Genomic DNA, 55,490 nt, shown 5'->3' with positions numbered 1-55,490 from the left:
GCAAGGGGAGTTACGCATAGGTGTAGGCCCCTTCGCCGGCGCCGCCCTAGTCGCCCCGGTGCTGGCCATCTTGAGCCGTGCCCATCCAGGGGTGTATCTGGAGGTGATACTGGCGCCCTGGCAAGAGCTGCCGGCGCGCTTGCAACGTCGCGAAATCGATCTGATGGTGGTGGATTTGCACGAGATTGAAGACGATCCCAGCTATGTCGTGCAGCTCCTCGGTGAGCACCACACGTTGCCCGTGTGCCGCGCCGGTCATCCGCTGCTTGAGCAGGCCTCGCCCAGTACCGAGGCGCTGTTGCGCTACCCGCTGGCCGGGCCCAACCTGCCCGAGGCGATTCGCGAGGAACTGCTCAAGCGCCTGCCCAGTGCGTTGCAGAACACCTGGCGCGCGCAGTGGAAACTGGCGATCACCTGCGACAGCTCGGCCATGCTCAAGCAGCTGCTGTTGGGCTGTGAGGCGCTGGCGCTGTTGCCGTGGTTTATGGTGGAAGACGAACTGCAGCGCGGCGACTTGCAGGCATTGCCTAGCCTTGCCCCGGGGCTGAGCGGGCGCTTCGGCGTTGCTCGCCTGCACGGCCGGCGCTTATCGCTGGCGGCGCAGTGCTTTATCGAGGCACTGCTGGCGCATGACGTCGCCGTGCGCCAGCGCCAAGCCGCATGGCTGGCTCGCTAAGAGAAGGCGAACAGCAAGGGCGGCAGGTTGCTTCGGCGGCCTCTCCCGATGTTCAGGCGTCGGTTAGGGCACCGTCTCGCTCAGGCTCAACTGATTGCGCAGTGCCCGAGCGACCTCAATCTGCAGTTTGTAAGCGGGCGCTTCGATGGCGTCGTGGTCGCGGGTGTAGCGGCGGGTAAATTCGCGCACGCCCCATTGCTGGTATTGCTGCACATGCAGCAACTCATGGGCCCAGAGCGCGACATTTTGCTGCGCGTCCTCAGCGTTACGGAAAACGATGATGTCGATCAGCGTCACCGCCAGCACGTCGGGGTTTTGCAGCAAGGCATTGCCGGCGTTCAGCGCCTCGCCGCCACCGACCTTAAAGCGCGCCGAGTCGAGCACCGCTATATCGAAATAGGCCTCTAGCTGCGCGCGGATATGCAGAGGCACAGGCTCGGTGCCGTCGGCTGCCGCGCGCTCACGCGCTTGCTGCAAGCCTTGCTCAAGACCTGTAGCGGCTATCTGGGTGGCGTTTTCGTACAAGCCATCGATGTCGGCCTGGCTGAGCGGCGCACAGAAGCACACCACGGCACACACCTGCTGCTGCCCGCTGGGGCAGGCGAGAACCGAGGCGGTTAGGCCGATCCCGCCAACCAATAAGGCGACCCAGCGCAAAGGGTGACGCAAAAACACAGCAGGCAAGGACGTCTCCCTAGAGCAATAACGAGCGCGGCTGGATGGGGCAGTTCCGCGTTGGGTTTGGACAGTGGCCATTGCGCTTGGTTGCAGCGGCGCAGAGACCGCTCAGCGCAAGACGCATCTGCCTGATGCGTGCGGCTACACCCGCACCCAGCGTTGGCGGCTCCAGCCACTCAGCGCATCGACGCCGAACACCAGCAGCAACATCGCCAGGATGACCGTGCTGGCCTGTGCTTCCTGGAACAGGCTAAGGCTGACATAGAGCATCTGCCCCAAGCCGCCGGCCCCGACGAAGCCGAGCACGCTGGCCATGCGGATATTGTTTTCCCAGCGGTACAAGCAGTAAGCCAACAGCTGTGGCCACAGGTTGGGCAGGGTGCCGTAGCAGAACGCCGCGACCTGGCCGCCGCCTTGTAGGCGAATCGCTTCGGCCGGTGCGGTCGGGGTGTTTTCCAGGGCTTCGGCAAACAAGCGGCCAAGTACCCCGGCGGTGTGCAGAGCCAGGGCCAGGGTGCCGGCATTCGGGCCGAGGCCGGCGGCCAATACCATTAAGGCCGCCCAGACCAGCTCGGGAATTGCCCGCAGGGCGTTCAGCAGCAAGCGGGCCGCGCTCTGCAGCGGCCAGCCGAAACGTCCCGCTGCGGGTAACGCCAGGAGCACGCCAAACACCGCTGCCAGTAAGGTGCCGATGGCTGACATGGCCAAGGTTTCCAGCGCGCCATGGCCGATGGTTTGTAGGTGGTCCGTGCTCAGGTCGGGCGTCAGGAAACGCTGCACGTAGCCGGCCATCTGCGCCAGGTTGTCGCCACCGATCAGCGTGCCGAGGTCGATGCCCAGGTAGACGAACGAGGCGTACACCGCCACGCCGATGATCACTAATAACAGCAGGTTGATCAGCCGGTGCATGCCAACCTCCGGCGCAGTAAGCGGCTGAGTTGGTCGGCCAGCAGCACCAGCAACAGGAAGGTCAGCAGCATGCTGGCCACCTCGCCGCCAGCGAACATGCGCAGCGACAGGTCGATCTGCTGGCCAAGGCCGCCGGCGCCGACAAAGCCCATCACCACCGAGGCGCGGATCGCACATTCCCAGCGGTATACCGTGTAGGAGGTCAGTTCCGCCGCGGCATTCGGCAGGATGCCGTAGACGAACGCCGCCAGTCGGCCGCTGCCGGATTGCAGCAAGGCGTGCATGGGGCGTTGATCGACCGACTCGTAAATTTCCGCATAGACCTTGCCGAGCATGCCGCTGTAGGTGATGGCGATGGCCAGCACCCCGGCGGTGGGGCCGAGGCCGACGGCGCGCACGAACAATAGCGCCCAGACGATTTCCGGCACGCTACGCAGGAAGATCAGCAGCCCGCGTACCGGCCAGCGCAGTAGCTGCGCCAACGTTTTAGGCCGGCCGTCACGGGAGGCCGCCGACAGCGACAGCGCGCGACTGGCCAGCAGGCTAGCCGGAATCGCCAACAGCAGCGCCAGGGCCATGCCGGCGGTGGCGATGGCCAGCGTTTGCAAGGTGGCTTGCAGCAACAGGTCGAGAAACTCGGCGTCATGCGCCGGCGGCCAGAAGCCGGCGACGAAACGGCCCATCTCGCTTTGGCTGTCGGCGTGCAACAGCACACCGAGGTCCAGCTCGCTGAGCTGAATGCCGGGCCACAACAAGGCCAGCGCCAGCAGGCTGAGTAGCAGGCGAGGCAGGGCGGCCGGGTCGCGCTGAACGCGGTTTAGCATCGCGGAGTCTGCAGGCTTAGGCTGACGGCGGGGAGGGGCGGTGAGAGCAGCTGTTCGTTGGCATACAGCGCATCGAGCTGCGCCTGATCGACTTCGGCGGCCGGGCGGTCGAACAAAATCTGCCCGTCACGCAGGCCAATCACCCGCGGGAAGTGCGCCAGGGCCAGCTCCACCGCATGCAGGCTGGCGATCAGGGTGACGCCGCTGGCTTCGGAATGCCGACACAGCACGTTCAGCGTATGCGCGGCGAGCACCGGGTCCATCGCCGAGACCGGCTCATCGGCCAGCAGCAGCTCGGGTGCCTGGTACAGCGCGCGGGCAATGCCCACGCGCTGCAACTGACCACCGGAAAGCTGCTGGCATTGGGCGAATACCTTGTCGGCCAAATCCAGTTTGCCCAGCTCACGCTGTGCGCCAGGGATGTCCAGCGGGTACAGCAGGCTTAGCAGGCTCTTGGTCACACTCCACTGGCCGAGTTTGCCGGCCAGCACAGCAGTTACCACGCGCTGCCGCGCCGGCAGCGGCGGCGCTTGATGGACTAGGCCGATGCGCGCGCGCAGGCGCTGGCGTTGCCGGCCAGAGAGCTGCCAAGGCTGTTCGCCGAGCACGTGCAACTCGCCGCTGCTGGGTTGCAGGGCGGTGGCCAGCAGATTGAGCAGGCTCGACTTGCCGGCCCCGGAGGGGCCGATGATCGCCACGCGCTCGCCTTGGGCAATGTGCAGATCAAGATTGCCCAGGGCGTGAACGCCGTTACCGTGCTGCAGCGTCGCCTGAATCAGGCGTAGGCTCATTTCAGCAGATCGGCGGCGCGGGCGGCGTCCTCGATGCCTTGATAGTTCTCGGGCTTGGTTTCGATAAAGCGGCTGGCAGCCTGCAGGTCGAGAATCGCCTTGTGCGCCGGGTTAGCCGGGTCGAGGGCGAGGAACGCCGCTTTGATTTTCTCAACCAGCACCGGGTCGAGGCTGCCGCGCACGGTCCAGTTGTAGTCAAAGTAGCTTGGGGTGGTGGCGAAGACTTTGACCTTGCTGGTGTCGACCTTGCCGCTGGCGACCAGCTTGTCCCACACGCTGGCGTTGAGCACGCCGCCATCGACCTTGCCGGCCTGGACCCAGGCGGCGGTGGCGTCATGTGCGCCGGAGTAGCCAATGCGGCTGAAGTAGTCTTCCGGCTTGATGCCGTCCTGCAGCATGAAATAACGCGGCATCAGGCTGCCGGAGGTCGACGACACCGAACCAAAGGCAAAGGTCTTGCCCTTGAGGTCGGCCAAGGAATTGATGTTGGCGTCGGCGGTGATGAACTTGCTGGTGAACTGGGCATCCTGCTCGCGCTGCACCAGCGGAATGGCGTTACCGGTTTTTTGGCGGACCTGGACGAAGGTGAAGCCGCCGAGCCAGGCCATGTCGAGGCGATCAGTGGCCAGCGCTTCAACCACGGCCGGGTAATCGGCTACCGGGGTGAACTCGACGGGCATGCCCAACTGCTGTTCCAGATAGGCGCCCAGCGGTTTGAATTTGCGCAGCAGTTCGGTCGGCGCTTCATCCGGGATGGCGCTGACGCGCAGGGTTTCGGCGGCGTGGGTCAGGCTGGCGGACAGGCACAGGGCGGCGAGCGCCAAGGAGCGTTTAAGCATGAAGATTCTCCGGTTCAATAGCGGAAAAGGTTCTAAGTGTCAGCTCAGCGGATCGGCTGGCTGCGTGTCGTCAGTAATCGACGTGGCGCGATTATAGGGAGCGCTGCGCTAAAGACCAGCGTTGCCGGCAGACCGTTGGAAAACAAGCGGCGTTGGCAATCCTGCGTTTACAACGGCCTGTTAGAATCCGCGACCTGTTTTCTGATTTGCCGAGAGCCTGACCGATGAGCGAGCCGATCCGCCTGACCCAGTACAGCCATGGAGCCGGTTGTGGCTGCAAGATTTCCCCCAAGGTGCTGGACGTGATCCTCGCCGGTAGCGGTGCGCAGAACCTCGACCCGAAGCTGTGGGTCGGCAACGCGTCGCGTGACGATGCGGCGGTGTATGCCCTCGATGACGAGCGCGGGGTGGTTTCGACCACCGACTTCTTTATGCCGATTGTCGATGACCCCTATGACTTCGGCCGCATCGCCGCGACCAATGCGATCAGCGACATCTATGCCATGGGCGGCGACCCGCTAATGGCCATCGCCATCCTCGGCTGGCCGGTCAACCTGCTGCCGCCGGAAGTGGCCCGCGAAGTGATTCGCGGCGGCCGCGCGGTCTGTGATGAAGCCGGCATTGCACTGGCCGGTGGCCACTCCATCGACGCGCCCGAGCCGATCTTCGGCCTGGCGGTAACCGGCGTGGTGAACAAACGCCACATGAAGCGCAACGACACCGCCACGGTCGGTTGCCGGCTGTACCTGAGCAAGCCGCTGGGCATCGGCATCCTCACCACCGCCGAGAAGAAGTCCAAGCTGCGCGCCGAAGACGTCGGCCTGGCGCGTGACTGGATGTGCACCCTGAACAAGCCCGGCAGCCGTTTCGGCAAGCTCGCCGGGGTGACCGCGATGACCGATGTCACCGGTTTCGGCCTGCTCGGCCACCTGGTGGAAATGGCCGATGGTGCCGGCCTCACCGCGCAGCTCGACTACGCCGCCGTGCCGCGCCTGCCGGGCGTTGACTACTACCTGGGCGAAGGCTGCGTACCCGGCGGCACCCTGCGTAACTATGAGAGTTACGGCGAGAAGATTGCGCCGATCAGCGAGGCGCAGCGCAACCTGCTCTGTGACCCGCAGACCAGTGGCGGTCTGCTGGTGGCTGTCACCCCGGAGGGCGAAGCCGAGTTCCTCGCGGTGGCTGCCGAGCTGGGCCTGAACCTGGCGCCCATCGGTCGTTTGCTTGAGCGCCAGGCGCACGCGGTAGAGGTGCTCTGATGCGCGACAACAGCAGTGACTACCGTGACATCTTCCTCAATGACCGGCCGCTGATGGATGCTCGTGCGCCGGTGGAGTTCGCTAAGGGTGCCTTCCCCGGTGTGCTCAACCTGCCGCTGATGGACGACATCGAGCGACAAAAAGTCGGCACCTGCTACAAGCAAAAAGGTCAGGATGCGGCCATCGAGTTGGGCCATCAGCTGGTCAGTGGTGCGGTCAAGGATGAGCGCGTCGCGGCCTGGAGTGCCTTCGCCAAGGCTAATCCAGAGGGTTACCTGTACTGCTTCCGCGGTGGCCTGCGCTCGCAGATCACCCAGCAGTGGCTCAAGGACGCGGGTATCGAATATCCGCGGGTGATCGGCGGCTACAAGGCCATGCGCAGTTTCTTGCTGGAAACCACCCTGCAGGCGGTGGCCGAATGTAAGTTCGTCATCGTCGGCGGCATGACCGGCACCGGAAAAACCGAGGTGATCAGCGCGCTGGGCAACAGCCTAGACCTGGAAGGCCACGCCAACCATCGCGGCTCCAGCTTCGGCAAGCGTGCCACCGGCCAGCCGGGGCAAATCGACTTCGAGAACCGCCTGGCCATCGACATCCTCAAGCAGCGCGCCGCCGGCACCCAGCAGTTTGTGCTGGAGGACGAGAGCCGCCTGGTCGGCACCTGCTCGCTGCCGCTGGAGCTGTACCAAGGCATGCAGAATTATCCGCTGGTGTGGCTAGAAGACAGCTTCGCCGGCCGCGTCGAGCGCATTCTCGGTGATTATGTGACCGACCTGTGCGCCGAGTTCATCAGCGTGCATGGCGTTGCGGATGGCTTTCGCCTGTTCGCCGAGCGGCTGCTGCAAAGTCTGAGCAATATCCAGCGGCGTCTGGGCGGCGAGCGTTATCAGCGGCTGTTGGCGATCATGCAGGCGGCACTGGATGAGCAGCAGCGCAGCGGCAATGTTGACCTGCACCGTGGCTGGATCGAGGGGCTGTTGCGTGAGTATTACGACCCTATGTATGACTTCCAGCGCGAGAGTAAAAGTGCGCGGATTGAGTTTGCCGGCGAGCAAGCGGCGGTCATCGCCTACCTGAAAGCGCGCCAGGTTAACGGCTAAACCGAGGAAGGCCTGAGCCTAGGCGCGAGGCTCAGGTATTAAGCACGCTGACGTTAGCGGCTAACGTCAGCGCCGGCTGGCAGTGCAGCGCCGTTTAAAGCCATGGTTGCTGAGGCTTCGACTCAGCCTTGGTCTTTTTCAATAGCGCGCTGATAACTACTGATCTTTTCCAGGTTACGGATATAACGCTCGATGTGGGGGAATTGCTCTCCGCCTTTCAGGTTGTTCAGTGCGCCCTGTACGACGAAGCCCAACATAAAGTCCGCACCGGTCAGACGCTCTTCTACCAGGAAGTTCTTGCCCTCAAGGTGGCTGTTTATAAAGGCAAATACCTTGTTGAATTCAGCCTGTGCGTAGCCGTTCAGAAACTTCAGGTCGGTGCCTGACTGAGTCTCATATTGATTGAAGACCTTCAGCAAGAACGGCAGCATGGCGGAGCTTTCTGCGAAGTGAATCCACGTCAGGTAATCAATGTATGCAGCTGAACCCTCATCAGGTGCCAAGTGCGGTGCCAGGCGCTTAATCAGCACTTCCAGCATCGCCCCGGACTCGGCAATGACTTGCCCGTCTAGTTCAATCACCGGCGATTTGCCGAGCGGGTGAATGGCTTTCAGGGAGGCAGGGGCCAAGTGGGTTTTTGCATCGCGCGTGTATGTGATTAACTCATAGGGCTCACCGATTTCCTCCAGCAGCCAGAGGATGCGAATTGAGCGTGAAGCATTCAGGTGGTGAAGTTTGATCATCGGTATAGCTCCGTTGGGGCGCATCGGGCATCTGGCGCGCGGATGAGTATTGGGTAATTGGCGTGCTCTGGGCGCATGCTACTCGCACACTAGTCAACCGGTCTACTATCTGCGGGTGTGCTACGGAACCTAGCGTTTTATGCGGAAAAGTCTCTGCAAGTTGGCTGATGGCTTTGCGGCTTGGCCTGGGTGGCCGAGGTGGAGTGTTGCTATAGTAGGGTCTTGATATCAGCTGTAGACGACTGGTCTAATTTATTGGTAATCTGCCCCGATGAAGCAAAACTACGATGACACGCGCCAGCATTTACTCGATACCGGCCACCGCATGATGGTGGTGAAGGGCTTCACGGGTGTGGGCCTTAACGAGATTTTGCAGGCCGCCAGCGTGCCGAAAGGCTCGTTCTACCATTACTTCAAATCCAAAGAGCAGTACGGCCAGTCCTTGCTCGAGGATTACTTTCGCACTTATCTGGCGAACATGGACGAGCGCTTCGCCGTCACGGGCAACACGGCCCGCGAACGGCTGATGGGCTATTGGCAGAAGTGGCTGGACAGCTACTGCGAGCCCTGCGATGAGCAGAAGTGCCTGGTGGTGAAGTTAAGCGCTGAGGTGGCGGATCTCTCGGAGTCCATGCGCCTCACGCTGCGCGATGGCGCAGATCAAATCATTGTGCGGATCGCTGACTGCATTGAGCAGGGGCAGCAGGACGGTTCCCTGCCGCAGGGCGAGGCTTACCGCACGGCGACGGCCCTTTACCAGCTGTGGCTGGGGGCCAGCCTGCTGAGCAAGCTGCACCGCAATAGTCGGTCGCTGGAAAACGCCATGGCCACGACCCTGGCCATGCTGGCCGCTGACAACGCCTGATGGCGAGATTGCCCACCTGTAGGTGGGCATTTTTTACCGGTCTTGTAGCCGACTGGTCTAATTTATTTGCACCGAGACAACCTCTTCTTCAACACCCGCCAAGGAGTTTGCACATGCCCCAGTCAAAGCAAATCAATCGACGCGTTGTGCTGGCCTCGCGCCCGCACGGCGCACCGGTCGAGGCGAATTTCCGCATTGAGCAAAGCCCCATTCCTGAACCTGCCGAGGGGCAGGTGCTGCTGCGTACCGTCTACCTATCGCTCGACCCTTATATGCGCGGGCGGATGAGTGATGCACCGTCCTATGCCGCGCCGGTGGACGTCGGTGGGGTGATGGTGGGTGGCACCGTAGGCCGTGTGGTTGCCTCAAAAAATCCCGCCTACAAGGTCGGTGACTGGGTGCTGTCCTTTGCTGGCTGGCAGGACTATGCGCTGTCCGATGGCAGCGACCTGACCGCGCTGGGCGAGTCGCCGGCGCAGCCTTCTTATGCCTTGGGCATCTTTGGCATGCCGGGCTTCACCGCGTATATGGGCTTGCTCGATATTGGCCGGCCGCAGGCGGGTGAAACCCTGGTAGTAGCGGCTGCCACCGGGCCGGTCGGTGCGACTGTCGGGCAGATCGGCAAAATCAAAGGCTGCCATGTGGTCGGTGTCGCCGGCGGCGCGGAAAAATGCCGGCATGCGGTCGAGGTGCTGGGGTTTGATGCCTGCCTCGATCACCGTGCGCCAGACTTCGCCGAGCAACTGGCCAAGGCCTGCCCGGCGGGTATCGACATCTACTTCGAGAATGTCGGCGGCAAGGTCTTCGATGCGGTGCTGCCGCTGCTCAATACCAAGGCCCGAGTGCCGGTCTGCGGCATTATTGCGCACTACAACGATACCGCTTTACCCAGCGGGCCAGATCGGTTGCCGTCTTTGATGGGCAGCATTCTGCGCAAGCGTATCAATGTGCAGGGTTTCATTATTTTTGATGATTACGGCCACCGCTACGACGAGTTTTTTAATGATATGTCGAGCTGGTTTGCCCAGGGGCGGATCAAGTATCGCGAAGAATTGGTGAGTGGTCTGGAAGAGGCGCCTAAGGCCTTTATCGGCCTGCTCGAGGGTCGTAATTTTGGCAAGTTGGTGGTCCGCGTCGGTGAAGACTGATTGCCGCTTGTTGGAATAACACCGGTTATTGCTCTGCCAGCTCAAGCTCCTTGCTGGTAGGGCTTTTTTATTTAAAAAATCCAGGCCGCTAAGTTACAGGCAATGCCTGCAGGGGTTTTTATGCATGAACGCAGTAAGCGCTCGCATCAAATAAACGCCATGTTCTGGCGTGTAGTGGTGGGCTGCCTGGGGTTATACCCTACGCTCTTATTGGTGCTGAGTGTGTTGGCCCCGCTGACCCGTGACCTGAGTTTCCCGCTAATGGTATTGGTGGAAGTGCTGGTATTGGTGCCTGTCACCCAGCTTATTTCCTTCCCACTGGCCGGGTGGCTGGTTGCCCGTTTAAGGCGAATTGATTCGTGAGGGCATGACGCCGTTTTAGCCTGCCTCACGTACCGCACCCACATGATCAACGCGATAACCAAGGTTGTCGGCATCAACACTTTAAGCAGAGGAAATACTATGCAAACGTTAATCATCAATGGACAGTCGCAGCAGGTTGACGTTGCCCCCGATATGCCTCTGCTGTGGGTCTTGCGCGATGTGCTGGGCCTGACCGGAACCAAGTACGGCTGTGGCATTGCCCAGTGCGGGGTGTGCACCGTACACCTCGACGGTCAGCCGATCCGTTCGTGTGTGACCCCGGTTGCCGCAGTGGCGAGCCGCGCGATCACCACCATTGAAGCCATCGGTGAGACAGCCGTGGGCCAAGCCGTGCAGCAGGCCTGGCTGGCGCACGAGGTGGTGCAGTGCGGTTACTGCCAGTCAGGGCAGATCATGGCCGCCACGGCGCTGCTGCAGAGCCAGCCGAAGCCCGATGATCAGGCGATTGATGCCGCCATGGCGGGTAATCTGTGCCGCTGCGCCACCTACACCCGGATTCGCACGGCCATTCACAGTGTTGGCCAGGTTGAGGAGGCGTGAGATGAAAAAGCCTAACGAAACCAATGTTGATATGTCCCGTCGCCGCCTCTTGCAGGGCAGCGGTATCGCCCTCGGTGGCCTGGTGTTGAGTACCTGGCTGCCGCCGCTGGCGGCCAAGAGTGCCGCCGCCGATGCAGCTGCTGCCGGCCGCCTGGGCGACCGCTCCGCTGAGGGCTTCGGTGCCTTCGTGCGGGTGGGGCCCGATGGCGTGGTTACGGTGATCTCGCCGAAAATTGAAATGGGTCAAGGCGCGCAAACCGGTATTGCCATGATGGTCGCCGAGGAGCTGGAAGTGCCCCTGGATCAGGTGGTGATCCAGGAAGCGCCACCGAACTCGGCGCTGTATACAGACAGCCTGATGCAGTTTCAGGCCACCGGTGGTTCGACTTCTACTCGTGTTACCTGGGAGCCGCTGCGGCGGGCGGGCGCTACGGCGCGGATCCTGTTGATCCAGGCGGCGGCTCTGCAATGGCGCGTCGCGCCGAGCCTGTGCCATGCGCAGAACGGCCAGGTGTTTGGCCCTAATGGTTTGCAGGCTGCCTATGGCGAACTGGTCGAGGCCGCCGCTACGCTGCCGCTGCCCAACGACGTACCGCTGAAAACCCCCGAGCAATTCAAGCTGCTGGGCACCCCCGCGCAGCGCCTGGACACGCCGGCGAAGGTTAACGGCAAGGCGCGCTTTACCATCGACTTGCAAATACCCGGCATGCTGGTGGCCTCCAGTATCACCTGTCCGGTGTATGGCGGGCGGCTGCTCACGGTGGACGACAGTCAGGCGCGCCGGGTGCCTGGGGTGCGCGACATTGTGCGTCTGGACAATGCCGTGGCCGTCACCGCGAGCAACTTCTGGGCCTGTCAGCAGGCCATCAAGGCGCTGAAGATTGAGTGGGATTTGGGCCCACATGCCGCGATTGGTTCAGCGCAGTTGGACCAGGAGTTGCTCGCCGCCAGTAGCCGTGATGGCGTGGTCGCCAAGCGCAGCGGCGACATTGAGCAAGCCAAGCAGCAATCGGCCAGCCAGTTCGAGGCGGTTTACGAGCAGGCGCTGTTGTCGCATTCGCCGCTTGAACCCATGAGTTGTGTGGCCCATGTGCGTAAAGATGCCTGTGAGCTGTGGGTCGGCACCCAAGTGCCGGTGTTCGCCCAGCAGACGGCAGCCCAAGTCACCGGGTTGCCGGCGGAAAAAATCCAGGTGCACAACCAGCTGATCGGTGGCGCATTCGGTCGGCGTCTGGAGTTTGATTTCATCACCCAGGCAGTGGCCATCGCACGCCAGGTTGCTTACCCGATCAAGCTGATCTGGAGCCGTGAAGAGGACATGACCCACGACCTCTACCGGCCGCTTTACGCCGACCGTATGCAGGCCGCTCTTGATGAGCAGGGGCGACCGCTGGGTTGGGAGCACCGCATCGCCGGTGCCTCGATTCTCGCCCGTTATGTCGGCAGCTTGCCGGCCAACGGCGTGGATGCCGATGCGGTGGAGGTGGCGGTCGACCCCATCTATAGCCTGGCGCATTTGCAGGTTCGCTATATCCGTCAGGAGCCGAGCGTTGTGCCCGTGTCCTGGTGGCGCGGCGTGGGCCCGCTGCGCGGCACCTATGCCCTGGAGTGTTTTATTGATGAGCTGGCGCACAACGCCAAGGCCGACCCGGTGGCCTACCGCCTGGAGCTGATGGCAGACCAGCCACGTGCCCAGGCGGTGCTGCGCCTGTTGGCTGAGAAGTGTGACTGGAACCAGCCGTTGCCCGCCGGGCAGGGCCGTGGTGTGGCGGTCAGTGCGGTGTTCGGCAGCTATGTGGCGACCCTGGTTGAACTGGAGATGCAGGGCGACTTGGGCATACGCATCAAGCGCCTGGTCAGTGTGGTGGATTGCGGCTTCGCGACTAACCCGACCTCGGTTAAGGCGCAGATCGAGGGCGGCACTTTGTTTGGCCTGTCCGCCTCGCTATTCAACGAAATCCTCATCGAAAACGGCCAGGTGCAGCAGACCAACTTCCACAACTACCGGCAGCTGCGCATCAGCGAAGCGCCGGCGGTGGAGGTGCACCTGCTGCCGAGTCTGGAAGCACCGGGTGGCGTGGGCGAGGCCGGTACTGCGTTGATCGGTCCGGCCCTGGTCAACGCCCTGTTCGCCGCATCGGGCCAACGCATTCGGCGTTTGCCGCTGAGCCGTTTCGGCTACTACCCGGTTTAAGGAGTTACTGATGAAATTAATAAGCAACCTACTGCTGCTCGCCAGTGCTGCTCTGCTGGCGCAAGCGGCCAATGCCCAGGACGATTCGCTGGCTAAGGGCGAATACCTGACGCGCGCCGCCAACTGCGTGGCTTGCCATACCGTGCCCGGCGGTGAACCTTTCGCCGGTGGCGTTGAGTTCAAGCTGCCGTTCGGCTCGCTGTTTTCACCCAACATTACCCCGGACACGCAAACCGGTATCGGCGCGTGGAGCGATGACGAGTTCGTCAGTGCGCTGCAAACCGGTGTGGGCCGTGATGGCAAGCACTACTACCCGGCGTTTCCCTATACCTCCTACAGCAAGATGTCGCGCGATGACATCCTCGCGATCAAGGGGTATCTCGACAGCCTGGAACCGGTCGAGCAGGCACCGCGCGAAAACCACATCAGCTTCCCGTTCAATCAGCGCTGGGGCATGGTTTTCTGGAATTTGCTGTTCCTTAACGATGAGCCATTTCAGGCGGACAGCCAGCGCTCTGCTGAGTGGAATCGCGGCAAATACCTGGTAGAAGGGCCGGGTCACTGCGGCGAATGCCATACACCGCGCAACCTGTTTCAGGCAGTCAGCAGCGACCGCTCGCTGGCCGGTAACCTGATCCAGGGTTGGAACGCCTACAACATCAGCGCCGACCCCATACACGGCATTGGTGCCTGGCCCACGGACGTGCTTGCTGGCTATTTGAAGGATGGCGCAGCGCCAGGCCTGGGTTTGTCTTCGGGGCCCATGGCAGAGGTGGTGGAAAACAGCTTGCGCCACCTGACCGACGCTGACCGTCAGGCGATTGCCGTGTTCCTCAAGGACTCAGCGCCGCGCAGTGAAGGCGTGCCTCGCCCGCAGCAGGTCACGCTTGCTGAACCGGGCAGCGGTAATGCACTCGGCAACAAGCTGTTCGCCGAAGCCTGCGCCAGTTGCCACCGCTGGGACGGCACGGGCAACCAGAGCCAGACGGCCATGCTGCTGGGCTTGAAGACGGTTAACGATCCGGCCGCCAGCAACTTGCTGGGCATTCTGTTGAGTGGTCACGGTGCCGCCGACGCCCCAGTGAATCGGCGCATGCCGTCGTTCGGCAGCATTTACACCGATCAAGAGTTGGCCGCGCTGAGCAGCTTCATGCTGCAGCGCTTTGGCGAGAGTGCTGCGCAGGTTTCGGTGCCGGCTGTGGCTAAGCGCCGGACCGAGTCCCTGCATTGAGCGGAGGTGTCGCATGTCGGGCCTGAACACATTGCTGGATGCGCTCCTGGCCGAGCGCGAGGCTGGCCGCGAAGCGGTGCTTGCGACTGTGGTCAAGGTCGAGGGCTCTGCGTATCGGCGGCCGGGTGCGCGCATGCTGGTGTCGCGCTTCGGCCGGCCCGAGGGCACCATCAGTGGTGGCTGCCTGGAGGCGGAAGTGGCGAAAAAGGCCTGGTGGCTGACCGAAGCCGGGCCGGCGCTGCGCAGCTACAGCACCGCCGAGGCGGATGAGGCCAGCGAGGAAGCGCTGAGCTTCGGCCTGGGCTGCAACGGCAAGGTGCATGTGCTGTTCGAGCGCCTGCCGGCCAACCGCTCCTGCGCCTTGGTCGATGCTTTGCTCAGCGTGCGCGACAGCCAGCAAGCGGCGGCCATTGCCACGGTGATCGCCAGCTCGGGCGCAGCTGCGCCACGCTTAGGCGAGCGTTTGTGCTTGATGCCTGGGCAGGACGCTGCGGGGGAACTGCTGCGCTCGGCGCTGGTTGAGCAAATCAGCGCTGACCTGCAGCAGACCTTGTTGCGCGGCAAGTCATCCCGCTGTGTCTATCCAAATGGCGCGGGCGAAGTGGAGGTGCTTCTGGAGTACTTGCCGCCGGTGCGACGCCTGGTGATCTTCGGCGCGGGCCATGATGCCCAGCCGCTGGTGCGCATGGCCAAGCTGTTGGGTTGGCAGGTCACGGTGATCGACGGCCGGGCGCACTTTGCCCGCGCCGAGCGCTTTGCCGAGGCTGACCAGGTGCTGGTCGGCGACGTCGAGCAGCCTTTCGCCTACCGCGAACTGGTGCGCGGGGCCGCGGTGGCGGTGATGACCCACAGCCTGGTGCAAGACGCGCATTGGCTACAGGGCGTGTTGCACAGTGAACCCTGCTATGTCGGCCAGTTAGGCCCGCGTGAGCGCACCGAGCGCTTGTTGGCCGGCATCCACGAACAATTGGCTAAACCGCAGGACGAGCTGCCGGGGCTGGAGTGTTTGCATTATCCGATCGGCCTGGACCTGGGCGGCGACACCCCGGAAAGCGTGGCCATGGCGGTGCTGGCGGAAATTCAGGCAGTGCTCAACGGCCGCAATGGCGGCAGCCTGCGTTTGCGCGCCGCGAGTATCCATGACAGCGACCCTGTGCTGGTCGCTGGCCAGGCCGAAGCCGCTGTTACGACAGAGGCTGTTCGGCAGTTCGCCGTGCAGCGCTGATGACTGAGCAACCGAGGAACCCATCCGCATGAATCAAGCCATACGCGTTGTCGCGGTACTGACCGCCAAGGCCGGCAAAGAGCAGCAGGTCGAGCAGGTTCTGCGCGCCTGCGTGCAGCCATCGCGCGGCGAAGACGGTTGCCTGGCTTACGACCTGACTCGATGTGTTGAGCAGGCCGGACGGTTTGTTTTCGTCGAGCGCTGGGCCAGCCATGAGGCGATAGCACGCCATCGGCAGATGCCGCATTACACGGCCATGGCCAATGCGCTTGGCGAGCTGCTGAGTGAGCGTCAGGTTTATGTGCTTGAGGACATCGAAGCCGCCACTGATGCCCACGCGGGCGTCGCCGGGTGATCGTCGATCGACATGGTCGGCGTTTTCGCAAACTGCGCCTGAGCCTGACTGCCGCCTGCAATTACGCCTGCACCTATTGTGTGGCCGATGGCCGTCGCTTGGTGGCCGCGCGGGATGAATTGACGGCCACGGCGATGCTACGTGCCGTCGAGTTGCTCAGGGATGTTGCCGGTGTTGAGGAGCTGCGCATTACCGGTGGCGAGCCGCTGCTGAGCGACCGGCTGGAGCCATTTCTGCAGGGCATAGGTGAGCTGGCGTTGCCGGACATTAGCCTGACCACCAATGGCCAGCTGTTGGCCGGCAAACTGCCGTTATTGCGCCGCGCCGGTATCCAGCGGCTGAATGTGTCCCTCGATACCCTCGACCCGCAGGCCTTTCGCACGATCGCCAAGGGCGGCGACCTGCAGACGGTGCTCAGCGGCATCGAGCAGGCGCGCCAAGCCGGCATGAGTATCAAGATCAACATGGTGCCGATGCGTGGCAGCAACCTCGATCAGGTCATGCCGATGTTGGCGTTCTGCCTGCAGCGTGGCTACGAATTGCGTTTTATCGAACTGATGCGCATGGGCCATCTGGCCCAGCATGCAGAGGCTTTCCGCGCTCAGTTTGTCGGCCAACGCGAGCTGCTGGAACTGATTGCTGAGCGTTATGCCTTCACCCAGGCTGAGGCGCCGGTGGACTCCACCGCGCTGCGTTATAGCGTGGGCGAGCGCGGCGCGTTCGGCATCATTGCCAACGAAAGCGCGCCCTTTTGCCGGAGCTGCAGCCGTCTGCGCCTGTCGTCTACCGGCTGGTTATACGGGTGCCTGTCATCCAATCGCGGGCACTTTATGGGCCCGCTGTTGGATCTACCGACTGAGCAGGCACAGCCGCAGCTGGCAGGCTTGCTCGGCCGCGCGCTGGCGGACAAGCAGGACGCTACGTTTACCGGCAGTGCGCTGATTATGAAATCGGTGGGAGGCTGAGGTCGGCCGGCCTGTCGACGTCGCGCAGAATACCGTGGTCATCGAGCGTCACGGCAATCACCTGCTGCGCATGGCTGGCGATCAGGCCCTTGGCCCCATTCTCGCCCTGCAGTTGCATCAGCTGCGGCCAGTAGCGCCGGCCGAATAACACCGGGTGGCCGCGCTGGCCCTCGCAGTAAGCCACGACTATATGTTCAGCGTCGGCCTGTGCTCGCAGTTGCCGCAGGGTGGCGGCAGAAATCCACGGCATATCCCCGAGCAGCACCGCCACCGCAGTGGCCTGCGTGTGTGCCAGGCTCTGCATGCCGGCAGCCAGGCTTGAGCCCATGCCCTGTTTGGCGTTGGCCGCCCGCACCAGCTGAACGCCGGGTGGAATAGCCAGGGCCTGGGCATCGTCCTCGGCTTTTAGCACGACGCGAACATCGCTGAAGGCTTCTTGCGTGCGCAGCACTGTCGCGCGCAGCAGGCTGTTGCCGTCGGCCAGCTTGGCCAGGCGTTTGTCGCTGCCAAAGCGCTGCCCGTAGCCGGCGGCCAGTACCAGGCCGACACAGTCCGGGGTGCTCTGCAGTTCTGTCATATAGAGAAGTCCTTAATGCTCTGCCGGGTTATTGCGCCGCGCAGTGCTGAGTGTGGGCTTGTAGGCAGGTCTTGGGCAACGATCTGGGGTGTCGCCGCGTGTGGCTCGCCGTTATGCAAAGGGTGGATAACGGCAGCAGCCATTCTGCGCTAGGGCGCAGTCGTCAGAGAAGGCGGGCGCTTTTTATGGCCCTAAACAATACGGCCGTCAGGGTTAAACCGTGACGGCCGCTGGTGCAGGTTTACTCGGCGTAGGTGGGGTAGTCGCTATAACCCTTCTCCGTGCCGCCGTACATGCTGCTTGGGTCGACCGGGTTGAGCGGCCAGCCATTGGCAATGCGCTGCGGTAAATCCGGGTTGGCAATAAACGGCCGGCCAAAGGCGATCAAGTCGCCCAAGCCCGTCTCCAGGGTTTGCGTCCCGCGTTGTACGGTGTAGCGGCCGGCGTAGATGATGCGGCCGCTAAAGGCTTGGCGCACCTCACGGCGGAAGTCATCGGGGAGCGCCGGGGCATTGTCCCAGTCGGCTTCGGCAATCGACAGGTAAGCGATGCCCGCCTCTTCGAGCACTTTGATGGCCTCGATGTAGGTGCTGTGCGGGTCTTCCTCAACCAGGCCCAAATAGACCCGGTCCTCTGCCGTGCTTTCAAACAACGGCGCGAAGCGCACGCCCAAGCGGTCGGCGCCGACAACTTCGGCTACGGCCTGGACAATCTCGCGCAGGAAGCGCAAACGGTTGTGCAGCGAACCGCCATATTCGTCGTCACGCTGGTTGCTGTGCGCGGAGATGAACTGGTTGACCAAATAGCCGTTGGCGCAGTGGATTTCCACGCCATCAAAGCCTGCACTCAAGGCGTTGCGTGCGGCCTGTGCGTACATCTGCACCAGTTCTTTGACCTCGGCATTGCTCAGTGCGCGGGGCAGCGAAGGCTCGGCCAGAGCGCCGGCACCTGGGCCGGTTTCAATAAATACTTTGACGTTGGTCGCGGCAATAGCCGAAGGCGCTATCGGTGCTGCGCCATTGGGCTGCAGCGAGGTGTGCGAGACCCGACCGACGTGCCAGAGCTGGGCGAAAATGATGCTGCCGGCGGCATGCACGGCGTCGGTAACGTTGCGCCAGCCGTCGACCTGCTCTTGGCTGTGAATGCCGGGCGTCCAGGCATAACCCTGGCCACGGGGTTCGATCTGCGTGCCTTCGGTGACCATAAAGCCTGCGCCGGCACGTTGCTGGTAATAGGTGGCCATCAGCGGGTTGGCGATGTTCCCCGGCTGGGTGCTGCGCGAGCGGGTCAAGGGCGGCAGGACGATGCGATTGTTGAGCAGGTAAGGGCCGAGTTGCAGCGACTGAAAGAAGCGACTTGTATCCATTGTTGGGTTTCCTAGTTATGCCGCGGCCACCTAGCGGCCACGGACGAAAAGTGCGCCTCTGCCTGAGGTGGCAGAGGCATTAGCGCGGCCTTAGGCCAGCCGGCTTAGCAACGCTTGGGCCGGGGCTGCGCAGGAGGCCGGGGCTGTGACGAGCCGCCCGACGTCATCGAGACGGCCGATGGTGTCGAAGACCATGCGAGTAGGGATAAAGATCGAAGTTGAACATGCGATTATTCCTTAATAGACCAGTCGTCTAGTTTTCAGTGAAGTCTGACGACTCATCGGTTGTGGCATAACGCGGATGTCGTTGGACATTCAGTACAGGTTGGCGCGCCAGCAGTTGTGTACTGCGCAGGTTGGCACGCTTGGTTGCATGGCTAATTGTCCACTCGGGATTAACCTGCGGCGCACAATGTAGTAAAAAATAGACCAGTCGTCTAGTGTGTTGTCAGGTTTGTTTACCTTCAGCTCACCATCAGGGTTGGGGGCGGTGGTGATGCCTATCCAGCTGCTGGCAGCTGGATAGGCGATGGGGCGGTCAGTGCTTGACCGCGACTGTTCTAGCGGGGGGATTACTTCGCGGGGTAGTCGGCAATAACCTGGTCAGTGCCGTCTTTGGTCAAACCGATCACCTGATAGGCGTGTTGGGTGCCAGCAACCTCCATGCCCGGTGAGCCTGCCGGCATGCCAGGCACGGCGATGCCCAGCAGGTCATCGCGCTTGGACAGTTCGATAACCTGGGCGGCGGGCACATGGCCTTCGACGAACTTGCCGTCGATCACCGCGGTGTGGCAAGACGCCAGCCGTGGTGCAACGCCGAGACGCTGCTTCACCGGGCTCATGTCGCGCTCGACATGGTCGATCACGTGGAAACCGTTCGCTTCGAGGTGTGAGACCCACTTCTTGCAGCATCCGCAATTTGCATCACGGTGCACGTCGATGGTCAGGGCCTCGGCTGCGTGAACCGCTGAGGTCATAAACAAGGCGGCCAGCACCGCCACTCGCGTTGCTTTACGTTTAGCTGTCATGGAGGTGCTCTTTGCCATCGGCATGGGTGTGAGTGTTTGGAGCGGCGGCCGGGGCCTGTTCCTGTTTGGATTTCTCTGCGCCGTGATGATCGCCATGAGCATTCGAGCTCGGTTCATCCGCAGCATGGTGGCCAGCGCCGCTGGCTGCTGGCGGCATGGCCGCTGCGTGATGGTCCGCAGCACTCGTAGAATCGCCGTGATGACCGGCGTCATTGCTGGCCGTTGGACTGTCCGCGGCATGATGATCTGCGCCAGCCTCAGGCTTGGCATGGTGGTCCGCCTTGGCGCTGCCATGCTGGCCTTCATGGTTATGCATCGGGCTCTCACCGCCGCCATGCGCGTGGCCGCTGCTCGCTCTCACCAGCGCTTGGTACTGCGCGGCATCTAACTTCGGCAGCTGATCGAGGAACGCGACCATGCCCCAGATATACGGATCATCCATGCTCTTGCCCCAGGCCGGCATGCCAGTGGCTTTTATACCGTGCTTGATCACCCAAAATGCGGCGGCCGGGTTGCCATCGATACCCTCTTTGGCCAGGTTCGGCGGCGCGGGATAGAGTGCTTGGCTCAGCTCTGTTTGCGCGATGCCCGGTGCCAAATGGCAACCAATGCACATCGAGTTGTAGTTACCTGCGCCTGATTTAATCAGCGCCTCGTCATTGAGATTAGGCACCTCAATGTCTTTGGAGCGCACTTCAATAGAGCGGTCACGGGTCATCGACAGGAATGCATGTACGGCTGGAAAGTGAGGGTCATCGGCGCCCACGTTAACCAGGCCCATGTAGGCCACAGTACCTACCGCGACACTTGCGACTAGGCCGGCGGCCATTAAGGTTTTGATTGTGCTTTTCATATCAGGCTCTCAAAACCACATCCGGATGCCGGCAACCAGGCGGGTATCTTCAATGTCCCCACCCTCATGGCGTATTAAATCGGCGGTATTGCCATAGGCGCGGCTCCAGGAAACGCCGACGTAGGGGGCGAACTGGCGAATGATCTCGTAACGCAGGCGCAGACCGACCTCGGTATTGGCCAGCCCGGAACCTATGCCGCGCTCGGGGTCGTTTTTGCCGTAGAAATTCACTTCTGCGGTCGGTTGGAGAATCAGGCGATTGGTCAGCAGAATGTCGTACTCGCCTTCTAAGCGTGCTGCTGTCTGGCCGTTCTCGCCGACAAAGGCCGTAGCCTCAACCTCGAAGGCATACAGCGCCATGCCCTGGATGCCGAATGCGGCCCAGGTCTGAGGCGACTCCGGCTTGAAGTCTTGGCGAACACCCGCGACTACATCCCACCAAGGGCCGATTGAGCGGCCGTACAAGGCCTGTAACTCAGCGTCCTCAGTGACACCGTTGGTGCGTTCACCTTCGGCGCGCAGCCAGAGACGGTTGATGTCGCCGCCGATCCAACCGGACGCATCCCAGGCCAAGGTGCTGCCTTCATCGGCATCCTGGTATTCGAGCTGGTCGAGCAGGAAGAAGCTGTTGATGGCGCTGTCGTGAACCTTGTGGCCTGGTAATGGTGGAAACGCGGCTGCACGATCCGCATCTGTCAGCACCGGGATAGGCGTGCGATTGGTGGTTCGCGGAGCATCTGTGCTGCCATGGTTCATCTGACTGTGATCCATGGTTTCCATCTGGCCGTGCATAGCGCCGTGGTCCATCTTGCTATGGTCCATGGCTGCCGGTTTGTTCTGGTTCATCTGCCCATGGTTCATCTGGCTATGATCCATCGCGCCATGATCCATTTTGCTGTGATCCATGGCGGGCATCGAGCCGTGACCCATTGCGGCATGATCCATTTGTGCAGTGCTTGAAGCGGCCTGCTTGACCACCGCCTGCTTCGCGTTGGACGTGCTCTGCGCAGTCCCCGGTGTCATGTGCATGGAATGATCCATTGTCTCGGCAGCGTTGGCGAAGCCGCCCGCTAGTGCGCTCAACGAAACGGCCAGGGCGATGAGAGTGGGGCGTGAAAAACTAGTGGTCATGGTTCGACTCCGCCTCAGCTTTGTTGGTGTCGTGCCCAGCTTGGCCTTCACCGGCTAATGCAGCCGGCACCTGCATTGCGCCTAGCAAACCAGGCGCAAACACCGCCCCGAATAGGCTGGCGCGCTGAAGAAATGTACTCATCATGACTCTCCTTTACTCGTCCACGCGTACTTCACGGAACATGCCCATTTCCATGTGCAGCAACAGGTGGCAGTGATAGGCCCAACGCCCAAGAGCATCAGCGGTTACGCGATAGCTACGCTTGGAGCCCGGTGGCATATCGATTGTGTGTTTACGCACCATGAACTGGCCATTTTCATCCTCAAGATCGCTCCACATGCCGTGGAGGTGGATGGGGTGGGTCATCATGGTGTCGTTGACTAACGTGATGCGCACGCGCTCGCCGTACTTCAGGCGCAGCGGCTCTGCATCCGAAAACTTGATGCCGTCGAACGACCAGGAAAATTTCTCCATGTGCCCGGTAAGGTGCAGCTCAATGGTTCGGCTGGGCTCACGGCCATCGGGATCGGGGAAGGTGCTTTTCAGGTCAGAGTAGGTCAGCACGCGACGGCCATTACCACGTAGGCCGATACCCGGATCGTCCAGCTTGTGGGTCGGGGTCATGGTTTGCATGTCGACCAGTGGATTATTGGTTTCGGAGGCCGGGTGCGCTTGCATCGCTGCGCCCATGCCCGCCATACCAGAGTGATCCATGCCGGCCATATCGCCCATGCCGGCCATCTTGCTGTGATCCATGCCGGCCATGTCACCCATGCCGGTCATCTTGCTATGGTCCATTCCAGCCATGCTGCCGTGATCCATACCCATGTCGCCCATGGCGATCAGGGGGCGAGGATCGGTTTCTGGCACCGCAGCGCTCAACCCTTCACGGACCGCCAAGGTGCCGCGGGCATAGCCGGTGCGATCCATGGACTGGGCAAAAATGGTGTAAGCCTCTTGGTCGGCGAGCTCGACAATCACGTCGTAGGTTTCCGCAACGGCGATACGGAATTCGTCGACGCTGACCGGCTTGACGTGCAGGCCATCGGCCGCGACCACGGTCATCTTCAGGCCTGGAATACGCACGTCGAAGTAGCTCATGGCCGAGCCGTTGATAAAGCGCAAGCGGAGCTTTTCACCCGGCTTGAAGATACCGGTCCAGTTGCCATTCGGTGCCTGACCATTCATCAAGTAGGTGTAGGTATAGGCACTGACGTCAGCAAGATCGGTGGGGCTCATCTTCATTTCGGCCCACATCTTGCGGTCGGCAACGGCTGCCGACCAACCTTGCTCGCTGACGTCATTAATAAAGTCGCCAACGGTGCGCTTGTGATAGTTGTAGTAGTCCGACTGCTTTTTCAGCTTGGCCAGTAGCCGGTTTGGATCTTCATCGGTCCAGTCAGTCAGCATCACCACGTAGTCACGGTCGTAGCTGAACGGCTCAGGCTCCTTGGCGTCGATGACTAGAGCACCGTAAACGCCGATCTGCTCCTGCAGTCCAGAGTGGCTGTGGTACCAGTAGGTACCATTCTGATTGACCTTGAACTTGTACTCGTACATGCCGTCAGGCGCGATGCCGTGGAAGCTCAAACCAGGCACACCGTCCATGTTGGCGGGCAGAATAATCCCGTGCCAGTGAATCGAGGTGTCTTCGGCCAAGCGGTTTCTCACCCGCAGGGTGACGGTGTCGCCTTCTCGCCAGCGCAGAATGGGCCCTGGAATAGACCCGTTAATAGCCATCGCGGTCCGCGCGGCGCCCGTGATATTCACCGGTGTTTCACCAATGAATAAGTCGAAGTCGGTGCCAGTCAATACATTGGGCTGACCTGGGCTGGTCACCGCCCAAACGGGCGTGCGCCACAAGCCAAGGCCTCCGAGAATGCCGGTGGCGGCCAGGCCTTTAACGAAGGTTCGTCTTGAGGTTTTGCAGTGCATACCATTATGTCCAATCAGTTAGAGGAACCAGGGTAAACAACCGTGAGGTCACGGTTGGTTGTCAGCTTCATCCTGGCGTGGTTTCCCTATCAGCCTTACCCACTGCCATGATTATTCAAGTCAATCCGACAGCGAGTCTGAGAAATTGCCATATATCAACCGGCTAAGTGATTACATTTCTGTCAGGTTGGCCCTGTACTAGCAGTTGGCGTGGTCGGCTGTATGGGTTTTATTGCCTGCCACTGGCGACTGTTTTTTCGCTTGCTGGGCCAGTTGATAGGCTTGCATCGATACCTTGCTGGCCTGTTCCATGCGGGCAAACGTACGCTCAGCCCCGCCTTCGGCCATCGCCAAAGAAGCAGCGCTAAGTGCGATCACCACGAACAGGGTTTTGATTGATTTCATCTGGATATTCCTCGATTCAGTGCAATTAGCCAGGTGACCCCGAATGGGTCGCCATCAGGCGTTGAGCTTCAGGCTCGAAGTCACCTTAGCCAGAGCGGCCTGTCATAAACCTGAGCTGAACATTACAGTTCTGTCAGGTTGCTACTTCTTTCTTGTCGAGTCTCCACGGGCCTCTGTAATGTCTGTTCATGCCCGTTGATCAAGCCTGTGCGGATTGGTTTTATGGCATGCCAGGCAGCGATGCCTAAGCTGCTTCCGGGCAGTGGCGCTAAATAGCCCCGCCCCCACACTTAAGAGAGATAGCCATTATGTCGAGCAAAAATACTGTTGCTACCGGTGCTGCATTGGCCCTCGTTGCCGCCAGCCTGTTCGCCACCCTGCCTGCGCAAGCGGCTCAGGACGCAAAAACAGCCGAAGTAAAATGCTTTGGGGTGAACGGCTGCAAAGGCCAGAACGATTGCATGACGGCGAAGAACTCCTGCAAGGGGCAGGCCGCCTGTAAAGGCGAGGGCTTCAACTTGATGACCCAAGAAAAGTGCGATGAGGCCGGCGGCAAAACCAGCGAGTAAGTTTATCCGAGGGAGTGCGAGTCACTCCCTTACTCGGAGCGCCAATGAGTAAAAGCGATACGCTGGCTCTGCCTGGGCTTATTAAGCGAGTATTACCCGCAGATCCTGGAGCAACGCCCTGCAGTCGACTGGCTCGAGCTCATCGCCGAGAACTACATGGTCGGTGCGGTAAAACCCTCTATTTTCTCGATGCGATCAACGCGCCGTATCCGCTGGTCATGCATGAGGTTGCCTTGTCGACTGGCGGGCCGCATGAGATCGATGTCGACTACCGGCGGCAATTGAAATCGTGCTCGACCGAGTTCAGCCCTGCTGGGGCCTGATCATCTGTGTTGGAGCCGGGGCCGCGCCCACCACCTGCATGTCGCTGAAACAATGGGGCGGTGAGGGGCTGCTCCAGCGGATATAGCTAATGAAATGCACAAGTCTCAAACCGAACGGTTATAGATCACGGCAAGCAGCCATCCACCCAAACCTGCTAGTACAAACCAGCCGACCAAGCCAGTTAAAACGCCAGCCAGGGTTAAATGCCAGCCCATTCCAGCAAGGTTCATATGCATCATGGCGCCGGACATGGACAGCGTCATTGCAGGGGCGAGCAAGACGAACAGGCTGCATAGGAGCCATAGCAAGGAGAAGCTGATGGCAGCTGCGAGGCCGACCTTAATTGGATTTAACAGCATGATGTTCACCTCTTTGCATGACGTTACTTGTGAACGTCATGAGGACTATTGGCTGGCCGTAACTTGATTCGGAAAGCCAAGCTCACGCACCCGCGTACTGATCTGATCAGCGCTGACAAGGCTTTCAACCATCACCCTGCCGGCTTCACGATCGACCTCGACTATTGCCGTCGCGTCCAGTTGCTGAATGGCTTTAGTGATTTTGCCGACACAGCCACCACAGCCCATTCCTGTTACCTGTAATACAAACATAGATCACCTCGTCTTTAAGAGCGGGCCGATGCACCGCACTGCCATCATCAACCTTGACGCAATGGCAAGCTCAAGCCTGTTTTTTACAAGCGCACATTAAGATGGGCTGAGTGCAGGTGACTGGAGTAACCAAGCAGAGAATCGTTCTCTCACCACACTGGCAGCCAGCTCACCATCAGGAGCAACTCTGCTCAGTCAATATTGGTATGACGCAACCGCAGCGCGTTGAACACCACTGACGCTGAGCTGACACTCATTGCCAGTGCAGCAATCATGGGCGATAGCAGGTGACCGGTCAGGGGGTAGAGCACCCCCGCCGCAAGTGGTATGCCCATGGCGTTGTAGATGAAGGCAAAGGCCAGGTTTTGGCGCATGTTTTTCACCGTGGCCACGGACAAGGTCCTTGCCCGTAAGATGCCCAGCAGATCACCTTTGACCAAGGTCACCTGAGCACTGTTCATCGCCACATCGGTACCGGTTCCCATCGCGATACCAACATCGGCACGGGCTAGTGCAGGGGCATCGTTGATACCGTCGCCCGCCATGGCCACGCGGCGGCCATCGCGCTGCAGATCGGCCACCAGTTTTTCTTTGTCCTGAGGTTTAACCTCGCCATGGACTTCGTCGATACCCAGCTCTTTGGCCACGGCCCTTGCGGTAGTGAGCCCGTCACCGGTGGCCATGATGACGTTCACATCGACCCCCTGAAGCCTGCTGACTGCTTGTTTAGCGGTCGGCTTGATCGGGTCAGAGACAGCCAGCAGCCCTGCCAGTACGCCATCCACCGCCAAGTAAATAATGCTGATGCCCTCCAGTCGAAGCTGCTCTGCAGGGTTGCGCAGAGGGGCGGCATCTATTCCGGCCTCTTCCATCAACGCCGTATTACCCAGTTGCAGTTGTTGACCGTCCACGTGGCCGCGCACACCGATGCCTGAGCCCGACTCGAAAGAATCCGGCTTGGCCAGCTCAATGCCTTGGGCGCGAGCGTGATCAACGATTGCATGGGCCAGCGGATGTTCGCTGCCTTGATCGAGGCTTGCAGCCAATCGCAGCACCTCGTCCGGGTCGAACGGGCCGGTACCCTCTGCGCTATGGAATACAGGCCGCCCCTCGGTCAGCGTGCCGGTCTTGTCGACGATCAGCGTATCAATCTTGCACAGGTTCTCTATGGCACTGGCATCCCGGAACAAGACGCCACTGGTGGCCGCCTTGCCGGTCGAGACCATCACCGACATGGGGGTCGCCAGGCCCAGTGCACAGGGGCAGGCAATGATCAGTACGGCAACCGCGTTGATCAGGCCGAATACCCAGCCTGACTCCGCACCGAGCAAGCCCCAGCCGAAGAACGTGAGGATCGCGATGGCGATCACGCCGAGCACGAAATAACCCGCGACAGCATCGGCCATGCGTTGCATGGGGGCCTTGGAGCGCTGCGCCCTGGCGACCATCTGCACGATCTGGGACAGCATGGTATCGGCCCCCACCTTCTGCGCCTGCATGACCAGACTACCGTGGGTATTCATGGTTGCGCCGATCAGCGTATCGCCAACGCGCTTGGTCACCGGTAACGGCTCGCCGGTCAGCATGGCCTCGTCGACGGCGCTTTCGCCTTCGAGAACGCTGCCATCCACCGGGACTTTCTCACCGGGGCGTACCCGCAGATGGTCGCCCAGATGCACATGGGTCAACGGTACATCCTCTTCCTGGCCGTCAGGATTGATGCGCCGCGCGGTTTTGGGTGCTAGGCCTAATAGCGATTTAATGGCGGCTGAGGTTTGTGAGCGAGCCTTGAGTTCGAGCATCTGGCCCAATAGCGTCAGGGAGATGATGACTGCCGCCGCCTCAAAGTAGACGCCAATGCGTCCGCCCTGGAAGAACGCCTGGGGAAATAGCTGTGGGGCCAGGGTCGCGGCAACGCTGTAGAGGTAGGCTGCTGCAGTACCTAGGCTGATAAGTGTCCACATATTGGGGCTGCGATGACGGATCGAGTCGATGCCTCGGGTAAAAAAAACCCAGCCGCCCCAGAGCGTTACAGGCGTCGCCAAGGCAAGCTCTACCCAGTTCTGCGTGGCGCCATGAAATAGCGTTAATGAGTGACCGGCCATAGCCAAGACCGTCACGATGATCGTGAGTGGGAGTGTCCACCAGAAGCGCCGGGTGAAGTCCTCGAGCTCTGAACTATCCTCTTCCTCCAGCTCCGGAATCACTGCCTCCAAGGTCATGCCGCAGATGGGGCAGTTGCCAGGTTTTGGCTGGCGTATTTCCGGGTGCATTGGGCAGGTGTATTCCGCCGCCCCTGTGGCCCCAGGTGAGGGAGGCGCAGCGTCATGATGTGGATGCTCCGCACGCTGGGGAGGGTTCACATAGCGGCTAGGTGCTGCCCGGAACCTCTCCAGGCATTTCGCGCTGCAGAACCGGTATGTCTGGCCTTCGTGGCTTTCACTGAATGGGCTGTCTGGCTTGACGGCCATGCCGCACACCGGATCGTGCAGGCTCCCATGTTGGTCTTCCTGATGCTTGGAGTGATCATGGTCAAGATGGCACGAGGTGGTGTGCATAGGGCTTATTTCCGGCTGTCGTGCTTGGGAGTATCAGCACCATCCTGGTGGGAGTGCCCACCATGCTTGTGACCGAATATGTGCATCAGCGGGCACAGCAGCAGAATCAAGTAAGGCAGTGCCTGAGACAGGTGGCCAAAATGCTCGCGGGCCACGTAAAACAAACCGATGACGGCCAGCATAATCAGCACAATGCCATTTCTGCTCTTCCAGAATGGCAATTCAGAGCCTGAGTGGTGGGAGTGGTCCATGGCTCGATCCTCGTTTGGATTGAGGCGTTATTGGAGTGACAGCTAATGACAGTAGCCTCTACTGCGCTCCGACGGATTGACGTGGGTCAATCCGAACTTAACGATTAGCGCACGTTGACCTTGCCGACCATCCCCGATTGGTAATGGCCAGGGATGTTGCAGGCGAACTCAAGGCCCGTTGCCTTGGTAAAGGTCCATACCAGTTCTTCGGTGGCACCTGGCTCAATCAAGACGCTGTTTGGATCGTCGTGTTTCATGCCGACCATCTTCATCCCGCCCATGCCATGCGCCATGTTGCTCATGCCCTGTGCGGCCGTTGGAGACAGCGTGCCGTTCTGAAGCATGACGACCATTTCTTTTTGATGGGCGGCATGTGCGGCGGCCATGCCCAGGTTGAACTCATGCAGCAGCGCGCCCTCATTTTTGAGTATGAAGCGGACGGTTTCTCCTGCTTTGAGATCAATACTCTGCGGCTCGAAAAAGATATCGCCCATTCTGATTTCGATGGTGCGATCAGCTTTCTTGGCGTCTCCCGGTTGGCCAATAGCGCTTTTACTATGGCTCGGGCTGGCCATGGCAGCAGAGGCGGTGAAGACCAGTGTTGTGGTGAGAAGAAATGAGATGAGTTTGGATTTCATAATGGACCTCGAAAAGGGGGGCTCGAAATACCATTGCATTGAGGGCGGCTGAACTGTCAGTTGGCTTACCCGAAACCTACATGCTTGAAAGCTATGCTGAGTAAAGTGCAGTGCGGGTTTACTGGCGGGAGCACTGCAAAGACTGCAGATCAGTCAATATTGAAAAAATGCGGCACCGTCGAGATGCCGCTAGGCCAAAGGAGCAATCATGAAGGCCTTGAAGATGGGAAGTCTTATGGATGGCACTCTTTATCAGCCATCATCAGCTTGTGCTCACGCATCATCTGCGCAAGGACGTCATCAACCAATTTGTCGTGCTGCTCCATCCACGCGAGATGTTCTTCCGTAGATATGCCGGGAGCCGGATGCTCGCTGTGCAGCTGGTTCATGATCTCGCCGAGCATTTTCATGTGCTCTTTCATGTGCACATGACGTTCACTGGCAGGCGCTTTTTCCGCCTGAACTAGTACAGCCTCAGCTTTGTCTCGCATGCTCTCTATGCGTTCGAAGAGCCTACCAGCACCACCCTCTGCCCAAGCCACTGATGCAAGCAGGAGCGAACCAACCAGAAATAAAGATTTAAGCAGTTTCATAGGGGAGTCTCCGCAGTAAAAAATGTAGCCGTCACCTCTTTATCCATCGGAGGGGCAAGCGCCCAACCTAGCGCTCATACTTGCACCTTAGCCAGTCAACCTGACAGAAGCCTGAAGCTAGGATTACATCTGCGTAAGCTTCTGGTTGGGTGGGCAATTTGACTGCACACTCAGACCACTCAACGCTTGGAATAGCCCGCATGAGACTTTTAGTTGCTGAAGACGAGCCCAAAACAGGTATTTATTTGCAACAGGGCCTCACTGAGGCTGGATTCAATGTCGACCGCGTGATGACCGGAACGGATGCGCTCCAGCATGCGTTAAGCGAGGCCTATGACCTGTTGATTCTGGACGTCATGATGCCGGGCCTAGATGGCTGGGAAGTGCTAAGGATGGTGCGGGCGGCGGGAAAGGATGTGCCCGTGTTATTCCTCACAGCACGTGACGGTGTTGAGGATCGCGTGAAAGGCTTGGAGCTGGGGGCCGATGACTACCTAGTCAAACCTTTTGCCTTTTCTGAGTTGTTAGCACGCGTTAGGACACTGCTTCGCCGTAGCAATAGCGCGCCCACGCAGACCACCATGAAAATAGCTGACCTTGAAGTCGATCTGCTTAAGCGGCGTGCCGTGCGCAGTGGAAAGCGAATTGATCTGACAGCAAAGGAGTTTTTGTTGCTCGAATTGCTGCTGCGTCGTCGTGGTGAGGTTCTTCCCAAATCGTTGATCGCCTCCCAGGTGTGGGACATGAATTTCGACAGCGACACCAACGTAATCGAAGTGGCTATTCGCCGCTTGCGCGCCAAGGTTGACGATGATTTCGAGTTAAAACTGATTCATACCTCTCGCGGTATGGGATACATGCTTGATGCTCAGGAATCTGAATGAAGCACTTATCACTGACAGCGCGCATGAGTTTGATGTTCATGCTGGCGGTGATGGCTGTCCTGACAATATCAGGCCTTAGCTTCAATGAGTTCAGCCGGCATCACTTTATGATGCTCGACCAGCAGACGTTGGATGAGAAGCTCGAATCAACTCAGAAAATCCTCCGCAATACACGCAACCAAGCAGACCTTGAAAGAGTTTTACCGCAACTGAAAGCAATGCTCGGGGCGCATCACGATTTAGCCGCGATCATCCTTGCACGCGACGGCACAACACTTTTTGCCGAGCCTCAGCTGTTCAATGTCCCCGAAAAGTTTCGCCATAACACTGATCATGGGATGTGGCAGTGGGAGCACAAAGGTCGAATGTTCCGTGGCATGACTGCGCAGGTATCAACCCCGGCTCAGCCTTCATTTCTCACGGCGTTGCTGATTCTTGATGTGACCAAGCATGTGCATTTCTTTGAAACGTTGCAGCGCTGGTTTTGGATTGGCCTGGTTATCAGCGCACTGGTAAGCGCTGCGTTAGGCTGGGTTGTAGCCCGCAGTGGCTTGACCCCCTTGCGGCAGGTCACCCAGGTGGCGACGTCGATGTCGGCCAGGTCGCTGAAAGAGCGTATTCCGCTGGAGCCCGTGCCCCTTGAGCTTCAGCAGTTGGTGACGGCATTCAATGCGATGCTTGCCCGGCTCGATGACGCTTTTGCTCGGATCTCAAACTTTTCAGCCGACATTGCCCATGAATTGCGTACACCACTCAGCAATTTGATGACGCACACCGAGGTGGTGCTGAGCCAAAAGCGCAATCTCGAAGCCTATGAAGAAAACCTCTATTCGAACCTCGAGGACCTCAACCGCATGTCGCGAATGATCGACGACATGCTGTTTCTGGCTAAATCGGACAATGGCTTGATCATCCCCCAGCAGGTGCGCATTGAACTCAGCGAGGTCGTAACCAAGCTGGTCGAGTACTACCACCTGTTGGCGGACGAGCAGGGCATTCAGTTGCTTGTGAGTGGATCCGGCAGCGTGCTGGGTGACAAGCTGATGCTCGATCGCGCGATCTCGAACCTGCTGTCCAATGCGCTGCGTTATACACCTGCCGGCAAGACGATATCGCTAACGATCTCATCGAGCGCACATGCGGTCACGCTCATCGTCGAGAACCCAGGTGAAACCATCAAGCCCGAGCACCTGGATAAGCTCTTCGACCGTTTCTATCGAGTAGACCCGGCGCGCCGCGAAGGCAGCCCGAGCAATGCCGGCCTTGGCTTGGCCATTACCCGCTCCATTGTTGAGGCGCACAAGGGCACCATTTTCTGCATCTCCAGCAATGGCATCAGCGCCTTTCACCTGGAGCTTCCCCCGGTAAACATCACCTAGTGGCACCGGGGCATGCAGTCGGCGCGGCCATGGCGCAGATCACTCAGGGCGAGTTCCGATAGCCAATCGTTTCGCTGGCTCTGACGGTGGCGCTGGGGGCTTTTCCCGTCCAGCGGAGTACGCTGCGGGTGAAGGCGCTGTGCTCGGAATACCCCAACAGCGTGGCGATATCGACCATGCCCAGGCATGTCTCACTGTAGTGGCTTAATGATTCTGGACACCCCGATAGGGCGTTAAGCTTCGCCCAGCAATGAGGTGTTCATGACCAGAAGATCATTCAGTACAGATTTCAAACTCGAAGCAGCTGGCCTAGTTCTAGACCAAGGCTATTCTATACCCGAGGCCTGCAAGTCCATGGGCGTAGGCCCAACGGCGTTGCGTCGATGGGTTGAGCAACTGCGTGACGAGCGTGGAGGCACAACACCGCTGTGCAGTAAGGCCCTGACACCTGAGCAGAAGCGCATCCAAGACCTGGAAGCCCAGGTTCGACGCTTGGAGCGGGAGAAAGAAATCCTAAAAAAGGCTACCGCTCTTTTAATGTCGGACTCCCTCAATCAGTAACCCTGATCGAGGCATTGGGTGAGCGGTATCCACGAGCCAAACTGTGCAGGCTATTTAGCGTGCATCGCAGCAGCTTCTACGACGCCAGCAAGCGTCGCCGTCGAGTGAATCACCGGCGAATTGAATTACGTCAGCGTGCCTCTGAATTACATGCGCAAAGTCGCGGTTCAGCTGGCGCCAGAACGCTATCGGCCGCACTGCGGATGCAGGGTGAAGTGGTCGGTCGCTTTCTGGCGGGACGCCTGATGAAAGAGGCTCGGTTATTTAGTTCGCAATACCGTAAGCATCGCTACCGTAAAGCTGAGGGTGAGAGTGCGGTTGCGCCGAACACGCTGAATCGGGAGTTTAACGTAAGCGGCCCTAACCAAATCTGGTGCGGCGACGTCACGTATATCTGGGCAGGTAACCGTTGGATCTATCTCGCGGCGGTCATGGATTTGTATGCGCGCCGGATTGTCGGCTGGGCACCCTCCAATCGGCCGGACTCGCGGCTCACGACGCGCGCTTTACGTGTGGCTTATGAGTCTAGTGGCTGCCCACAGGCACTGATGTTTCACTCCGACCAAGGTAGTCATTACACCAGTATCGAGTTTCGCCAGATGCTTTGGCGCTACCGCATAAAACAGAGCATGAGCCGGCGCGGTAACTGCTGGGACAATGCGCCGATGGAGCGCTTTTTCAGAAGCCTGAAGACGGAATGGATACCGGAACATGGCTACGCCAGCCAAGAACATGCAGAGGCAGATGTGCTGCGCTATCTGACGCACCACTACAACCACCAACGCCCACACAGCTACAACGGATACCAAACGCCAGCGGAAACTGAATCACTAGCCGGATAAACCTAAACCAGTGTCCAGAAATAGTTGACCACTACAACCGGACCACCTACTCGATGCTGTGCGTTTAGGGCCTCTGGCGAGTTTCGGCAGTTCTTCGACACCTCTATGAGGCCAGAAACAAAAAAGCCCCGAAATTCCTAGGAAAATCAGGGCTTTAAGTGCTTCTATTTGGTGCCGGGGTAATCTGAACAGAGATTTTAACTATATGATTTATATCTAAAAAATCGGTTTAAGTTCTTGCTTGGAATACCGTTTGGAATACTGATTGAGTGGATTGCTTTGAACTCGGGATTTTTCTACTGCTTTCGGCAGGGCATGATCATCTGGCCAAAATGTGGCCAGGTTAGCTTTTTGACGGCGTGATCAGCCTTTCCCCCCGCAGACTTCGTTCGTAGTTTTCGAGCATGAGGTTGGTAGTGGCTTCTCCTGGAGCGGACTCGCCAGGGGTATCAACTGAATCTGCTGTAGTGCGGCTTTTAGCATCCCCGATCGGGTCTGCCGGCTCCACTGGTAGATCTTCCAGGAACTCAGGCGATTCTGTCTGGCCATTGCAGTCCGAGGTGCTTTGGTTGGCGTTGGCTGCTTCGGCCATTCTCTTTCGCATCGACTCGCCGGTAAGGTGGAATTTCTGCCGGGCGTATGCCAGGCGGTCAAGAAGCCTCAGGGCGTGGTTGTTGTCGTAGATAGCGTCAAACCACCTTTCGGGTGGTTGCTGACTGACGATGAGTGTTGAACAGCGATTTTCGCGCTCGGCAATCACCGCGAGCAGGTCTTGATACTGGCCTGCAGTCAGCTGCGACAGATCCCAGTCGTCGATGATCAAGAATTCAATTTTCGCTAGGTCTTGCAGCGCGTTGCTGAGCGTTTTGCTGGCGCGCGCACCAGAAAGCTCTTCCAGGAGCTCGGGCATGCGGCGATAGCTGGTTCTCCATCCCTTTATGCAGGCCTGATAACCGAAGGCACAGGCGAGCCAGGTTTTTCCAGTACCCACTCCACCGGAAATGATCGTGTTTTCTTTGTACTCGAGCCATGTCCCGAGCTTTAGATATTCAATTTGGGCCAGGTTGATGCTGCGACTTGTGCCCCAGAGAAGCTGTTCAAGGCGAGCGTCAGGGATCCAAAGGTCGGCGTTCTTTAGGAGCGAGCTCATGCGGCTACGTATGAGTTTTTTCTGTGGGGAGCCCCGTAAGCACTCCAGCCGAGCCTCAATATGAGTCCGGTCTGGATAAGCGATCCTGGGACTGCCGCTTTCTGCTCTCTGTGCAAGCCACTGGCTCAGGCCGCGTTCAGGCTGCTTGATGCAGGCGTTTAGCAGTTTATGGCTGAGCGTTTCGATGTCGGGTGTAGGAGGTTCAGTGGGGACGAATTTTTGGTGCCTGGCTTCCTCGAGCTGCAGCTTGCAGATGCTTAGGTCTACCTGAGCGTCTACCAGCATGGTCGCGAAGGCTGCAGTAACCGTTTTGTGCAGATCAATCGCCTTGCGTTGCTTATCCAGAAGTTTGGCGTCTTCGGATATGGCTCTTCGTGATCGAGCTTTGCTCTGCTCTGCGATGCCCTCAGCTCTGCTGCCCAGCATTTCTAGCGTGTCCCCAACGCTTATGCGCAGAGACTTGGCCAGCGTCTCAATCCGCTTCTTGGTCGCGGTCGTTACTCTGAGGGCCGAGGTTGTGCCTTTTTTTTCGCGCCTTTTCTCTACGGCCTCCCAAGCACGTCGCATGCCTTTGAGTGTTTTGTCGTGCTCAGGATTGCCTTTCTGCTGCTCATCCCAGTGGACGATTCCTTGATAGAGGGGATATCCGCCGAGCTCGCTAACAAGCACGTTCTGCTTCCGCAGGTATTCCTTTGCCCACTGGAGTTGCCGCGTCGCGTTTTGATCCAACCAGTTAAGATTTTCCGCCATCTCAGTGACTCACGCATAAACGTTACCTTATTATAAATCACGCGTGATTAAATGCGTGATAGTCTAATTATTAACAGGGTGTATATTTGCGATATTAAAGATAATTTTAATCTGATAATTAGAAAATGACTGATTACATCAAGCTATTGTTGCTGCCGGAGCTACAGCTCAGCTCGGCGGCACAGTTCTTCCTGCTCAGATTTGTGCAGCAGTTCGGGCTGGGAAGGGCGGTTACTTTGGGGGTCAAAGAGCTCGCAAAGGCGCTAGGCATGACAGACCGGGTGATATCGCTCGCGAGCAAAGAGCTCGCCGCGGGCGGTTACTTGAACCTACGCCTTCTGGCAGGCGGGAAGGGGCGTCCCAGCACTGAGTACGAGTGTCTTGATATCCCAACTGCAAAGAGAAAGAGAGGGACAGGCGTAGGTGCTCGACCAGTAATCCACGCGCAGCGCATCGACAAGTTGCTCCGGGCGAGTACGGACAAATCTGCTGATGGATTAAGTTGGAGTAATCGACTGCTGCTGGCAGTGCTGTTGGTTCATGCGGATGAATTTGGTGTTGTCAGGGGGCTGGGCTTGCGCGATCTGAGTGATCTGACCGGCCTGAGGAAGGATGTTCTGGCGAATCGCCTTCAGCTGTTGATCGATAAGTGCTTCATTCGCGCGCGTGTGCCAGGGGCTACGGGCTCGGGTTTGTTCAGGCCAATGAAGAGTGCCTATTACCTCAATCTTCCCCTTTTGTCCTCACCACTGGCCCACGCTGATGCCGTCTTGATTCATTGCTCATGGTGGAAGACTTACCAAAACGAGATGTCAGAGGCTGAGCGTATCTTCGGCTTTGCCGCGGTACTCAAGGAGGGGCTGATTCCGGGGGATTCTTACGACTTGGAGCAGTTTCCCTATCTACGGCATGTCGAGCCGCTAGTCGGTAAGTTGAATGATTCGCGAACATCGCGTTTCATTCCGACGCTTCAGTCGAGGCTGGACGACTATGCCGCTATTCTGCTGTCCAGTCACTGGAGTGAAATCCAGGGGCAGGCTGAGAAGCATGATCATGGGCTTTTTCGGCGCATTTATAGGGAGTGCCGTGTTGTCCGTAATCTTACTGATCGGGCTGGAAAGCCTCTGCGAAAGGAATTACTGCTTTTGCTAATGGGAGCTGCGCGTCACAGGGCTAAGTCCATCCAGCATGACCTGATCGCCAACTTCTCAGAGTTGCCCTTGGAGTCGCTGAGTTACTTGGTCATGCCCAGCTCTAAACAGAGATTGAAGGAAGCCGGCCTTAAAGAGGGGCAAATCCCTATCGTCACTACGCTTCTGGTGGCAGCTCGTCAGCCGTGGGCAATCTCGGGTTGTCACGTGGCCGTAAGGGACCAATGCGGGCAGCCGTCTGTGGAGCATTTGGGCAACGAGTCTGCGCTGTCTTTAGATCTGAGTAGGCGATATGGCTTGCAGAGCCTTGCTGGGGAAGCGCTACAGGCCAAGGATGCTGGGGCGGCCTAGGCCTGCGTGGTGCTGCTCCGAAGATATTTTTCTACCGCTGCTGCGAATCCTCTGAACTAATGCTCAGAGGTGCTGCACCATGAAAATCATCCGCTTGAAAGACGTCATCGACACCACAGGACTTGCCCGTTCGACAATCTATAAATACATCAGTGAGGGTTTCTTCCCGAAGCCCATATCGCTGGGTGATCGTTGCGTTGGCTGGCTTGAAAGTGAGGTACAGGACTGGATTCTTGCTCGAATAGAAGAGCGTGACGAGGGTCAGGCTGCTGCTTGACGTGACTCCCAAAGCATCGTGCTCGGATCGTCCGAGCACGGTGCTTTTTTGTCGGGGTTAGCGATCTAGGCTGAGACGCTACTTTTGACGGTTTTCGTCGGGGATTTTACTGGGTGAGCAGCCTGATTGCTTTCGGTAGCTTGGGAGTATCAGAAAGCTACCTAAGAACTACCTCAAGTATGTGATCAGGGAACCTGAATCACTGGGTGCTATTGGACTGCCTCAGAGCAGTTCTGTTGGGTAAAAAATACTCAGTTGGCTTGAGAGTATGAAGCAACCCCTACCCTCAAGAACAGAGTAACCAACATGAAGCGCCATCCTGGTAACCACAACCTGCCTCTTCACCATGAACCGACCTTCCTGAATCTGCCAGTCCAGGTGACCAAAGGGCCATTAGTCGAGCCCTACCTAAGTAGAGCGTACCTGACGATCCAGCGTGCTCTGGACGAGCACCCACGGACACTCGTTGTGCGTTTCGATCTGCATTTCCCGAAATGGATCGTTCCTGGCGACGCTGACTTCAGCAACAGCGTCATCAGCAACTTCTTCGTACACCTAAAGGAAATAATCAAACACGACCGCAACAGGGCAGCGAAGCGCAATGGCACTGCCCATGGTTCCAGCGTTCGTTACGTCTGGGCTCGTGAGGTCGGGCCCTTGGCCAAGGACGGTCGCCCCCACTTCCATGTCTTGTTGTTACTCAATCGTGACGCCTACAACACCCTTGGTAGCTTCAACTCCAATCAAGAGAACCTTTTCAAGCGCATTGAGACGGCTTGGTGTCGAGCGTTGCAGATTAACCTGGCGGTGGCGGATGGTCTGGTTGAGATTCCCGAGAAGGCAACCTACTTCCTGGATCGAGGCGACGAAGCTGGGCTTTCAGATGTCTTTTACCGCACCAGTTACCTTTGTAAGGCAGACACTAAAAAGTATGGAGAGGGTTTTCATGGCTTCGGTTGCAGTCGAATCTGACAGCTGAAAATCGGTTGTGCTGGGTTATCGTGTGCCACTCAGTAAATCAAGGGGCATGGTAGTCCGGCTGGCTGAGGAGGCAGGCTTCGAGGCCGCTGGTTAGGCGTGCCGCATTAGCCCCAACTTTTTCGACCCAGATAGCGACATCTTGAACGATGCACGCGTCTGTGGTTTGATTCTAGGCACGGCCTCATGCAGGGGCCTGCCACCCGCTTTAGCGAACCCTTGTAGGGACTGCAATTTCTCTATTCATACGTTGACTTTGTGCTGCTAGCAGCCTTGTCGGTATTCGCGGGTGATGCCTCTCCGGCTGCGTAAGCACGAAGGATTTCGTATGAGCAGCTATACCTCTCGCCTACAACGCCATCTCAAGAATCACGCCAAGCAACTCCGCTCTGCTGCCGATATCAGACACAGCGAAGCCTTGGACGTCGCTGCGACTGACTTCGGATTTTCTGGTTGGAAGCAGGCCACCGCCCATATGGCCATGGCTGAACAACGGATAGGAGACGCCCCTGCGTCATTTGCCAGTGAGATTGCTCGCCTGGCTGCAGAGCTGCGCGCATTACCCGGCTATCCATACCGGCTAGAAGACCGTACCGGTGTGAGATTTGAACCAGCTGATAAGCAGCAAACTGAAGCTGTAGCCAGGCGCTTGGTCTTGCTCCAGCTGTTCGAGGATATTCACGCTCCTAAGGGGCTGTGCAATTCAGATAACGCTCGGCTCTGGTTGCGTGCGCCGATGCTGTTCGAAGACGCCGCTGAGATCTGTCACGGTGGGCAGTGGAAAATCAGACGCCTTTCAATCGCGCTGACCAATGAGCCAAAAGCTTCTGGAAATGTATGGATGCACGACCAGCAGCCAACCCCAGAAATCGCGCGACGCACGATTGTCGAGTACCTGCACGCATTGCATTCAAGATCGGTGATCCGATCGTTGGCGGGCACTCTTGAAGAAGTTGTCGAACACCCAGGGTTCAAAGAGTTCGCCGGTTTTGCCTTGAATGCACTCTTGGTCAGCAAGGAACCTGAAGAGCCTCTTTTCAAGCTACTGGAGCACGCCGGAGTCGACGCCTGGGCACAGTCAAGTCCAGGGCTTGTCGATCCCAAGCGACTGTACTGGATCGGTCGTCAGGCGTCGGAGAGCCCGCAGCCCAATGAAGGCGTGTCGATGATAATCGGCTCCCCTTTACATGCGCGCCTGCGCAGACCGCTGAACTCGCTCTCACATGAAAAGCACCAGAAACTCTCCGCTCTATTGATGCACCTCGGCAAGCTCGCTCATGGGAAAGCCGTTTTGGAGCGCAAACTCAGCGATATCCGAGAAACCCTGGCTAGCTGGATGGCTCTAGAGGCTGGGAGTCAGGAAAGGGCCAGCGAATGCTATTTCGGTAAGTCTCGCGCTTACCGGGCAGTGCCATTCCTTGCGCCGGCAGAAGAGCGAGATGCTCGCACCACCATTAAGGCTATCCGAGACTGCATTGACGCAGGCTACGAACACTGCACGCCACGATCGAGGCTGCTGAGCCAGATCCTTCAGTTGCAACAGAAGTTCGACCGTTGGATGGAGAAAACTGAAGGTCACTGGCTGAAGACCACTCACAAGCTACCGATGGACTCCATTGGTCTCGTGGCCACCGACCCTAAGCATGAGCCTTTAATGGATTCTGAAGCTGTTTGGAAACAGACAGAGATCATGGGCGGTAGCAGGGAGGCCGATTTAATCGCTGTGGTACGCCCCCACCTTTTCAAGTCTTGGAAGGAGGAAGAGGAAGACATGGGGTATGAGTTCAATGCAGCAGACCCCGACAGCGAGCAGTCCATACTTGAGCATCTCCATGATCTTGTTTTCTACCGCTACACGGGCGCGGCGCTTACTCGTTCACAATTCGAAAAAGAGGTTCGTAAAGCCTTTTACTTTGAGCCTGACCATGTCTGGTTCAAGCAGCGAATGATCAGCTGAGCTTTAGAGAGCATGCTCCTTGGGCAGTGAGTGGTTTTTCGATCAGGGGCTCGCCTCAAAGCGGATATCACTGGCAGACGATCATTAAGCTGGCAGCTGAAACTCGATCGCGTTGGGCTTATAGTGCCCCTTCAATAAATTGAGGGGGTGTCATGGAAGTTAAGCCGATTGGTGAAGCCGTCTTTGAGGTGGCTGGTCAGACTTACCGCATTAGTGCGAGCGAGCTGAAGCAGCAAGGCATGGAGCAGAACAGCAACCGCAGTCATAAGTCTGGCACTGATGCGTGGTCAGTGTCCTTCACGGCAGAGCATGAGCTCGGTCAGTTTACTTGGCTTGTTTCTTACTCTTTGGGGGATGATGGTGCCAGCGTTGATGACTTCATGCTGGTGAAGCAACCTGCCGGTCTGGAGGTGGACAATCGGATACGTTTTGAACTGGTCGAAGACGACGAGTGATCTACTTGGCCACGCGCAGTGCGCACTTAGGCTGATCAATACTGCAGACATGGAAGCCGACGCATGACCCCTAATCGCAGTTACTACCGCATCATGGCCGGCGCTAAGTCGGTGTATGCGTCCGAGTGTTATCAGGGGGGATTCATTGCTGCTAACTGGAGCATTGACCAGGATCTGTCTGCCTGCTTGCCAGAGAGCTGGCGTGACTTTAATCACCAGTTTATTCCCGTGTACCTGCAGGCTAACCCAGAGAAGTCGAAGATCGCGGCCGGGCTGGCCTGTGGGATGCTGCATACCGTCTGCAAGGGAATGCGCAAGGGCGATATTGTCATGTGTCCCAATGGCTCTGGGCAGTACTACGTCGGCGAGGTGATCTCCGATTACTACTACGTACCGGCTGGGAATCTGTCCCATCGACGCAAGATCCGGTGGTTCGACAACGGCATCAGTCGCGATGAGATGAGCCAGCCGCTTAAAAACTCAACCGGCTCCATCGGCACCGTCAGCGATATCAGCAAGTATGCCGAAGAACTTGAGAGCCTACTGGCTGGCAAACAGCCGCCTGCGCTCATACACAGTGACCCCTCGGTGGAAGACCCCAGCGCATTTGCCCTGGAGAAGCACCTGGAAGACTTCCTGGTGGCTAACTGGGCGTTGACCGACCTGGGTAAGGACTTCGACATCTTCAGCGAGGAAGGTGAGCCGGTCGGTCGGCAATACCCGTCCGATACTGGACCCATCGATATTCTGGCTATCAGCAAGGACGGTAAGACCTTACTGGTGGTCGAACTCAAGCGTGGCCGTGCCAGTGATGTCGTGGTGGGGCAGATTCAGCGCTACATGGGGTACGTCAAAGCCGAGCTGGCAGAATCGTACCAGCAGGTGCGCGGTGTGATCATTGCCCTGGAGGATGACCTCCGTCTACGCCGTGCCCTGAGCGTTGCGAGCAATATCGAGTTCTACCGCTACAGAGTCAGCTTCAAGCTGTTCAAAGGCGAGGCATGACGTTAGCGTCTACTGTGCCGATTTTCATCGGCTAGGATGTTGGTGGCTGGAACTGCGATAAGAATCCTGCCAGTCGCGATGCTCTGGTGGCGTGCGATGCCTATCACCAACTGATGGCAGGCCCTGTGAACGGTGCGTTAACGTAGCGGGCAGACTTTTGCAGCGACGAGATGCACGTCGTATTCGTTGGAAAAAGTGTGAAATGGTGTACTTTGAAGGTATATTCCGTCGCCGCGCCACGAACTGGCCGTGAGTTACCTCAATGAAGAGGGCGTACAGATGAGCAAGCACAAGAAGTCTCTGATTCAGAAGCTAAAGGCTTACTATCAGGCCGCTGAGCGTGATGCAGCGAAGGCCGCGCCGTTCTACGTCACCGCTGATGGCGGACTATTTGCTAACCCGACTGAAGTCATTCAGTCTAGGAAGGTACGGGTTCAGCTTCAAGCCTTCGCTCATTTGCAGAACTCCACCAAGGTTGATAGCGAGACGCGCGCTTCTACCTCGGCAATAGTCACGCAATCTTAAATGAGGCCAGCCAAGGGATTGGCAGTAGATGCTTAAAGCAGCACTGGCGTTTGTGCCTCTATTGGCTGGCTATATTTTCGTATCAACCTGGTTTCAGACCAGTTACCTGATACAACGGGAAGATTCGCAGAAGGTCTATTTTAGAGCTGCCTTTTGGGGTATATGGCTCTTCCTGCTGGCTTTTGCCCTGCTGTCTTGGGCTCGTCCTGAACTCAAGCAAATCGTTGCCTTCCTGAACTCTTGGCATGAGCAGATTATCTTGACGGATGGTAAAGCTGCTTATGTCGACTTGATGTTCTGGCTCCTGGTACTTGCATCCACCCTCGGGCTTGGCATGACTGGTGGTTACATCCTCAACTGGATGTTTGCCTTGCTCAAGATTCCACGTAAAGAGATGCTGAGATTGTTTGTTCGGGCGGCTCGAAGGCGAGACACGAACTTCTTCTCAAGTATTTATGCCTACTCCAAGCGCGCCGCCGTCAAGAAAGCTATCCACGCGCTGAACTCTGATCTGGATATCGTCTTGCTTCGGGCGATGGAGGAAAACATGCCCGTGTCCATGACTTTGGGGCATGGCAAGGTTTATATCGGCTATGTGACAGGCTCCATTGAGCCAGGCGAGAAACGGGAGATGCTGCGGATACTGCCACTGGTGAGTGGCTACCGAGATGGCGATGCTATGAAGCTCAAGCTGACTACTTGGTACGTCTCGATCTATGAACAGTTCAACGACAAGAAGCTCTCGCATCTGCGCCCTGAGCTGTTTGAGGTCGTGCTTCCTTTGTCAGAGGTCAAGTCGGTCAACCTTTTCGACATTCAGGCCTACAACGCATTCCAGCAAGACCCCCAAGGTTAATACGGCTTCGGCTCAGGGCTTATGGCTACAAGCCTAAAGGCTGGGAGAAGAGGCGAGCCAAGCTTCCACAACGACGGTAGAGAGCGCTCCGGGGTTAATGGCTGTCTTTGCCCAGATACTGCTCCGCCTATTGCCAGCCAGCTTATGCACTGACTGTAGCAACTCAGTTTGGCTAGCCGGCAATCACCACTCTCTGACCCGAGCAAGCTGTTCGTTGATCTCAGGCACTAGAAAAGCGAAAAGCCGATCGTACTGCTGATCCCAGCGGTACGCTTCGTCGCGACTCTCTATGCCATGGCGAATCTCCTTTCGCCGCTTTGCCCATGTCCCCTTCCTGTCCTGCTCTTGTAGAGCAGCATTGTGATCGAATGCATCTAATGTCCAACCGAACGGCAGCAGGTACGCTTTGTACGAGTTGAACACTACGTTAGTTACTTCGATCAGGCGCTGGAGCCGATAGCCTATTGGTCGGCCATAGCGGGCGCTCAATATGATCGACACGACTCCATGAAAAGGATCTTCCCAGAAGTACGACTCGGGCAGTCGCACATCTGGTAGCACCTCTTTCATTCTGTCGCAGATACTCGTCCAAGCAACCTTTGCGTCGGGAGTGTCACTCGCCCCGTACTCGATCCAAAAATCGTGGAAAGCCTGGCGCAGGTTGTTCACGTCGAGCTCCTCTTCCAGTCTGGCCCGGTGTGATTGATAGTCGTGGAAGTACACCAATTGCCTATCAGGATCGATCGTGAGCTGGTCGAGGAAGACCTTCTCCATAACCCACTCATTCGCGATCATCTTTCCCTTGCGATGAGGTATCGCATACCAGCAATCCAGCGCCATGCGCTTTGCGTCGATCGACCGCCGCAACGTATCGTCATTCACCACAAACGCATTGAGGTTGTTGAGGTAGAAGATGTCCTCTTCTGCTGTGCGTGTTTGGGCCGGATCGAAGCCTTCGAACACCCAGATAATCGCCCCGCCATTAGCGCGATAAAACTCTCGCCGTCCAACGATCTCAGTCAGAAATGTGGTGGAGAGCTGAACCTCAAAGGCTAGGCGCTGGCCTACACGCTCGACCTGTACATCCGGTTTGCGCCAGGTTGCACGCTCGGCGACGGGCATTCCACGCCATACCTTCTCGACCTGTGGTTCACCGCAAGTGCTATCGGCAATCAGGCTGTCCCGAATGATTCCCTTCAATCGAAGGTGCGCCAGACTTTCCTTGGCGGCGTTGTATTTCATCTTGTTGATCTGATCGGCGCTGAACTCACCGCGAGTCGAGATCGGGCATCCTCGTGTGCCCTCTTCGTCGGTATGGTGACGAAAGTGGAACCTGCGATCCTTTTTGCGTACCAGCATTACTGCACCGCCACATAGCTGGCAAACCAGCCAGGGCTGCTCTGGATTGCGTTTGTAGCGGCCAGCCATTTCATTGCGGTCTTGCATGACAACAGCAAGGTCTCGGCTGAGAAATGTGCGAGGCTCTATCGGTATGCCAGTGTCGAGATCCAATATCTCGCTCAGTCGCATCTGGTCGGTGGGTTCAGCGTACTCGTAGGTGAACATTCCTTGTCCTGCAGAGGTTGTGCAAGGTAAGCCCCGAATCGAGGTTTACCTTTTGCCCGTAGTGGTTTGGTTGCGCAGTCTCAAATATCCAGTGGCGGCAGCGCCTTGACGATTTTCATTGTTTCCAGGCTGACGGTGACTACGCGCTGGAACAACTCGAGCGGGTATTTGGGGTTGCCCATGGTTTCGACGGCCCAGTCGTTGGCGTCGTTGACGATGCCGCTGGTCTTGTCGGTGCGCACGGCCTGGCGTTCCATCACCCAGTCCAGTGCGGCTTTGCCGTTGACCACATAGTCCCATGCCGCTTCGGGGATGCCCTTGAGGGTGATGCGGTGGTTGTAGATGACGATGGTCTTGTCGCCCTTCTTGGCGAACTTCATCTTCTCTACGTGGTAGTCAGCGTCGCTGAGCGTGCCCTTGGCCTCGATGGTTAGTGGATACGCCTCGACGGTTTCGTAGTTAAGGTGAAGGTCTGCCAGAGTGCGGCCGGCTTTGCTGAAGGCCCAGAAGTCGGCCGCTTTCTTCACTGCCGGAATGCGTGGCAACTCCTTGCTAAGATTATCGGCATAGCGTTCGCGGTAATCCTGCGAATGCAGTATTCCGTAGACGTAGTAAAACAGGTCTTCCTTACTGATCGGCTCGCCAGTGTAAGCTGCCTGGAAGTAGGCTAAGCCAGCGTCTGTGATGGCGTCGCGGCGGTGCAATCCGCCCTCTGCGGGCTCGGAAAACAGGTCGCTTTTTGAGGCTTGAGCGGCTTCGTCGTATAGATAGAGGGGGAAACACTGGCTGTTGTACTGAAATTTCATCTCTGAAATGCAGTTTGAAATCAGAACAGAGAATGGAGTGTTCTCCCCTCTGCCAGTCATACAAATCGTCAGGTTTTTAGTTTCGGCATCAGGGTAGATGCGCGGCATCTGGTACACCATTTCATTGAAGGTGCGGTTGAAGTAAACCCACTGCTTGGTGAACGGCCGATAGAGAGACGCCCTCAGCGATTTAGCTTGGTACACAAACAAACGGCTTTTGGCCAGCTCTTGTTTCAGAGCGCGTGTCCAGCTAATCCGCTCAGCGTTTGTGTCGATAAAGCCATCCAGCACCGCCTCGCGACCCTTTTTGTCTAAGTCCTGATGTGCATGATTAAATCGCTGCACTTCGGCGTTGTAGAAACTAATCATGCTGGTCATGTTGGCTTCCAGTTTGGCTTTGCCGGCGTTGTAGGCCCAAGCATCGCGTTGGGTTTTTACACCGCTGGAGTAGTTATCGAACAACGTCAGCGTGCTTTTGTCATCTTTGTCGCCCAACACGATGAACTGGCCGAAATTATCGTCACGCTGTTTTAACCAGTCTCCGTGCTCGTCTGGGGTGATCTGCTGCCATTCTTCAATACCGGCCACGCTGGTGTAGCCGGCGATCTTTTCCAGCTTTTCTTCGCGACTGAGGTAGTCGCCGATGTCGTGGAAATAAATCTGGCCATGAGCTTGCGCAGTGGGGTTTTTGACCAATAGCGAAATTGCAATCGGGGCACGACTACCACTGCCGAAGATCTTGCCGCCTTCCTTGCGCGAGGTTTCGCCGCTGGTGCGTTGGTTACCGCGCAGATGGAACACATAGAGGCTGGAGAACTCATCGACCAGACACTTGCGCAGTCCGTCTGTCGTGTTGGCTTCGACAAAACCTGCGTTGGTGACAAAGCCGAGGATGCCGGCGTTGCCGATACGGTCGCTGGCCCAGCGAATGGCGCGGATATAGCTGTCATAAAGTGAATTTTTGTTAGTTGCCTCCGAGCGTGCCCCGTAGGTATCACGGATGCGGGCATCTAGGCTTGGGTAGGGTACGTTAGCGTTATTGGCGTTGGCATCACCCTGGCCCACCGAATAAGGCGGATTACCCACAATAACCCGAATATCCAGCGCCTTCTGCCGCTTACGGCGGGCGCTGTTATCCACCAACAGGGCATCCACCAAATCATCCTTCTCATACATCTGAAAGGTATCGGTCAGACATATACCTTCGAACGGGGTGTACTCGTCGATCACTTCGCCGTGATAGGCTGCTTCGATATTGATGGCGGCAATGTAGTAAGCCAGCAGCACCAATTCATTGGCATGGATTTCGTTCTTGTATTTGTGCGGTAGTTCTTCCGGTTTAATCAGGCCCGACTGGATCAGGCGAGTGATAAAGGTTCCGGTGCCGGTGAATGGGTCGATGATGTGGACGCCCTTGCTGCCCAGGGTCTGCCCGAACTCCTGTTGCAGCAGATGGTTGACGCTGTGAAGGATGAAGTCCACGACCTCAACCGGGGTGTAAACGATGCCCAGGCGCTCGGTCATCTTAGGGAAGGCGTTGCGGAAGAACTTGTCGTACAGCTCGACAATGATCTTCTGCTTGCCCTGAGCGCTATCGATACCCGAGGCACGCTGCCGCACGCTGGCGTAGAACTTCTCCAGGGTGTCGGCTTCCTTGGCCAGATGATGCTCATGGAGCGCGTCTAGCACGGCTTGCATAGCCTTGGACATGGGGTTGTGACTGGCAAAACTGTACTCTTCGAACAGCGCATCGAACACTGGCTTGGTTACCAGGTGCTGGGCGAGCATTTCGACAATCTCGCCATCGCTGATGCTGTCGTTGAGGTCATCACGCAACTCGGCTGCAAAGGCGTTGAACGCGGTCTTTTCCTGAGTGTTTCCAGGGTTTTCTAAAATGCCCTGGATGCGGTCGATATGGGTGCGGGCAATCTTGGCGATGTCGTTGGCCCAGTCTTCCCAGTGATGGCGATTGCCGCACTTATCAACGATTTTGGCGTAGATGGCTTTTTCGATCTCACCTACTTCATAAGTCATATCTACTTGCTGGGTCATCTGGCCTGCGGCATCGTGGTTTTTGCTACCGATACCGAACTTGCCTTTGCCGGCCTGGCCGTTGCTCGTGCCGCTGGCTTTTTTCGCCTTCTTGTCGGCCTTGTCGGTGATGGCGATGACTTCCATCTTGCGCGGGTCTGAGCCGATCAGGTCGAGCTTGTTGACCATGGCGTCGAAGCTATCGTCGTGTGAACGCAGTGCCTGGAGTACTTGCCAGACCACTTTGTAGGTTTGGTTGTCGTTGAGTGCTTCGTGAGGCTCCATGCCGGCTGGAATGACTACGGGCAGCACGACATAGCCGCGCTTCTTACCCGGTGCGTTGCGCATCACCCGGCCTACCGATTGCACCACGTCCACTTGAGAGTTACGCGGGGTGAGGAAAAGCACGGCGTCCAACGCCGGTACGTCCACGCCCTCGGACAAGCAGCGCACGTTGCTGAGGATGCGACAGGTATTGGCCGGGGCTTCTTCCTTCAGCCAGTTAAGCTTGGTTTCCTTCTGGCTGGCATTCATGCCGCCATCGACGTGTTCGGCTTCACAGATGATGCGCGAGGCTTCGTCGATCTCTTCGGAATCCTGGTAAGCCTCCACCACCGATTGGAACATGCTGGCGATGTTGACGGAGCTGACCTTGTGCTTGGTGCCTTTGTAGTTGGGCGAGATGACCTGGCAGAAGGCGACAGCGCGCTTCATGGGTTGATCATCACCCACGAGGTTTTCTGCTAACCCTTGTTTGGCCAGCGCCTTCCAGCAGCCGACGATCTTGGCGGCGTCGTCTACCTTAAGTTGGTTGTCTTCGTCTTTTAGCAGCTCTTGAAGGCGGCGACTGATGACGCTCTCTTCAACGGTGAGCACGAGCACTTTGTAGTCGGTGAGTAGGCCACGCTGAACGGCCTCGGAGAAGTTGATTACGAACAGCTCTTTGCCGTACAGCGCCTCATCATCCATAGAGCACAGGGTGACTTCACCGGACTCAGCCTTGAGCTTGGCGTTGTCGCCATAGATGCGCGGCGTGGCGGTCATGTACAGGCGTTTGGCGGCGCGGATGTAGTCGGCATCATGGATGCGCACGAAGGTGCTTTCGTCATCGTCGTCGAAGGTTGCGCCAGTTGTACGGTGCGCTTCGTCGCAGATCACCAGGTCGAACGCTGCCAGGTCGTAATCGTGCTGGGCGCGGCTGATTACATCGATGGAGTGATAGGTGGAGAAGACCACGCTCATGTGCTCGGCATCGTGGCGCTTGAGCATTTCGGCGGCGAGGCGATCCGCCTTGGTAGTGGCTGGGTAGCGCAGTTCGTGGGTGAACACCTGCACGGTGTCTTCATCGGCCTTGCGCTTCTTGCCTACATCGCTGTCGGAGCAGACGGCAAAGCTGTGGAGCGGGGTTTCGCTTTCCTGCGTCCATTCGGTGAGGGTCTGCGAAAGCAGAGACAGGCTGGGCACCAGGAACAGCACACGCTTGCCCTTGCCAGCCAGGCGCTCGGCGATCTTCAAACTGGTGAAGGTCTTGCCCGTACCGCAGGCCATGATCAGCTTGCCGCGCTCGGCATCCTTGAGGCCGGCAGCGGTGGCATTCAGTGCGGTCTGCTGGTGATCGCGCAGCTGCTTACGCGCCTTGAGTGCAACGGCTTGGTTGGGCTGGTACTTGGCCCAGTCAATTTGGCTGTCTTCCAAGGCTTGCAGGTCGATCTTGTTGATCGAGAGCTGCTGGCCCTGCAAAGCATCTTCCGCGTGCTCGCTCCAGTTGTTAGTGGTGGCAACGATAATGCGGTGCGAGAACGGTGCTTTGCCCGAAGCGGTGAAGAAGCTGTCGATGTCCTTCTTCTGGACTTTGTAATCTTCGGCGTACAGCTTGCACTGGATGGCGTGGTACTCACCGGTACCTTGGGTGCGCGCTACCAGATCAATGCCCGCGTCCTTACCACTAAGACCCTGCTCCTTAGCCCATTCGGCATACGTCCACACCTTTTCGTACAGATCGCGATAGGTGGCTTCATTGCGCAGGTAGGTGCAAATCAGCTCTTCGAAGTAGGTACCTTTTTCGCGTTCGGTGACGGAGGCGTTGCGGTAGGTGTTGAGCAGGGCTGATAAGGCGGACATTGAGGATAAATTCCTTTTGAGTACGGCTGGTGCATCACGGGCACCAAATGACCGCAGTCTATCAATTAGCAGAAGTTCTGGGCGAGAACAGCAAGCCTTGAGTTGCTGCAACTGAAAGCAAAAAAATAAACAAACAAAGCAAAAGGGCCACAACCCCTGAGTGAGGTTATGGCCCTTCTTTAAAACGGTGATCAGGCAAGTTGCTTAGTACGAGGGCGGTAGGCCGCACTGTTCTTGCCACTCGTTGATTTGATCCATGATGATCATGGCCTCTTCGCCATTCTCCTTGCGGAAGTCGGTCTTTTTCTTCTCGTAGCAGGCTTCGCCAGTCAGCGTATTGCCTGCTGTCTCGCTTGAAGTCGAACTGACCTCAGCGTTGGCCGCCGCTGAAGGTAGAGCAGGCAGAATGCCTTGACGCCTGTAGTCCTCGACCTTGTAGTCGGCGAGGCCCAGAGCGTTACCGCTGTTGTCCTTACAAAACCCGCTTATTGGATCGCAGCGACTGCCGTCTGTGAAGATGGGGTCGCCATTGCTATAGCGCTCTCCCGCGTGGTTGTAGATAGGCACGTAGTCGAGTACCTGCTCAGCAGGGAGTTGGTAGCTCTGGCCTAGATAGGTCAGCACTCCGATATAAGCGGTCTTCGTGCGTGTGCTCAGTCCGGCGGCATACACAAGGCTGAAGTCGTAATGCCGATCAGCTTGGATGGCGGCTTTGAGCGCAGCAGGGGATAGCTGCTTCTTGATGGCTTGAGGTTTTCTCTGTGGTGCAACTCCCGCTGCTTGACCGTGGCTAGGGCCAGTGCCGTTTTGATAGGCCATTGCACTGCCATCGTTTGCTGCTCCTAGATACCAGCCTCGCGGAATGATGTAGTAGCCGTGAGGGGCGTTGCCGACAAACTCGCCCTGGAAGTGCGCACCAACTACCCCGCAGACATTATCCTTGCAGATTGCGCCGATGTACTTTGGAACGGTGGTCACGCGTTGCTGACCGTGCTCATCTGTGTAGATTGCTTGTTCCATTTGGGCCGTAAGGCGTGATGAGCCACTTCCCGGCTTGCCGGGAGTGCAGTTGTAATTGTTGAGTCCGCTTTCTTTGCTGAACAACTCGCAGGGCAGGTAAGTAACCTCAGCTTGCACCAGGCTGGCTGTCAGTGAGACCGCTGCAGCCAAAATCAGTCTGTATTTCATGAGATCAGTCCTATTTCTTGTATTTGACGACGATGCGGTTATCGATTGGGTACTTGGCAATTTCGTAGTCCGGGTTGATGTCTTCGTACTGGATCTTCTTCATGGTGATTCCTTTCGTGGCGTTAGAGGGTTTAGAGCGGGTCTTGAGGAATGACCCATTTTTACAAATGGGTCGTAAATACCGTGGTCGTTAAGGCAGCATAACGAAACGATTGGCGGCATGCCAAGAGTCTCCGTAAGCCAAGACAAAGACCAAAGCCTGGTTCGCCTGGGTGCAGCTGTACGTGCTCGTCGCACGCAGATGAACTATTCCCAAGAGACGCTGGCTGACGCAGCGGAAATTGATCGATCCCATATGGGCAAGATCGAGCGAGGAGAGCGCAACGTGACCTTCCTGAACATTGCGCGGATTGCGAAGGCTCTGGAGTGCAAGCCTTCGGATCTGCTCGTTGATGCGGGGCTATAGAGCCCTCGGTCATTTGGAAAGGTGTTGAAGCACGCGGGTGAATACCCAGCAGGCTAAGACCAGTGCGATAAGCAGCAAGGGAAAGCGCAGCAGCACAACGAGCACCAGCACGACGGTGCTGGTGCCTGTCAAAACCCCAAGGAAAATGAACAGGCAGGCCATGCAGCGCAGCAGAGTCATGGCTGCGCTACTCGTGCCTCCAGCTGATCCGGCAATGATTGACGGGCTGTTGGATTAGCAGTTGGTGCTGTGCGTTCGGGCTCCCCAGCAGGAAAGAACTCTTCGACAATGGCCCCGCTGTCTTCCTCGTTGTCTTCAAAGGCCCCATTGCTCAGCCCTTGCCGTGCGGCACAGTCCAGCGCTACCTGATCGAATCCCGCCGATTGACGGGACTCATCCAGTTGCCGAGCAGCCAGCAATGCCTCCTCCATGTTGATACCGTTGCGCACGGTGATGTCGGCATAGAAGATCGGCGTGCTATGACTCTGCCGAGTCGACTTCCCGCGTAGACGCAGCTCCAACGGCAGGCACGCCAACCGATTACCGGAGATGGCCTGGAAGTACTGCAGGCGTGCCGCTAGGGTGCGGATGCTATTAAAGCCGGTAGTGCGAAACACGAAGCTACCCAACAGATCCTCGTCGCCGATTACGACGTTGAGGCGGCCGTAGGGTTTGCAGGCACCGCCTTTGGCCAGCGTGCAGGCATCAGGTGAGGGGCAGGGCAGCGATTGAATGCCTTCTGCAGTCTGACGCTTGCAGGTCTCACCGTTGCCTACACAGGTCGGCCGTCCAGTTTGTCGATCAAACAAGCTGTACTCAGCCCGAAAGTTCAGATCAGGCTCATTGAATAGCAGGCGAATCGGGATGCTGCGCAGCTTCTCTTCCGGTGCTTTACGCAGCTCGTCATTCAGCGGGTGCAGCAGCCAGCCGTCCCGGCCTTGTACCTGCGAGGTGATGGTGAATTGGTCGTCCTTCTCCGGTAGGCGTTTGCCGTTCTTCTCGACAACCTTGCCGATGGAAATTCTGCCCAAAACAGGCGGAGTTATGGCGAGACCTTTGAGCATGGTAATTCTCCTTAAACTAAGTTCCCCATAACCAGCTGGGCACGCGGACGTGCCCGACTAGTGGGGGTGGAAAAAACATTCGTTTAACTGACGAGGGCTCGTCGTGTGGGCTTGCGAGGGGTGTTGCGCTTCAGCTCAGGTTAGAGCTGAGAGAGAGGCTGGCCACTTGACGTCAGGCGACCACAGAGGGGTTCAACAATCACTCCATAACTTTGTTCACCTGATCAGCCTGGATGCGCTGATAGACCTCTTCACGGTGTACTGCGACGTTTTTGGGGGCGTCGATACCGATCCTGACTTGATTGCCGTTGATGGCCAAAACGGTCACGGTGATGTCGTCGCCGATACACAGGGTTTCACCAGAATTGCGGGTAAGTATGAGCATGACTTTCGTCCTTGGGATGGAGTTGATGTTTGCCATATGCAGGCGTGGATTGTTCGATGGTGTCAACCAGCATGAAGTTGCACAAGACAGCCTGGATTAGGTGATCAGGAAACGGCGGCTGCCTTCCTTGATCACGGTGTAACGGCCTTGCAGGTAAGGTTTATCTTTTAGCAGCGTGGCCACATCCAGCGCTGCGCTGTCCTTGGCCTTCTTCCAGGTGATCTGGCCATTGGCGAACTTCGCTTTGCTGGCATCGCCCATGGCCTGCTGCAGCGCCTGCTTGAGCTGAGCCTCGCGCTTTTCTTGCTGGGAGATGTTCTGTCGAACCGCTTTGAGCTCCACATAGGCCACCGACAGCGCCGGGTTGTGGCTGAAGTCCACCACCTTGCCGCTGTCCTCGGGGTAGAGGCAGCGCAGGGCTTGATCAGCCGAATCCGAGCCATCCGCTGGCGGTGGCGTGTCGGTGGTCACGTATTGCCAGAAGCGCCGTTCCAATTCGACCAGGCGAGCAATCATCTGCTCGTCACGCTCAATGCGGTGGATCTCCAGGTGCTGGCCACCGATCAACACGGCGACATCCGCTGCCAGTTTGCCGGTGACGGCCAACTGGTGCATGACTTGCAATTGCACATACTCCGGCACGCCCTCTTTCCAGAGGCGCGCGCCGTTTATGCCGCATGTTTTGCACTCAAGGAGAGCTACGTCATCTGCACCGATCACCTCACGGTCAATGTTGGCCAGCATCCACGACAGGTCTGGATCTGGGTGCTGCAATACGGCGTTGATTCGACGCACACGTTTACCGGTGCGTTTGCTGTAGTGCGATGCCACGATGGGTTCGAGGATATTGCCCCAGTACGCCGGGCTCTCCTCATCCTGCGGGTCGATCTTGGGTAGCGAGCCATCACGACCAGTTTTCTCCATCCACAACTCCAACTGTGATTTGTAGGGGTTCAGGCCAACGGCTGCGGCGGCATCCGAGCTGCCAATACCGCGTTTACGCACGTCCAGCCACTCCTCGCGAGGCATAGCCTTGGTGGTGACCAAGCGCAGCGCTGGCCTGGGTTTCTGTGAGGTGTTGCGGGTGAGTTGAGTAGCCATGATCTGTTCCTTGCAGAAAAGAAAACGCCCGACCAGCACAAGGCTGACCGGGCGTTATTGGGTCGGGGATTGCTGCGTTAAGCGACCATCCGTAGCGCCGTATCAAGGGCGCGCTGTTTGATCTGTGCGCCCTGGCCGAACCAGGCCGAGTCCATGCGGTACTCAGTGCTGCGAGCACGGCGTTCGTGATCGACGTACTCGGTGACTGCATTGAGCAGGCCCCAGGCGGTGCCGTTGGCCGATTCCAGCGTGGCTCCACGACCCTGGCCTTCGTACAGGCTTTGCACCTTGCGCAGGGCGCGCTCGTTGGGCAGCACTTCCGGTAGCTGGCTGTTCGGACTGGTGTCACACAGCACGTTCATGAAAAAGCCCAGCGCCTCATGCCACTGCACCTTGCGCTCGGCCAGTGCACGCATGCGGTACATGAAGTCGTCCCATTGCGACACGGCGATACCCAGTTGCTTTTTCACGGCTTTAGGATCGAAGCGGGTGTTGTGCGGCACCTTTATAGCGCGTGTGGTGCCGTCTAGGGCAATGGTTAGGGTGTTGTTGCAGACCACGCGGACGGTGGTGGGTGTTGCCGTGGTGGCCAGGGTGCCGTCACAGGAAGTAGCCAGTAACAAGTAGCCGTTCACCTGGTCGTTACCCTTGAGCGCAGTGCTTTGGCCGGTACGTGCCAGTGCCCAGAACTTGCGGCCACCTTTCAGTACACCAGCTGTTTCCAGCTCGTAGCCAGAGACCTCCGTGAGATCCCGGTAGAACTCCAGCACTTCGCGTGGCTGAACGGTGTGGTAGCGCTGGGAAACCACCGACAGTGGTGCTTTGGTGTCCGAGCGGAACAGCACTTTCTGCTCGGGGAATGAGTGGATAGTGCCAAGTGAGCCGATAGTGTCGGCCTTAAAGTGAACGGGTGACTCTTGGATTTGCCAGTCCATACCGGCTTCGCGTTGCCAGACGTCGATGGGCTGTTTCTGTGTGAGTTGATTGCCCAGGCCGTGCCAGGGGGTTGCGCCAACGTAAGCCATTTGTTCGATTTGATGAGCCATGAGTGATTCCTTTTCGAGCGAGCAGGCATAAACGCCGCGCAACTGCGCAGCGAGCCAGGAGGGTTTGAGATACGAGGGACGTAAGGCCTGATCAGGCCGGGGCGTAGCGCTGATTGAAGCGGTGACCGCAGTCGATGCACAGGTTGTTGGCGAGAAAGTAGCGGTCGAGTCGTTCACCCAGCTGAGCGCCGAGAGCACAGCCGCCGACACCGCCCGCGAGACCGCCCAGCACCGCGCCGGAAATAGCGCCGAGCGTAGAACCTACGGGGCCAGCGACCAGCCCAACTGAAGCACCGAGCTGGCCGCCCGCCAATGCGCCGCTAATTCCGCGAGCAGCCCCGCCGACAGTGCCGACGGTAGCACCAACCTTCATGGCTGTTCGAAGTGAAGCGATCCGCCTGGAAAGGCAACAAGGACACTGCAATGACATGGTTTGAGCTCCATGGTGGATAGGTTCATTGCAGTGATATGTGGCTGAGATTTTTTGGAGCTAGATTTGCAATCGTACGGCCGGGTGTGACCAGGTGCAGCCAGCACGGTCTGAGAAACCGGGTGCGACTCAATGTGATATATAAATGCTCCACTAAAAATCTTGCTTAAACCATGGACGCCAAGAGAGGGATCTATGAGGCTGAAAAAACTCTTTATCAAGAATTTTCGTTGCTACGCCGATGAGCTTGAGATTCCTATTGATGACCTCACAACTATCGTTGGCAAGAATGACATTGGAAAGTCCTCAATTCTTGAAGCCCTTGAGATCTTTTTTAATAACGACGTTGTGGCCATCGAGCCCGGCGATGCAAGCGTGATATCTGAAGACAAGAGGGTTGAGATTTGCTGTGAATTTGATGGCATACCCGCAACAATGACGCTGGATGCCGGAGCGGAAACTACTCTGACCAGCGAATATCTTTTAACAAAGGACGGTACGCTTAAAATTCTCAAGATTTTTAATTGCACCAACAAAAAGCCGACTGTCGAAGTATTCATCGTTGCGAACCACCCGACAGCAGAGGGTTTCAAAAATTT

56 protein-coding genes and 1 pseudogene (2 of these 57 only partly in view) are annotated in these 55,490 nt (G+C 58.0%); 27 read left to right on the top strand and 30 right to left on the bottom strand.

The genetic code is table 11. The features are described from left to right. Positions 1-676, top strand: partial view of a LysR family transcriptional regulator gene (locus tag Q0V31_RS01905; protein WP_298183865.1) — the 3' portion only. Its footprint begins 272 nt before the window's first position; 676 of the gene's 948 nt are visible here — the last part of the coding sequence; its start codon lies beyond the left edge, outside the window; its stop codon occupies positions 674-676. A gap of 63 nt (positions 677-739) precedes the next feature. Here Q0V31_RS01905 and Q0V31_RS01900 read toward each other — a convergent pair whose 3' ends face one another. The 5 genes from Q0V31_RS01900 to Q0V31_RS01880 all read right to left on the bottom strand — a co-directional run bounded on the left by Q0V31_RS01900 (position 740) and on the right by Q0V31_RS01880 (position 4,717). Then, the gene (locus Q0V31_RS01900) at positions 740-1,360 is read right to left on the bottom strand and encodes a DUF4157 domain-containing protein (RefSeq protein ID WP_298183863.1); all 621 of its coding nucleotides are present in this window, start codon (positions 1,358-1,360) and stop codon (positions 740-742) included. A 135-nt stretch (positions 1,361-1,495) separates the two neighbouring features. After that, entirely contained in the window at positions 1,496-2,263 is a 768-nt protein-coding gene (phnE, locus tag Q0V31_RS01895) for a phosphonate ABC transporter, permease protein PhnE (RefSeq protein WP_298183856.1), read from the bottom strand. Next, the gene (locus tag Q0V31_RS01890) at positions 2,251-3,087 is read right to left on the bottom strand and encodes an ABC transporter permease (RefSeq protein WP_298183853.1); all 837 of its coding nucleotides are present in this window, start codon (positions 3,085-3,087) and stop codon (positions 2,251-2,253) included. Before Q0V31_RS01890 ends, phnE begins: the two co-directional genes overlap by 13 nt. Further along, a complete protein-coding gene (locus Q0V31_RS01885; protein ID WP_298183851.1) occupies positions 3,081-3,878 on the bottom strand; it encodes an ATP-binding cassette domain-containing protein in 798 nt (265 codons plus the stop codon). Before Q0V31_RS01885 ends, Q0V31_RS01890 begins: the two co-directional genes overlap by 7 nt. Next, the gene (locus Q0V31_RS01880) at positions 3,875-4,717 is read right to left on the bottom strand and encodes a putative selenate ABC transporter substrate-binding protein (protein WP_298183844.1); all 843 of its coding nucleotides are present in this window, start codon (positions 4,715-4,717) and stop codon (positions 3,875-3,877) included. Before Q0V31_RS01880 ends, Q0V31_RS01885 begins: the two co-directional genes overlap by 4 nt. A gap of 224 nt (positions 4,718-4,941) precedes the next feature. Between Q0V31_RS01880 and selD the strand changes: the two genes are divergently transcribed. Beyond that, complete coding sequence (gene selD, locus Q0V31_RS01875) at positions 4,942-5,976, top strand: selenide, water dikinase SelD (protein WP_298183842.1); 1,035 nt, start codon at positions 4,942-4,944, stop codon at positions 5,974-5,976. Next, the gene (gene mnmH / locus Q0V31_RS01870) at positions 5,976-7,076 is read left to right on the top strand and encodes a tRNA 2-selenouridine(34) synthase MnmH (RefSeq protein ID WP_298183835.1); all 1,101 of its coding nucleotides are present in this window, start codon (positions 5,976-5,978) and stop codon (positions 7,074-7,076) included. Before selD ends, mnmH begins: the two co-directional genes overlap by 1 nt. Before the next feature lie 122 nt (positions 7,077-7,198). On the opposite strand, the gene Q0V31_RS01865 is transcribed toward mnmH, so the two are convergent. Further along, complete coding sequence (locus Q0V31_RS01865) at positions 7,199-7,819, bottom strand: glutathione S-transferase (RefSeq protein WP_298183832.1); 621 nt, start codon at positions 7,817-7,819, stop codon at positions 7,199-7,201. 271 nt (positions 7,820-8,090) lie between these two features. Between Q0V31_RS01865 and Q0V31_RS01860 the strand changes: the two genes are divergently transcribed. From Q0V31_RS01860 to Q0V31_RS01820, 9 genes are all read left to right on the top strand, one after another. Continuing rightward, complete coding sequence (locus tag Q0V31_RS01860; protein WP_298183829.1) at positions 8,091-8,684, top strand: TetR/AcrR family transcriptional regulator; 594 nt, start codon at positions 8,091-8,093, stop codon at positions 8,682-8,684. Positions 8,685-8,797: 113 nt separating this feature from the next. After that, positions 8,798-9,832, top strand: a complete 1,035-nt coding sequence (locus tag Q0V31_RS01855; protein ID WP_298183827.1) for an NADP-dependent oxidoreductase — start codon at positions 8,798-8,800, stop codon at positions 9,830-9,832. 120 nt (positions 9,833-9,952) lie between these two features. Then, complete coding sequence (locus tag Q0V31_RS01850) at positions 9,953-10,195, top strand: hypothetical protein (protein ID WP_298183826.1); 243 nt, start codon at positions 9,953-9,955, stop codon at positions 10,193-10,195. A gap of 99 nt (positions 10,196-10,294) precedes the next feature. Beyond that, positions 10,295-10,756 (top strand): (2Fe-2S)-binding protein, encoded by a 462-nt coding sequence (locus Q0V31_RS01845; protein WP_298183825.1) that lies wholly within the window; start codon positions 10,295-10,297, stop codon positions 10,754-10,756. Between the two features lies 1 nt (position 10,757). Then, positions 10,758-12,950, top strand: a complete 2,193-nt coding sequence (locus Q0V31_RS01840; RefSeq protein WP_298183824.1) for a molybdopterin cofactor-binding domain-containing protein — start codon at positions 10,758-10,760, stop codon at positions 12,948-12,950. Positions 12,951-12,960: 10 nt separating this feature from the next. Further along, complete coding sequence (locus Q0V31_RS01835; RefSeq protein ID WP_298183823.1) at positions 12,961-14,181, top strand: cytochrome c; 1,221 nt, start codon at positions 12,961-12,963, stop codon at positions 14,179-14,181. Positions 14,182-14,194: 13 nt separating this feature from the next. Continuing rightward, on the top strand, positions 14,195-15,406 hold the full coding sequence (locus Q0V31_RS01830) for an XdhC family protein (protein ID WP_298183822.1): 1,212 nt from the start codon (positions 14,195-14,197) through the stop codon (positions 15,404-15,406). A gap of 28 nt (positions 15,407-15,434) precedes the next feature. Further along, positions 15,435-15,761, top strand: a complete 327-nt coding sequence (locus tag Q0V31_RS01825; RefSeq protein WP_298183821.1) for a putative quinol monooxygenase — start codon at positions 15,435-15,437, stop codon at positions 15,759-15,761. Next, complete coding sequence (locus Q0V31_RS01820) at positions 15,758-16,726, top strand: radical SAM protein (RefSeq protein ID WP_298183820.1); 969 nt, start codon at positions 15,758-15,760, stop codon at positions 16,724-16,726. The genes Q0V31_RS01825 and Q0V31_RS01820 overlap by 4 nt, the downstream gene beginning before the upstream one ends. On the opposite strand, the gene Q0V31_RS01815 is transcribed toward Q0V31_RS01820, so the two are convergent. The 8 genes from Q0V31_RS01815 to Q0V31_RS01780 all read right to left on the bottom strand — a co-directional run bounded on the left by Q0V31_RS01815 (position 16,704) and on the right by Q0V31_RS01780 (position 24,022). Next, positions 16,704-17,303 carry a nucleotidyltransferase family protein gene (locus Q0V31_RS01815; protein WP_298183819.1) on the bottom strand — a complete coding sequence of 200 codons (600 nt, stop codon included), beginning with the start codon at positions 17,301-17,303 and terminating at the stop codon, positions 16,704-16,706. The two genes, Q0V31_RS01820 and Q0V31_RS01815, sit on opposite strands and share 23 nt — an antisense overlap. Positions 17,304-17,544: 241 nt before the next feature. After that, positions 17,545-18,669, bottom strand: coding sequence for an alkene reductase (locus tag Q0V31_RS01810; RefSeq protein WP_298183818.1), 1,125 nt, complete (start codon positions 18,667-18,669; stop codon positions 17,545-17,547). Between the two features lie 572 nt (positions 18,670-19,241). Beyond that, entirely contained in the window at positions 19,242-19,697 is a 456-nt protein-coding gene (locus tag Q0V31_RS01805) for a DUF411 domain-containing protein (protein ID WP_298183816.1), read from the bottom strand. Beyond that, entirely contained in the window at positions 19,687-20,550 is an 864-nt protein-coding gene (locus Q0V31_RS01800; protein WP_298183814.1) for a cytochrome c, read from the bottom strand. Before Q0V31_RS01800 ends, Q0V31_RS01805 begins: the two co-directional genes overlap by 11 nt. Before the next feature lie 9 nt (positions 20,551-20,559). Continuing rightward, on the bottom strand, positions 20,560-21,681 hold the full coding sequence (locus Q0V31_RS01795) for a copper resistance protein B (RefSeq protein ID WP_298183812.1): 1,122 nt from the start codon (positions 21,679-21,681) through the stop codon (positions 20,560-20,562). Further along, complete coding sequence (locus tag Q0V31_RS01790) at positions 21,671-21,823, bottom strand: hypothetical protein (RefSeq protein ID WP_298183810.1); 153 nt, start codon at positions 21,821-21,823, stop codon at positions 21,671-21,673. Before Q0V31_RS01790 ends, Q0V31_RS01795 begins: the two co-directional genes overlap by 11 nt. Positions 21,824-21,835: 12 nt before the next feature. Further along, on the bottom strand, positions 21,836-23,617 hold the full coding sequence (locus tag Q0V31_RS01785) for a copper resistance system multicopper oxidase (RefSeq protein WP_298183808.1): 1,782 nt from the start codon (positions 23,615-23,617) through the stop codon (positions 21,836-21,838). Positions 23,618-23,815: 198 nt separating this feature from the next. Continuing rightward, positions 23,816-24,022, bottom strand: a complete 207-nt coding sequence (locus Q0V31_RS01780) for a co-regulatory protein PtrA N-terminal domain-containing protein (RefSeq protein WP_298183806.1) — start codon at positions 24,020-24,022, stop codon at positions 23,816-23,818. Positions 24,023-24,330: 308 nt separating this feature from the next. Between Q0V31_RS01780 and Q0V31_RS01775 the strand changes: the two genes are divergently transcribed. Next, positions 24,331-24,591 carry a hypothetical protein gene (locus tag Q0V31_RS01775; protein WP_298183804.1) on the top strand — a complete coding sequence of 87 codons (261 nt, stop codon included), beginning with the start codon at positions 24,331-24,333 and terminating at the stop codon, positions 24,589-24,591. 57 nt (positions 24,592-24,648) lie between these two features. Further along, a pseudogene (locus Q0V31_RS01770) lies at positions 24,649-24,954 on the top strand (DUF692 family multinuclear iron-containing protein); the annotation flags it as partial. A 65-nt stretch (positions 24,955-25,019) separates the two neighbouring features. On the opposite strand, the gene Q0V31_RS01765 reads toward Q0V31_RS01770, so the two are convergent. The 6 genes from Q0V31_RS01765 to Q0V31_RS01740 form a co-directional block, all read right to left on the bottom strand. Further along, positions 25,020-25,274, bottom strand: coding sequence for a DUF5676 family membrane protein (locus tag Q0V31_RS01765; RefSeq protein ID WP_298183799.1), 255 nt, complete (start codon positions 25,272-25,274; stop codon positions 25,020-25,022). Between the two features lie 45 nt (positions 25,275-25,319). Next, positions 25,320-25,526 carry a heavy-metal-associated domain-containing protein gene (locus Q0V31_RS01760; RefSeq protein ID WP_298183797.1) on the bottom strand — a complete coding sequence of 69 codons (207 nt, stop codon included), beginning with the start codon at positions 25,524-25,526 and terminating at the stop codon, positions 25,320-25,322. A 191-nt stretch (positions 25,527-25,717) separates the two neighbouring features. Further along, positions 25,718-28,084 (bottom strand): heavy metal translocating P-type ATPase, encoded by a 2,367-nt coding sequence (locus tag Q0V31_RS01755; RefSeq protein WP_298183793.1) that lies wholly within the window; start codon positions 28,082-28,084, stop codon positions 25,718-25,720. A gap of 5 nt (positions 28,085-28,089) precedes the next feature. Next, positions 28,090-28,335 (bottom strand): DUF2933 domain-containing protein, encoded by a 246-nt coding sequence (locus tag Q0V31_RS01750; protein WP_298183785.1) that lies wholly within the window; start codon positions 28,333-28,335, stop codon positions 28,090-28,092. Between the two features lie 104 nt (positions 28,336-28,439). Next, a complete protein-coding gene (locus Q0V31_RS01745; protein WP_298183783.1) occupies positions 28,440-28,973 on the bottom strand; it encodes a cupredoxin family protein in 534 nt (177 codons plus the stop codon). A 233-nt stretch (positions 28,974-29,206) separates the two neighbouring features. Next, entirely contained in the window at positions 29,207-29,566 is a 360-nt protein-coding gene (locus Q0V31_RS01740) for a co-regulatory protein PtrA N-terminal domain-containing protein (RefSeq protein WP_298183781.1), read from the bottom strand. Between the two features lie 200 nt (positions 29,567-29,766). On the opposite strand from Q0V31_RS01740, the gene Q0V31_RS01735 reads away from it, so the two are divergent. The 3 genes from Q0V31_RS01735 to Q0V31_RS01725 all read left to right on the top strand — a co-directional run bounded on the left by Q0V31_RS01735 (position 29,767) and on the right by Q0V31_RS01725 (position 33,232). Next, complete coding sequence (locus Q0V31_RS01735; protein ID WP_298183779.1) at positions 29,767-30,450, top strand: heavy metal response regulator transcription factor; 684 nt, start codon at positions 29,767-29,769, stop codon at positions 30,448-30,450. Then, positions 30,447-31,829, top strand: a complete 1,383-nt coding sequence (locus tag Q0V31_RS01730) for a heavy metal sensor histidine kinase (RefSeq protein WP_298183775.1) — start codon at positions 30,447-30,449, stop codon at positions 31,827-31,829. Before Q0V31_RS01735 ends, Q0V31_RS01730 begins: the two co-directional genes overlap by 4 nt. A 261-nt stretch (positions 31,830-32,090) precedes the next feature. Further along, positions 32,091-33,232 (top strand): IS3 family transposase gene (locus tag Q0V31_RS01725; protein ID WP_298183773.1). Its coding sequence is split into 2 segments (ribosomal slippage): positions 32,091-32,343 and positions 32,343-33,232, totalling 1,143 coding nucleotides; the frame shifts between segments, so codons are not numbered across the junction. A gap of 343 nt (positions 33,233-33,575) precedes the next feature. Here Q0V31_RS01725 and Q0V31_RS01720 read toward each other — a convergent pair. Next, positions 33,576-35,132: an ATP-binding protein gene (locus Q0V31_RS01720; protein ID WP_298183771.1), complete on the bottom strand. Its 1,557-nt coding sequence runs from the start codon at positions 35,130-35,132 to the stop codon at positions 33,576-33,578. A 125-nt stretch (positions 35,133-35,257) separates the two neighbouring features. Here Q0V31_RS01720 and Q0V31_RS01715 point away from each other — a divergent pair, with 125 nt between their 5' ends. The 8 genes from Q0V31_RS01715 to Q0V31_RS01680 all read left to right on the top strand — a co-directional run bounded on the left by Q0V31_RS01715 (position 35,258) and on the right by Q0V31_RS01680 (position 42,687). After that, on the top strand, positions 35,258-36,634 hold the full coding sequence (locus Q0V31_RS01715) for a hypothetical protein (protein WP_298183766.1): 1,377 nt from the start codon (positions 35,258-35,260) through the stop codon (positions 36,632-36,634). 79 nt (positions 36,635-36,713) lie between these two features. Continuing rightward, a complete protein-coding gene (locus Q0V31_RS01710; RefSeq protein ID WP_298183763.1) occupies positions 36,714-36,911 on the top strand; it encodes an AlpA family transcriptional regulator in 198 nt (65 codons plus the stop codon). A gap of 306 nt (positions 36,912-37,217) precedes the next feature. Continuing rightward, positions 37,218-37,883, top strand: a complete 666-nt coding sequence (locus tag Q0V31_RS01705; protein WP_298183761.1) for an inovirus Gp2 family protein — start codon at positions 37,218-37,220, stop codon at positions 37,881-37,883. 334 nt (positions 37,884-38,217) lie between these two features. Continuing rightward, entirely contained in the window at positions 38,218-39,846 is a 1,629-nt protein-coding gene (locus tag Q0V31_RS01700) for a hypothetical protein (RefSeq protein ID WP_298183759.1), read from the top strand. A gap of 152 nt (positions 39,847-39,998) precedes the next feature. After that, on the top strand, positions 39,999-40,301 hold the full coding sequence (locus Q0V31_RS01695) for a hypothetical protein (RefSeq protein WP_298183757.1): 303 nt from the start codon (positions 39,999-40,001) through the stop codon (positions 40,299-40,301). A gap of 63 nt (positions 40,302-40,364) precedes the next feature. Beyond that, the gene (locus tag Q0V31_RS01690) at positions 40,365-41,306 is read left to right on the top strand and encodes an endonuclease NucS domain-containing protein (protein WP_298183755.1); all 942 of its coding nucleotides are present in this window, start codon (positions 40,365-40,367) and stop codon (positions 41,304-41,306) included. A 249-nt stretch (positions 41,307-41,555) separates the two neighbouring features. Continuing rightward, complete coding sequence (locus tag Q0V31_RS01685) at positions 41,556-41,831, top strand: hypothetical protein (RefSeq protein ID WP_298183753.1); 276 nt, start codon at positions 41,556-41,558, stop codon at positions 41,829-41,831. A gap of 28 nt (positions 41,832-41,859) precedes the next feature. Beyond that, complete coding sequence (locus Q0V31_RS01680) at positions 41,860-42,687, top strand: hypothetical protein (RefSeq protein WP_298183751.1); 828 nt, start codon at positions 41,860-41,862, stop codon at positions 42,685-42,687. Between the two features lie 183 nt (positions 42,688-42,870). On the opposite strand, the gene Q0V31_RS01675 is transcribed toward Q0V31_RS01680, so the two are convergent. The 3 genes from Q0V31_RS01675 to Q0V31_RS01665 all read right to left on the bottom strand — a co-directional run bounded on the left by Q0V31_RS01675 (position 42,871) and on the right by Q0V31_RS01665 (position 50,399). Further along, positions 42,871-44,253, bottom strand: a complete 1,383-nt coding sequence (locus Q0V31_RS01675) for a DUF6035 family protein (protein ID WP_298183749.1) — start codon at positions 44,251-44,253, stop codon at positions 42,871-42,873. Positions 44,254-44,333: 80 nt separating this feature from the next. Beyond that, positions 44,334-49,211 (bottom strand): type ISP restriction/modification enzyme, encoded by a 4,878-nt coding sequence (locus tag Q0V31_RS01670; RefSeq protein ID WP_298183747.1) that lies wholly within the window; start codon positions 49,209-49,211, stop codon positions 44,334-44,336. 204 nt (positions 49,212-49,415) lie between these two features. Next, positions 49,416-50,399 carry a hypothetical protein gene (locus Q0V31_RS01665; protein ID WP_298183739.1) on the bottom strand — a complete coding sequence of 328 codons (984 nt, stop codon included), beginning with the start codon at positions 50,397-50,399 and terminating at the stop codon, positions 49,416-49,418. Positions 50,400-50,619: 220 nt separating this feature from the next. On the opposite strand from Q0V31_RS01665, the gene Q0V31_RS01660 reads away from it, so the two are divergent. After that, complete coding sequence (locus tag Q0V31_RS01660; RefSeq protein ID WP_298183737.1) at positions 50,620-50,865, top strand: helix-turn-helix transcriptional regulator; 246 nt, start codon at positions 50,620-50,622, stop codon at positions 50,863-50,865. A 9-nt stretch (positions 50,866-50,874) separates the two neighbouring features. Here Q0V31_RS01660 and Q0V31_RS01655 read toward each other — a convergent pair whose 3' ends face one another. The 6 genes from Q0V31_RS01655 to Q0V31_RS01630 form a co-directional block, all read right to left on the bottom strand. Then, a complete protein-coding gene (locus tag Q0V31_RS01655) occupies positions 50,875-51,045 on the bottom strand; it encodes a hypothetical protein (protein WP_298183735.1) in 171 nt (56 codons plus the stop codon). Then, positions 51,042-51,929: a hydrolase or metal-binding protein gene (locus Q0V31_RS01650; protein ID WP_298183728.1), complete on the bottom strand. Its 888-nt coding sequence runs from the start codon at positions 51,927-51,929 to the stop codon at positions 51,042-51,044. The genes Q0V31_RS01655 and Q0V31_RS01650 overlap by 4 nt, the downstream gene beginning before the upstream one ends. A 199-nt stretch (positions 51,930-52,128) precedes the next feature. Next, positions 52,129-52,314: a carbon storage regulator CsrA gene (csrA, locus tag Q0V31_RS01645; protein WP_298183723.1), complete on the bottom strand. Its 186-nt coding sequence runs from the start codon at positions 52,312-52,314 to the stop codon at positions 52,129-52,131. A 96-nt stretch (positions 52,315-52,410) separates the two neighbouring features. Beyond that, positions 52,411-53,418, bottom strand: a complete 1,008-nt coding sequence (locus tag Q0V31_RS01640) for a lambda-exonuclease family protein (protein WP_298190865.1) — start codon at positions 53,416-53,418, stop codon at positions 52,411-52,413. A 74-nt stretch (positions 53,419-53,492) separates the two neighbouring features. Beyond that, a complete protein-coding gene (locus Q0V31_RS01635) occupies positions 53,493-54,461 on the bottom strand; it encodes a DUF932 domain-containing protein (RefSeq protein ID WP_298183721.1) in 969 nt (322 codons plus the stop codon). Positions 54,462-54,552: 91 nt separating this feature from the next. Further along, the gene (locus Q0V31_RS01630) at positions 54,553-54,834 is read right to left on the bottom strand and encodes a hypothetical protein (RefSeq protein ID WP_298183719.1); all 282 of its coding nucleotides are present in this window, start codon (positions 54,832-54,834) and stop codon (positions 54,553-54,555) included. A 252-nt stretch (positions 54,835-55,086) separates the two neighbouring features. On the opposite strand from Q0V31_RS01630, the gene Q0V31_RS01625 reads away from it, so the two are divergent. Then, positions 55,087-55,490 carry the 5' end (the start) of an ATP-binding protein gene (locus Q0V31_RS01625; RefSeq protein WP_298183716.1) on the top strand. The gene runs 1,423 nt beyond the window's last position, so the window shows 404 of its 1,827 coding nt (coding positions 1-404); its start codon is at positions 55,087-55,089; the stop codon falls past the right edge of the window.

The organism is uncultured Pseudomonas sp., assembly GCF_943846705.1.
GTDB lineage: Bacteria > Pseudomonadota > Gammaproteobacteria > Pseudomonadales > Pseudomonadaceae > Aquipseudomonas.
This window is presented reverse-complemented; position numbering and strand designations above follow the sequence as displayed.

Excerpts from the sequence above, each read along its gene's own strand:
- phnE (WP_298183856.1), bottom strand. The coding sequence starts at position 2,263 with ATGCACCGGCTGATCAACCTGCTGTTATTAGTGATCATCGGCGTGGCG.
- Q0V31_RS01890 (WP_298183853.1), bottom strand. The coding sequence starts at position 3,087 with ATGCTAAACCGCGTTCAGCGCGACCCGGCCGCCCTGCCTCGCCTGCTA.
- Q0V31_RS01885 (WP_298183851.1), bottom strand. The coding sequence starts at position 3,878 with ATGAGCCTACGCCTGATTCAGGCGACGCTGCAGCACGGTAACGGCGTT.
- Q0V31_RS01880 (WP_298183844.1), bottom strand. The coding sequence starts at position 4,717 with ATGCTTAAACGCTCCTTGGCGCTCGCCGCCCTGTGCCTGTCCGCCAGC.
- selD (WP_298183842.1), top strand. The coding sequence starts at position 4,942 with ATGAGCGAGCCGATCCGCCTGACCCAGTACAGCCATGGAGCCGGTTGT.
- mnmH (WP_298183835.1), top strand. The coding sequence starts at position 5,976 with ATGCGCGACAACAGCAGTGACTACCGTGACATCTTCCTCAATGACCGG.
- Q0V31_RS01865 (WP_298183832.1), bottom strand. The coding sequence starts at position 7,819 with ATGATCAAACTTCACCACCTGAATGCTTCACGCTCAATTCGCATCCTC.
- Q0V31_RS01860 (WP_298183829.1), top strand. The coding sequence starts at position 8,091 with ATGAAGCAAAACTACGATGACACGCGCCAGCATTTACTCGATACCGGC.
- Q0V31_RS01855 (WP_298183827.1), top strand. The coding sequence starts at position 8,798 with ATGCCCCAGTCAAAGCAAATCAATCGACGCGTTGTGCTGGCCTCGCGC.
- Q0V31_RS01850 (WP_298183826.1), top strand. The coding sequence starts at position 9,953 with ATGCATGAACGCAGTAAGCGCTCGCATCAAATAAACGCCATGTTCTGG.
- Q0V31_RS01845 (WP_298183825.1), top strand. The coding sequence starts at position 10,295 with ATGCAAACGTTAATCATCAATGGACAGTCGCAGCAGGTTGACGTTGCC.
- Q0V31_RS01840 (WP_298183824.1), top strand. The coding sequence starts at position 10,758 with ATGAAAAAGCCTAACGAAACCAATGTTGATATGTCCCGTCGCCGCCTC.
- Q0V31_RS01835 (WP_298183823.1), top strand. The coding sequence starts at position 12,961 with ATGAAATTAATAAGCAACCTACTGCTGCTCGCCAGTGCTGCTCTGCTG.
- Q0V31_RS01830 (WP_298183822.1), top strand. The coding sequence starts at position 14,195 with ATGTCGGGCCTGAACACATTGCTGGATGCGCTCCTGGCCGAGCGCGAG.
- Q0V31_RS01825 (WP_298183821.1), top strand. The coding sequence starts at position 15,435 with ATGAATCAAGCCATACGCGTTGTCGCGGTACTGACCGCCAAGGCCGGC.
- Q0V31_RS01815 (WP_298183819.1), bottom strand. The coding sequence starts at position 17,303 with ATGACAGAACTGCAGAGCACCCCGGACTGTGTCGGCCTGGTACTGGCC.
- Q0V31_RS01810 (WP_298183818.1), bottom strand. The coding sequence starts at position 18,669 with ATGGATACAAGTCGCTTCTTTCAGTCGCTGCAACTCGGCCCTTACCTG.
- Q0V31_RS01805 (WP_298183816.1), bottom strand. The coding sequence starts at position 19,697 with ATGACAGCTAAACGTAAAGCAACGCGAGTGGCGGTGCTGGCCGCCTTG.
- Q0V31_RS01800 (WP_298183814.1), bottom strand. The coding sequence starts at position 20,550 with ATGAAAAGCACAATCAAAACCTTAATGGCCGCCGGCCTAGTCGCAAGT.
- Q0V31_RS01795 (WP_298183812.1), bottom strand. The coding sequence starts at position 21,681 with ATGACCACTAGTTTTTCACGCCCCACTCTCATCGCCCTGGCCGTTTCG.
- Q0V31_RS01790 (WP_298183810.1), bottom strand. The coding sequence starts at position 21,823 with ATGAGTACATTTCTTCAGCGCGCCAGCCTATTCGGGGCGGTGTTTGCG.
- Q0V31_RS01785 (WP_298183808.1), bottom strand. The coding sequence starts at position 23,617 with ATGCACTGCAAAACCTCAAGACGAACCTTCGTTAAAGGCCTGGCCGCC.
- Q0V31_RS01780 (WP_298183806.1), bottom strand. The coding sequence starts at position 24,022 with ATGAAATCAATCAAAACCCTGTTCGTGGTGATCGCACTTAGCGCTGCT.
- Q0V31_RS01775 (WP_298183804.1), top strand. The coding sequence starts at position 24,331 with ATGTCGAGCAAAAATACTGTTGCTACCGGTGCTGCATTGGCCCTCGTT.
- Q0V31_RS01765 (WP_298183799.1), bottom strand. The coding sequence starts at position 25,274 with ATGCTGTTAAATCCAATTAAGGTCGGCCTCGCAGCTGCCATCAGCTTC.
- Q0V31_RS01760 (WP_298183797.1), bottom strand. The coding sequence starts at position 25,526 with ATGTTTGTATTACAGGTAACAGGAATGGGCTGTGGTGGCTGTGTCGGC.
- Q0V31_RS01755 (WP_298183793.1), bottom strand. The coding sequence starts at position 28,084 with ATGCACACCACCTCGTGCCATCTTGACCATGATCACTCCAAGCATCAG.
- Q0V31_RS01750 (WP_298183785.1), bottom strand. The coding sequence starts at position 28,335 with ATGGACCACTCCCACCACTCAGGCTCTGAATTGCCATTCTGGAAGAGC.
- Q0V31_RS01745 (WP_298183783.1), bottom strand. The coding sequence starts at position 28,973 with ATGAAATCCAAACTCATCTCATTTCTTCTCACCACAACACTGGTCTTC.
- Q0V31_RS01740 (WP_298183781.1), bottom strand. The coding sequence starts at position 29,566 with ATGAAACTGCTTAAATCTTTATTTCTGGTTGGTTCGCTCCTGCTTGCA.
- Q0V31_RS01735 (WP_298183779.1), top strand. The coding sequence starts at position 29,767 with ATGAGACTTTTAGTTGCTGAAGACGAGCCCAAAACAGGTATTTATTTG.
- Q0V31_RS01730 (WP_298183775.1), top strand. The coding sequence starts at position 30,447 with ATGAAGCACTTATCACTGACAGCGCGCATGAGTTTGATGTTCATGCTG.
- Q0V31_RS01720 (WP_298183771.1), bottom strand. The coding sequence starts at position 35,132 with ATGGCGGAAAATCTTAACTGGTTGGATCAAAACGCGACGCGGCAACTC.
- Q0V31_RS01715 (WP_298183766.1), top strand. The coding sequence starts at position 35,258 with ATGACTGATTACATCAAGCTATTGTTGCTGCCGGAGCTACAGCTCAGC.
- Q0V31_RS01710 (WP_298183763.1), top strand. The coding sequence starts at position 36,714 with ATGAAAATCATCCGCTTGAAAGACGTCATCGACACCACAGGACTTGCC.
- Q0V31_RS01705 (WP_298183761.1), top strand. The coding sequence starts at position 37,218 with ATGAAGCGCCATCCTGGTAACCACAACCTGCCTCTTCACCATGAACCG.
- Q0V31_RS01700 (WP_298183759.1), top strand. The coding sequence starts at position 38,218 with ATGAGCAGCTATACCTCTCGCCTACAACGCCATCTCAAGAATCACGCC.
- Q0V31_RS01695 (WP_298183757.1), top strand. The coding sequence starts at position 39,999 with ATGGAAGTTAAGCCGATTGGTGAAGCCGTCTTTGAGGTGGCTGGTCAG.
- Q0V31_RS01690 (WP_298183755.1), top strand. The coding sequence starts at position 40,365 with ATGACCCCTAATCGCAGTTACTACCGCATCATGGCCGGCGCTAAGTCG.
- Q0V31_RS01680 (WP_298183751.1), top strand. The coding sequence starts at position 41,860 with ATGCTTAAAGCAGCACTGGCGTTTGTGCCTCTATTGGCTGGCTATATT.
- Q0V31_RS01675 (WP_298183749.1), bottom strand. The coding sequence starts at position 44,253 with ATGTTCACCTACGAGTACGCTGAACCCACCGACCAGATGCGACTGAGC.
- Q0V31_RS01670 (WP_298183747.1), bottom strand. The coding sequence starts at position 49,211 with ATGTCCGCCTTATCAGCCCTGCTCAACACCTACCGCAACGCCTCCGTC.
- Q0V31_RS01665 (WP_298183739.1), bottom strand. The coding sequence starts at position 50,399 with ATGAAATACAGACTGATTTTGGCTGCAGCGGTCTCACTGACAGCCAGC.
- Q0V31_RS01660 (WP_298183737.1), top strand. The coding sequence starts at position 50,620 with ATGCCAAGAGTCTCCGTAAGCCAAGACAAAGACCAAAGCCTGGTTCGC.
- Q0V31_RS01655 (WP_298183735.1), bottom strand. The coding sequence starts at position 51,045 with ATGACTCTGCTGCGCTGCATGGCCTGCCTGTTCATTTTCCTTGGGGTT.
- Q0V31_RS01650 (WP_298183728.1), bottom strand. The coding sequence starts at position 51,929 with ATGCTCAAAGGTCTCGCCATAACTCCGCCTGTTTTGGGCAGAATTTCC.
- csrA (WP_298183723.1), bottom strand. The coding sequence starts at position 52,314 with ATGCTCATACTTACCCGCAATTCTGGTGAAACCCTGTGTATCGGCGAC.
- Q0V31_RS01635 (WP_298183721.1), bottom strand. The coding sequence starts at position 54,461 with ATGGCTCATCAAATCGAACAAATGGCTTACGTTGGCGCAACCCCCTGG.
- Q0V31_RS01630 (WP_298183719.1), bottom strand. The coding sequence starts at position 54,834 with ATGAAGGTTGGTGCTACCGTCGGCACTGTCGGCGGGGCTGCTCGCGGA.